58 protein-coding genes, 1 tRNA gene and 1 pseudogene (2 of these 60 running past the window's edge) are annotated in these 54,347 nt (G+C 68.3%); 29 read left to right on the top strand and 31 right to left on the bottom strand.

Annotated elements, in window-relative coordinates; translation table 11 throughout:
* A protein-coding gene (locus tag D1409_RS03890) for an ATP-NAD kinase family protein (protein WP_123534205.1) crosses the window boundary here: on the bottom strand, positions 1–505 show its beginning. It extends 632 nt beyond the left edge of the window; only the first 505 of its 1,137 coding nucleotides appear in the window; it begins with the start codon at positions 503–505; its stop codon lies beyond the left edge, outside the window.
* Between the two features lie 107 nt (positions 506–612).
* On the opposite strand from D1409_RS03890, the gene D1409_RS25525 reads away from it, so the two are divergent.
* Positions 613–738, top strand: a complete 126-nt coding sequence (locus D1409_RS25525) for a hypothetical protein (protein ID WP_268895805.1) — start codon at positions 613–615, stop codon at positions 736–738.
* Positions 739–756: 18 nt separating this feature from the next.
* On the opposite strand, the gene D1409_RS03885 is transcribed toward D1409_RS25525, so the two are convergent.
* The 6 genes from D1409_RS03885 to D1409_RS03860 all read right to left on the bottom strand — a co-directional run bounded on the left by D1409_RS03885 (position 757) and on the right by D1409_RS03860 (position 4,949).
* On the bottom strand, positions 757–1,452 hold the full coding sequence (locus D1409_RS03885; RefSeq protein WP_123534203.1) for a competence/damage-inducible protein A: 696 nt from the start codon (positions 1,450–1,452) through the stop codon (positions 757–759).
* Between the two features lie 82 nt (positions 1,453–1,534).
* Positions 1,535–2,323 (bottom strand): DUF5803 family protein, encoded by a 789-nt coding sequence (locus tag D1409_RS03880; protein ID WP_123534201.1) that lies wholly within the window; start codon positions 2,321–2,323, stop codon positions 1,535–1,537.
* Positions 2,320–3,006 (bottom strand): DUF2110 family protein, encoded by a 687-nt coding sequence (locus D1409_RS03875; RefSeq protein ID WP_123534200.1) that lies wholly within the window; start codon positions 3,004–3,006, stop codon positions 2,320–2,322. The genes D1409_RS03880 and D1409_RS03875 overlap by 4 nt, the downstream gene beginning before the upstream one ends.
* Positions 3,006–3,536, bottom strand: coding sequence for a transcription factor E (gene tfe, locus D1409_RS03870; protein ID WP_123534198.1), 531 nt, complete (start codon positions 3,534–3,536; stop codon positions 3,006–3,008). The genes D1409_RS03875 and tfe overlap by 1 nt, the downstream gene beginning before the upstream one ends.
* Before the next feature lie 132 nt (positions 3,537–3,668).
* Positions 3,669–4,217, bottom strand: a complete 549-nt coding sequence (locus D1409_RS03865) for a tRNA (cytidine(56)-2'-O)-methyltransferase (protein ID WP_123534195.1) — start codon at positions 4,215–4,217, stop codon at positions 3,669–3,671.
* Between the two features lie 60 nt (positions 4,218–4,277).
* Positions 4,278–4,949, bottom strand: a complete 672-nt coding sequence (locus D1409_RS03860; RefSeq protein ID WP_123534193.1) for a DsbA family protein — start codon at positions 4,947–4,949, stop codon at positions 4,278–4,280.
* A 114-nt stretch (positions 4,950–5,063) separates the two neighbouring features.
* Between D1409_RS03860 and D1409_RS03855 the strand changes: the two genes are divergently transcribed.
* Positions 5,064–5,987, top strand: coding sequence for an NAD-dependent epimerase/dehydratase family protein (locus D1409_RS03855; RefSeq protein WP_123534191.1), 924 nt, complete (start codon positions 5,064–5,066; stop codon positions 5,985–5,987).
* Positions 5,988–6,017: 30 nt separating this feature from the next.
* On the opposite strand, the gene D1409_RS03850 is transcribed toward D1409_RS03855, so the two are convergent.
* Positions 6,018–6,479, bottom strand: coding sequence for a YbhB/YbcL family Raf kinase inhibitor-like protein (locus tag D1409_RS03850; RefSeq protein WP_123534189.1), 462 nt, complete (start codon positions 6,477–6,479; stop codon positions 6,018–6,020).
* A 145-nt stretch (positions 6,480–6,624) separates the two neighbouring features.
* Between D1409_RS03850 and D1409_RS03845 the strand changes: the two genes are divergently transcribed.
* The 4 genes from D1409_RS03845 (at position 6,625) to D1409_RS03830 (ending at position 9,392) form a co-directional block, all read left to right on the top strand.
* Complete coding sequence (locus D1409_RS03845; RefSeq protein ID WP_123534187.1) at positions 6,625–7,380, top strand: DUF2797 domain-containing protein; 756 nt, start codon at positions 6,625–6,627, stop codon at positions 7,378–7,380.
* A gap of 110 nt (positions 7,381–7,490) precedes the next feature.
* A complete protein-coding gene (locus D1409_RS03840; protein ID WP_235853491.1) occupies positions 7,491–8,504 on the top strand; it encodes a DUF7490 domain-containing protein in 1,014 nt (337 codons plus the stop codon).
* Entirely contained in the window at positions 8,501–8,890 is a 390-nt protein-coding gene (locus tag D1409_RS03835) for a hypothetical protein (protein ID WP_123534185.1), read from the top strand. Before D1409_RS03840 ends, D1409_RS03835 begins: the two co-directional genes overlap by 4 nt.
* 40 nt (positions 8,891–8,930) lie before the next feature.
* Entirely contained in the window at positions 8,931–9,392 is a 462-nt protein-coding gene (locus D1409_RS03830) for a hypothetical protein (RefSeq protein WP_123534184.1), read from the top strand.
* Positions 9,393–9,494: 102 nt separating this feature from the next.
* On the opposite strand, the gene D1409_RS03825 is transcribed toward D1409_RS03830, so the two are convergent.
* From D1409_RS03825 to D1409_RS03790, 8 genes are all read right to left on the bottom strand, one after another.
* Positions 9,495–9,839: a helix-turn-helix transcriptional regulator gene (locus tag D1409_RS03825; RefSeq protein WP_123534181.1), complete on the bottom strand. Its 345-nt coding sequence runs from the start codon at positions 9,837–9,839 to the stop codon at positions 9,495–9,497.
* A 26-nt stretch (positions 9,840–9,865) separates the two neighbouring features.
* Positions 9,866–10,675: an NRDE family protein gene (locus tag D1409_RS03820; RefSeq protein ID WP_123534180.1), complete on the bottom strand. Its 810-nt coding sequence runs from the start codon at positions 10,673–10,675 to the stop codon at positions 9,866–9,868.
* Positions 10,676–10,740: 65 nt separating this feature from the next.
* On the bottom strand, positions 10,741–12,276 hold the full coding sequence (gene menE, locus D1409_RS03815) for an o-succinylbenzoate--CoA ligase (protein WP_123534178.1): 1,536 nt from the start codon (positions 12,274–12,276) through the stop codon (positions 10,741–10,743).
* Between the two features lie 26 nt (positions 12,277–12,302).
* Positions 12,303–13,364 (bottom strand): o-succinylbenzoate synthase, encoded by a 1,062-nt coding sequence (gene menC / locus D1409_RS03810; RefSeq protein ID WP_123534175.1) that lies wholly within the window; start codon positions 13,362–13,364, stop codon positions 12,303–12,305.
* Positions 13,361–14,317, bottom strand: a complete 957-nt coding sequence (locus D1409_RS03805) for a 1,4-dihydroxy-2-naphthoate polyprenyltransferase (RefSeq protein ID WP_123534173.1) — start codon at positions 14,315–14,317, stop codon at positions 13,361–13,363. The genes menC and D1409_RS03805 overlap by 4 nt, the downstream gene beginning before the upstream one ends.
* Positions 14,318–14,398: 81 nt before the next feature.
* A complete protein-coding gene (locus D1409_RS03800; RefSeq protein ID WP_123534171.1) occupies positions 14,399–15,004 on the bottom strand; it encodes an NUDIX hydrolase N-terminal domain-containing protein in 606 nt (201 codons plus the stop codon).
* 300 nt (positions 15,005–15,304) lie between these two features.
* Positions 15,305–16,222: a 1,4-dihydroxy-2-naphthoyl-CoA synthase gene (locus D1409_RS03795; protein ID WP_123534169.1), complete on the bottom strand. Its 918-nt coding sequence runs from the start codon at positions 16,220–16,222 to the stop codon at positions 15,305–15,307.
* A gap of 69 nt (positions 16,223–16,291) precedes the next feature.
* On the bottom strand, positions 16,292–16,678 hold the full coding sequence (locus D1409_RS03790) for a RidA family protein (RefSeq protein WP_123534167.1): 387 nt from the start codon (positions 16,676–16,678) through the stop codon (positions 16,292–16,294).
* A gap of 184 nt (positions 16,679–16,862) precedes the next feature.
* Between D1409_RS03790 and D1409_RS03785 the strand changes: the two genes are divergently transcribed.
* Complete coding sequence (locus D1409_RS03785; RefSeq protein WP_123534165.1) at positions 16,863–17,975, top strand: DnaJ domain-containing protein; 1,113 nt, start codon at positions 16,863–16,865, stop codon at positions 17,973–17,975.
* A 39-nt stretch (positions 17,976–18,014) separates the two neighbouring features.
* Here D1409_RS03785 and menD read toward each other — a convergent pair whose 3' ends face one another.
* Together menD and D1409_RS03775 are read right to left on the bottom strand one after the other, a co-directional pair.
* Positions 18,015–19,781, bottom strand: a complete 1,767-nt coding sequence (menD, locus tag D1409_RS03780) for a 2-succinyl-5-enolpyruvyl-6-hydroxy-3-cyclohexene-1-carboxylic-acid synthase (protein ID WP_123534162.1) — start codon at positions 19,779–19,781, stop codon at positions 18,015–18,017.
* 37 nt (positions 19,782–19,818) lie between these two features.
* On the bottom strand, positions 19,819–21,165 hold the full coding sequence (locus tag D1409_RS03775) for an isochorismate synthase (RefSeq protein WP_123534160.1): 1,347 nt from the start codon (positions 21,163–21,165) through the stop codon (positions 19,819–19,821).
* Positions 21,166–21,397: 232 nt separating this feature from the next.
* Here D1409_RS03775 and D1409_RS03770 point away from each other — a divergent pair, with 232 nt between their 5' ends.
* The 5 genes and pseudogenes from D1409_RS03770 (at position 21,398) to D1409_RS03750 (ending at position 25,394) form a co-directional block, all read left to right on the top strand.
* Positions 21,398–21,613 carry a ribbon-helix-helix domain-containing protein gene (locus D1409_RS03770; RefSeq protein ID WP_123534158.1) on the top strand — a complete coding sequence of 72 codons (216 nt, stop codon included), beginning with the start codon at positions 21,398–21,400 and terminating at the stop codon, positions 21,611–21,613.
* Between the two features lie 70 nt (positions 21,614–21,683).
* Positions 21,684–21,962 carry a UPF0058 family protein gene (locus D1409_RS03765; protein ID WP_123534156.1) on the top strand — a complete coding sequence of 93 codons (279 nt, stop codon included), beginning with the start codon at positions 21,684–21,686 and terminating at the stop codon, positions 21,960–21,962.
* 165 nt (positions 21,963–22,127) lie between these two features.
* Positions 22,128–22,895 (top strand): annotated as a pseudogene (locus D1409_RS03760) (enoyl-CoA hydratase/isomerase family protein); the annotation flags it as partial.
* A 73-nt stretch (positions 22,896–22,968) separates the two neighbouring features.
* Positions 22,969–24,318, top strand: coding sequence for a cytochrome P450 (locus D1409_RS03755; protein WP_123534152.1), 1,350 nt, complete (start codon positions 22,969–22,971; stop codon positions 24,316–24,318).
* 71 nt (positions 24,319–24,389) lie between these two features.
* Positions 24,390–25,394 (top strand): Acg family FMN-binding oxidoreductase, encoded by a 1,005-nt coding sequence (locus D1409_RS03750; RefSeq protein ID WP_123534150.1) that lies wholly within the window; start codon positions 24,390–24,392, stop codon positions 25,392–25,394.
* Positions 25,395–25,528: 134 nt separating this feature from the next.
* Here the strand turns inward: D1409_RS03750 and D1409_RS03745 are convergent, their stop codons facing one another.
* Both D1409_RS03745 and D1409_RS03740 read right to left on the bottom strand, forming a co-directional pair.
* A complete protein-coding gene (locus D1409_RS03745; protein WP_123534148.1) occupies positions 25,529–26,176 on the bottom strand; it encodes a DUF998 domain-containing protein in 648 nt (215 codons plus the stop codon).
* Positions 26,177–26,427: 251 nt separating this feature from the next.
* The gene (locus tag D1409_RS03740) at positions 26,428–27,231 is read right to left on the bottom strand and encodes an alpha/beta fold hydrolase (protein ID WP_123534146.1); all 804 of its coding nucleotides are present in this window, start codon (positions 27,229–27,231) and stop codon (positions 26,428–26,430) included.
* 284 nt (positions 27,232–27,515) lie between these two features.
* Between D1409_RS03740 and D1409_RS03735 the strand changes: the two genes are divergently transcribed.
* Complete coding sequence (locus D1409_RS03735) at positions 27,516–27,962, top strand: ester cyclase (RefSeq protein ID WP_123534144.1); 447 nt, start codon at positions 27,516–27,518, stop codon at positions 27,960–27,962.
* A 29-nt stretch (positions 27,963–27,991) separates the two neighbouring features.
* The gene (locus tag D1409_RS03730) at positions 27,992–28,594 is read left to right on the top strand and encodes a cupin domain-containing protein (RefSeq protein WP_123534142.1); all 603 of its coding nucleotides are present in this window, start codon (positions 27,992–27,994) and stop codon (positions 28,592–28,594) included.
* A gap of 477 nt (positions 28,595–29,071) precedes the next feature.
* Here D1409_RS03730 and D1409_RS03725 read toward each other — a convergent pair.
* Both D1409_RS03725 and D1409_RS03720 read right to left on the bottom strand, forming a co-directional pair.
* Positions 29,072–29,144, bottom strand: a tRNA-Arg gene (locus tag D1409_RS03725).
* A 78-nt stretch (positions 29,145–29,222) separates the two neighbouring features.
* Positions 29,223–29,534: a Sec-independent protein translocase subunit TatA/TatB gene (locus D1409_RS03720; protein ID WP_123534140.1), complete on the bottom strand. Its 312-nt coding sequence runs from the start codon at positions 29,532–29,534 to the stop codon at positions 29,223–29,225.
* Between the two features lie 147 nt (positions 29,535–29,681).
* On the opposite strand from D1409_RS03720, the gene D1409_RS03715 reads away from it, so the two are divergent.
* From D1409_RS03715 to D1409_RS03700, 4 genes are all read left to right on the top strand, one after another.
* Complete coding sequence (locus D1409_RS03715) at positions 29,682–30,158, top strand: redoxin domain-containing protein (RefSeq protein ID WP_123534138.1); 477 nt, start codon at positions 29,682–29,684, stop codon at positions 30,156–30,158.
* Positions 30,159–30,249: 91 nt separating this feature from the next.
* Entirely contained in the window at positions 30,250–31,044 is a 795-nt protein-coding gene (locus D1409_RS03710; protein WP_123534136.1) for an HD domain-containing protein, read from the top strand.
* A 113-nt stretch (positions 31,045–31,157) separates the two neighbouring features.
* A complete protein-coding gene (locus D1409_RS03705; RefSeq protein WP_123534134.1) occupies positions 31,158–32,450 on the top strand; it encodes an MFS transporter in 1,293 nt (430 codons plus the stop codon).
* Between the two features lie 100 nt (positions 32,451–32,550).
* Positions 32,551–33,006: a hypothetical protein gene (locus D1409_RS03700; RefSeq protein WP_123534132.1), complete on the top strand. Its 456-nt coding sequence runs from the start codon at positions 32,551–32,553 to the stop codon at positions 33,004–33,006.
* A gap of 69 nt (positions 33,007–33,075) precedes the next feature.
* Here D1409_RS03700 and gfcR read toward each other — a convergent pair whose 3' ends face one another.
* The gene (gene gfcR, locus D1409_RS03695; protein ID WP_123534130.1) at positions 33,076–33,711 is read right to left on the bottom strand and encodes a transcriptional regulator GfcR; all 636 of its coding nucleotides are present in this window, start codon (positions 33,709–33,711) and stop codon (positions 33,076–33,078) included.
* A gap of 168 nt (positions 33,712–33,879) precedes the next feature.
* On the opposite strand from gfcR, the gene D1409_RS03690 reads away from it, so the two are divergent.
* The 6 genes from D1409_RS03690 (at position 33,880) to D1409_RS03665 (ending at position 40,753) form a co-directional block, all read left to right on the top strand.
* A complete protein-coding gene (locus D1409_RS03690) occupies positions 33,880–35,166 on the top strand; it encodes an HAD family hydrolase (RefSeq protein WP_123534128.1) in 1,287 nt (428 codons plus the stop codon).
* A 119-nt stretch (positions 35,167–35,285) separates the two neighbouring features.
* Positions 35,286–36,350: a Gfo/Idh/MocA family protein gene (locus D1409_RS03685; RefSeq protein WP_123534126.1), complete on the top strand. Its 1,065-nt coding sequence runs from the start codon at positions 35,286–35,288 to the stop codon at positions 36,348–36,350.
* A gap of 182 nt (positions 36,351–36,532) precedes the next feature.
* Entirely contained in the window at positions 36,533–37,630 is a 1,098-nt protein-coding gene (locus D1409_RS03680; RefSeq protein WP_123534124.1) for a glucose 1-dehydrogenase, read from the top strand.
* Between the two features lie 87 nt (positions 37,631–37,717).
* Positions 37,718–38,776, top strand: a complete 1,059-nt coding sequence (gene trmB, locus D1409_RS03675) for an HTH-type sugar sensing transcriptional regulator TrmB (RefSeq protein ID WP_123534122.1) — start codon at positions 37,718–37,720, stop codon at positions 38,774–38,776.
* 290 nt (positions 38,777–39,066) lie between these two features.
* The gene (locus D1409_RS03670) at positions 39,067–39,849 is read left to right on the top strand and encodes a helix-turn-helix transcriptional regulator (protein WP_123534121.1); all 783 of its coding nucleotides are present in this window, start codon (positions 39,067–39,069) and stop codon (positions 39,847–39,849) included.
* 256 nt (positions 39,850–40,105) lie between these two features.
* Positions 40,106–40,753, top strand: coding sequence for a dolichyl-phosphate hexose transferase (locus D1409_RS03665; protein WP_206424983.1), 648 nt, complete (start codon positions 40,106–40,108; stop codon positions 40,751–40,753).
* A 43-nt stretch (positions 40,754–40,796) separates the two neighbouring features.
* On the opposite strand, the gene D1409_RS03660 is transcribed toward D1409_RS03665, so the two are convergent.
* Genes D1409_RS03660 through D1409_RS03635 form a run of 6 tightly spaced genes read right to left on the bottom strand, consistent with a single transcriptional unit; the run spans position 40,797 to position 48,589 of the window.
* Positions 40,797–41,396, bottom strand: coding sequence for a gluconate 2-dehydrogenase subunit 3 family protein (locus tag D1409_RS03660; protein WP_123534119.1), 600 nt, complete (start codon positions 41,394–41,396; stop codon positions 40,797–40,799).
* A 24-nt stretch (positions 41,397–41,420) separates the two neighbouring features.
* Entirely contained in the window at positions 41,421–43,439 is a 2,019-nt protein-coding gene (locus tag D1409_RS03655; RefSeq protein ID WP_123534118.1) for an ArnT family glycosyltransferase, read from the bottom strand.
* Between the two features lies 1 nt (position 43,440).
* Positions 43,441–44,565, bottom strand: a complete 1,125-nt coding sequence (locus D1409_RS03650) for an ABC transporter ATP-binding protein (protein WP_123534117.1) — start codon at positions 44,563–44,565, stop codon at positions 43,441–43,443.
* Between the two features lie 21 nt (positions 44,566–44,586).
* Positions 44,587–46,200 carry an ABC transporter permease gene (locus D1409_RS03645; protein WP_123534115.1) on the bottom strand — a complete coding sequence of 538 codons (1,614 nt, stop codon included), beginning with the start codon at positions 46,198–46,200 and terminating at the stop codon, positions 44,587–44,589.
* Positions 46,197–47,378, bottom strand: coding sequence for an extracellular solute-binding protein (locus tag D1409_RS03640; protein ID WP_123534113.1), 1,182 nt, complete (start codon positions 47,376–47,378; stop codon positions 46,197–46,199). Before D1409_RS03640 ends, D1409_RS03645 begins: the two co-directional genes overlap by 4 nt.
* A 50-nt stretch (positions 47,379–47,428) precedes the next feature.
* The gene (locus D1409_RS03635; protein WP_123534111.1) at positions 47,429–48,589 is read right to left on the bottom strand and encodes an alpha-1 4-glucan-protein synthase; all 1,161 of its coding nucleotides are present in this window, start codon (positions 48,587–48,589) and stop codon (positions 47,429–47,431) included.
* A 298-nt stretch (positions 48,590–48,887) separates the two neighbouring features.
* Between D1409_RS03635 and D1409_RS03630 the strand changes: the two genes are divergently transcribed.
* The 5 genes from D1409_RS03630 (at position 48,888) to D1409_RS03610 (ending at position 53,188) form a co-directional block, all read left to right on the top strand.
* The gene (locus D1409_RS03630; protein ID WP_123534109.1) at positions 48,888–49,631 is read left to right on the top strand and encodes a beta-ketoacyl-ACP reductase; all 744 of its coding nucleotides are present in this window, start codon (positions 48,888–48,890) and stop codon (positions 49,629–49,631) included.
* Position 49,632: 1 nt separating this feature from the next.
* Positions 49,633–51,240, top strand: a complete 1,608-nt coding sequence (locus tag D1409_RS03625) for an acyl-CoA carboxylase subunit beta (RefSeq protein ID WP_123534107.1) — start codon at positions 49,633–49,635, stop codon at positions 51,238–51,240.
* A complete protein-coding gene (locus D1409_RS03620) occupies positions 51,240–51,590 on the top strand; it encodes a hypothetical protein (protein ID WP_235853489.1) in 351 nt (116 codons plus the stop codon). The genes D1409_RS03625 and D1409_RS03620 overlap by 1 nt, the downstream gene beginning before the upstream one ends.
* Positions 51,591–51,662: 72 nt before the next feature.
* A complete protein-coding gene (locus D1409_RS03615) occupies positions 51,663–52,811 on the top strand; it encodes a thiolase family protein (RefSeq protein WP_123534105.1) in 1,149 nt (382 codons plus the stop codon).
* On the top strand, positions 52,811–53,188 hold the full coding sequence (locus D1409_RS03610; protein ID WP_123534103.1) for a Zn-ribbon domain-containing OB-fold protein: 378 nt from the start codon (positions 52,811–52,813) through the stop codon (positions 53,186–53,188). The genes D1409_RS03615 and D1409_RS03610 overlap by 1 nt, the downstream gene beginning before the upstream one ends.
* Positions 53,189–53,356: 168 nt before the next feature.
* Here D1409_RS03610 and D1409_RS03605 read toward each other — a convergent pair whose 3' ends face one another.
* Positions 53,357–53,845, bottom strand: coding sequence for an HTH domain-containing protein (locus D1409_RS03605; RefSeq protein WP_123534102.1), 489 nt, complete (start codon positions 53,843–53,845; stop codon positions 53,357–53,359).
* A 120-nt stretch (positions 53,846–53,965) separates the two neighbouring features.
* Positions 53,966–54,347 carry the 3' portion of an MSCRAMM family adhesin SdrC gene (locus D1409_RS03600; RefSeq protein WP_235853488.1) on the bottom strand. Its footprint extends 392 nt past the window's final position, so 382 of the gene's 774 nt are visible here — the last part of the coding sequence; the start codon falls outside the window, past its right edge; the stop codon is at positions 53,966–53,968.

Raw genomic sequence — 54,347 nt, 5'->3', positions numbered from 1 at the left:
CCGAGAACGACGCGGCGACGATCCCCGCCTCCCGCGGGCGCACCGCGAACACCGACGAGTAGATCTTCACGCCCGCAGGGACCCCCAGTATCGGGGTCTCGCTGTCCAGTTCCGCCAGCGTCTCGGCCACGTCGACGGCCGTCCCGTCGCCGCCGACGAACAGGACCAGGTCCACCTCGTGGTCGACGAACGCCCGGACTGCGGCCCGGGTGTCGGCGGCCGTCGTCTCGGCGCGTTCGGGATCGGTATCGTCACCGCCCTCGACCACGACCGGGTCGAACCCGGCTTCACGGGCGGCGTCTTCGCCCATGACGCCCGCCGCGGCGTAGATCTCGATGCTCGGATCGGTCTCGGCGAGCGCGTCCAGCGCGGCTCGCGCTCGCCCCGGCGCTCGCGGTTCCGCTCCCCGTTCGCGCGCCGCCTCGACTTTCCCGTCGGTGCCCTTCAGCCCGACTCGCCCGCCCATGCCGGCGATCGGGTTGACGACCACGCCGATCCGTCGCATCGGCGGCGGTAGGGGTGCGCCGCTCAAAAGCCACCCGCCTCGGAGTTCGCGGGCGGTCGCGGCGGAAATCGGGCGGTTTTACATCGGGTGGCGCGAAAGGGGGTGGTATGATCGTCCCACTCCAGGAGAGCGCCGAAGCCGTTCAGGGCGGGCTCATCAACACCGCGGGGTTCGTGTTACTGCTGGGCGGGCTCGCCCTCACGGCCCTCTGGTGGAAAGTCCTCTACCGATAGAATCGCAGTTCGACGGCGCTACTGTTCTACTTCGGCCAGTTCGACGCGTTCACGGAGCCACGTCGCCGCCGCCTCGACGACCGCCTCCTCGCCCTGTATCTTCACGCGGACGGAGTCGCCGGGGTAGCTCCCGACGGTCACGTCGAACTCGTCGCGCAGGTCGGCGATGCGATCCAGCAGCGCGCTCTCGGGTTCGTCGGCGACGACCGTCGCGACGTGTTTCACCTCGCCGGCGAAGTCGTCTGCGACCGTCTCGAACATCGCCTTCATCTCCGTCGGGACGCCCGGGAGCACATAGACGTTCCCGATGACGCAGCCCGGTGCGACGCCCTCCGGGTTCTTCAGCAGGCGTGCCCCGCGAGGGATGTCGGCGGTCCCCTCCGCCAGGTCGTCGGCCGCGTACCCCCCTGCTTCTTCCAGCCAGTCCAGTACCTCCTGGCTCTCGACGACCTCGCGGCCGAACGCGGCTGCGACGCCGTCCATCGTCATGTCGTCGTGGGTCGGGCCCACGCCCCCGGTGACGAGGACGGCGTCGTACGCCGCGCGGTACTCGTTGACGACGCGAGCGATGTCGGCGACCTTGTCCGGGAGGGTCGTGACTCGCTCGACGTCGACGCCGCGCTCGTGCAGTCGCTCCCCCAGCCAGGCGGCGTTCGTGTTCACGGTGTCGCCGACGAGCAACTCGTCGCCGACCGTGACGATGGCCACGCGCATACCCGCCGTTGGAACCCGACCCGTAAAAGGACGACTGCTTCCCGGTCCGTCGGCGGTCGGTCGCTGCGCCGCCGTCGCCGCGCTACCGCATCCCCGGCGGCGGGCCGTCGTCGTCGAACTCGTCGCCCTCCATGTCCACGTCGAGTCCGATCTCCTCGCGACGGCGTTCGAGGACGCGGATCTGCCGGAGGTAGTACAGCGCGCCGGCGATGCCCACGAGCGTGAGCACGCCGCCGACCCCGCCGAACAGCAGGATGTCACGCGCGAGGTAGTACCTGACGACCAGCGGCCCTCGCTCGGCCGATTCCCAGCGGACGGTCATCCGGTCGGAGCCCTCGGGGATCCGCGTCGACGAATCGCCCGGCGACACCTTGGAGACGAGTGGGATCCCGACCCGTGCCTGCGGCGGGAGCATCACCTCGACGGAGTGGGGAGAGTCCAGGAACAGCGGCGTCGCGAACCGCTTGGCGTTGGGGCGGTCGGCGGTGAACGCCATCTGTCCGCCGGCCTGTGGGAGCGAGACGTTCGCTCTCGACTGGCCGTGCTCCACGCCGAAGTTCGACCGGTTGGCCGGTGCGACGACGGTCCCGTTCGGGTAGCGAAAGCGCAGCGCTGCGATCTCGAGCGGCTCTTCGGTCCCGAGTTCGTCGCGCTGGTACAGCTCGATGTGCGAGTCGTTCTCGACGCTGATGATCCCCGCGAACTGGCCCTTGGAGACGTTGTACGTCGTCGTCGCGTTTGTGTCCCAGTCGTAGGTCGCGTTCCGGTTGAGCTCCGTCTCGTCCGGTCCACCGCCGAACAGCGACGTACAGCCGCCCAGCGCGACCAGTACGGCGAGCAGTCCGAGCGCGAGGACCAGCCTGCGCCTCATGGGACGACGCAGAGCAGTTCCGAGGGCATGTACTGCCCGATGCTCGCCAGGAGTCCCGGCGGGTCCGTCCCCTCGCTACAGACGATGCTCTGTTCGAGCAGTCCGAGGCGCTCGACGGTCACGATGTCCTGTGCGTGGCCCGCGCGATTCACCGTCGCTCGCGCCTCGGCCCGCGTCGCCGAGTTGACGTTGACGCGGCCGTTCCCGCGGGTCCACTCGTAGAGGCGGTCTCGTTCCTCGTCGGCGAGGCGCACCGGGTTCCCCTCCTCGGGGAGGGCGGACACGAACTGCATCGGGAGGTGCTGGACGAGGCCGAACCGCGTCCGGATCTGCTCGGGCGTCCCCTGCCCGAGCCCGATCTCCTCGGCCGGGACCCGCACCTCGTTCCCGAAGCCGACGTCGAGCACGAACCCGTCGTCGTCCCAGCTATCGAGCGTGCCGACGTAGGTCTCGCCGGGCTCGAACTGCGGCGTCAGCTCCCCCCACTCCTCGGCGAGGACGTTCCGCGCGACCGTCTCGTCGTCGCCCTCGACCGTGACGCTCGGGAACTCGTCGTCGCGCAGGCCGACCTCGAACGACACGTCCAGGTCGCCGATGGCGTTGTCGACCAGCGAGCGCAGCGAGTCCATGGACCGGTCGCGGGCGTCGCCCTCGACGTAGACCTTGGTTGCGAGTACGACCATCAGGCTTCCTGTCCGTGTTCGACGTTCAGTTCGTCACGCAGTTTCTCGATCCGCGTCTCCATCGCGTCCACGAGTCGCGTGTTCTCCATCGCCTCGACCGGGTTCCCGCACTCGGGGCACTCGAAGCCGAACTCCATCGCCTCGCCGAACTCGAAGCGGATGCCGCAGGTCTCACACAGGTAGAACTCGTTGTCCTTCTCGTAGTTCTCGCGTTCCTCCAGCGCGTCGAGCAGGCGGTGCATCTCCGATTGGAGCTGTTCGGGGATCTTCTCGTACTCGAAGGTCCAGAGGTACGTGAGCCACCCCGAGTCCTCGTCGCGGAGCCGCCGGTAGCTCGCGAGGTCGTTCTCGTAGAGGATGAACAGCGCGCGGCGCACGTCGTTGAGCTCCAGCCCGAGCTCCTCGGCGAGCTCCTCGTCGGTCACTTCGCCGTCCGGCGGCGCCGCCGCCACCGGCATCCCTTTCGGGCCGACCAGCTCGTGCAGGTACTTCTGTATAACGGGGTCCTCCAGAAGGTCGTCAAAAGCCATTACGTCCGTCTCAGAGCGTGAGAAGTTTAAAAGCACCGGATGGTGGGTCCCTCTCTGCGCCCTCCGAGACCGTCTCTCGGCGGGCCCATCGCCCCGGAACTGGCCACCGCGGACCTGTGAGCGCCGAAACAGCTACTCCTCGTCGCCCGGGTCGACGACGCGCTTGCCCGTCTCCTTCGGCACGACCGTCCGGTCGGCGTCCGCCCACTCCCGGTCGAGTTCCCGCCCGTCGAACAGTCGGTCGAGCGTCACCGCCAGCGACGCCACCTCCGAGTGGGGCTGGTTGGTCACCGCGACGTTGTGGTCGGCCCGCTCGTACACGTCGAAGTCGACTTTCCCGGCACCGACGACGAACAGGAGCGGCGTCCCCTCGGCGAGCGACTCCTGCAGGTCGCCCTCGACGTCCTGAATCGGCAGGCCGTACATCGTGAGGTGGACGACGAGGCCCTCCCAGTCGCCGATGACCCCCTTCGGCGAGTCGGTGAGTTCCACCTCGAAGGGACCGCCGAAGCGGTCAGTGATGTCACGGACGGTGTCGCCCGCCCCCGAGGCCTCGGGTCCGAAGACGACGCGGTCGGCGCCCAGCGCCCGCGCCGTGAGGCCGACGTGCGTCGTCATCCGGTCGTCGCGGCCCGGCCGGTGGCCCAGGCGCAACACGGCGACTTCGGGTTCGTCGTTCATGCGCGTCGGCTACGGAACCCCCGTTTAGGAGCCTTCCGAACCGACCGCGCGAGCGACGACTCAGCCGCCGTCGGGCCGAGCGGCCTCGATGTCGGAGCGGATCCCCTCCCAGCTCAGTTCGTCGACGATAGACCCGTCGACGACGACCGTCGGCGTCCCGCGGACCCCCTCGTCGAGCCCGCGGTCCTTGTCCGCGCTCACGACGTGACGGTAGGTCCGTCCCTCGGCGGCCGAACGGACCCGGTCGCCCTCGACGTCGACGTCGCCGGCCAGTTCAGCGTACGTCCCCGGGCTCTGATCCGACTGGTTCGCGAACAGCGCGTCGGCGAACGCGAAGAACGCGTCGTCGCCCGCGAGGTCCTGCACGGCGCGGGCGGCGTTCGCGGCCGTGTACGACTCCGGGTCGTGCATGTCGAGCGGGAAGTCGTAGTGCTCGTACCGGACGACGCCCTCCTCGACGTAGTCGCGCTCGATCAGCGGCGTGATCTGCTCGTTGAACTGCGCGCAGGCCGGGCACGCGAAGTCCTTGTACACCCCGACCGTCACGGGCGCGTCGTCCGCCCCCAGCGTCGGCGTCGAGAGCGACGCGTCGGCCGTCGTCGCCAGGTCGCCATCGTCCTGGCCGGTGACGAGACCGCTACACCCCGCCAGACCGGCCGCGACGCTCGCCGCCGCGCCGGCGAGGAATCGACGCCTCGTCGGCGCCCCCGTGTTTCTGCCACGTTCTTCCATAGGTCGACAGTGGCGCCCCCACCGATTTACGGCTGACGGTGACACGTTCGGGCGAGTGCGGCTTCCGTCCGGCGCCATCGGAACACACATGTCGCCGGTGGACAATCTCCGCGCATGGAACTCACCGGAAAGCGACTGGTCGTCACGGGGGGCGCCGGCTTCGTCGGCTCGCACCTCTGTGCGCGGCTCGTCGACGACAACGAGGTCGTCGTCGTCGACGACTTCTCGAACGGCGAACGCGACTGGCTCCCCGACGGCGTCGAAATCGTCGAGGGCGACCTGACAGACCCGGACGTGGCCGCCGAGGCCATCACTGCCGACGTCGACGGCGTCTTCCACTTCGCGGCGAACAAGAACGCCGCCGCCGACGACGTGGACCAGTACCGCGTCAACAACCGCCTCACCGAAACGGTCATCGAGCGCATGGACGAGGTCGGCGTCGAGAACATCGCCTTCACCTCCTCCTCGACCGTCTACGGCGAGGCCCCCCGACCGACCCCGGAGGACTACGCGCCCCTCGAACCCATCAGCATCTACGGGGCGAGCAAGCTCGGCGAGGAGAGCCTCCTCTCGGTGTACGCCCACAGCCACGACTTCACGGTCTGGGTGTACCGCTTCGCGAACATCGTCGGCCCGCGCCTCCAGCTCGGCGCCGTGATCCCGGACTTCGTCGACAAGCTCGAGGACGACCCCGACTCCCTCACGATCCTCGGCGACGGTCGCCAGGAGAAGTCGTACATGCACGTCGAGGACTGCGTCGACGCGATGTGCCACGTCGTCGAGCACGCGCCGGGCGACTTCAACGTGTACAACCTCGGGACGCGGACGACCACGTCGGTCACGACCATCGCCGACATCGTCAGCGAGGAGATGGGACTCGACCCCGAGTACGAGTACACCGGCGGCGACCGCGGGTGGGTCGGCGACGTGCCCCGGATGCGCCTCTCCATCGAGAAGCTCTCGGCGCTCGGCTGGGAGCCCGAGGGATCGAGCGACGACGCGGTGCGGCGAGCGACGCGGGCGCTCCTCGCGGACTGAGCGGCGACTGCGCCGTGCGGGGAACGACAGTCAGGGCGCGTACGTGCCTTCGAGATGGGCTTTTCCGACGACACAGCCTTCCGCGGCGTCGTAGGCGTCGTCTTTCGTCGCGTCCCGCGACAGGTCGAGCGTGTCGTCGAGCGCGTACAGGAGGAACCGGTAGGTGTGTTCGCGGTCCGGCGGGTTCGGGCCGCCCCAGCCGGTCTCGCCGTAGTCGTTCTCGCCGGCGACGGCGCCGGCCGACGAGGGGTCCCAGTCCTCGGGGATCGACTCGACGTCGGGGTCGACGTTCCAGACGACCCAGTGGTCCCATATCTGCCCCGCCGGTTCGCGCGCGTCGGGGTCGTCGACGACGATGAGGAACGACTCCGTACTCGAGGGCGCGTCCGATATCCCGAGCGGCGGGTTGACGTTCTCCTCCGTGTACCCGTACTTCTCTGGGATCCGGTCGCCGTCTTCGAACGCCGGGCTCGTGAGTTGCAGGTCCGCCATGCTATCGTCTCACGCGACACGACGGGGGCCCGACAGATAAACCCGCACCACTGTTCGGCCGGACGATAGGCGTCGATTTCCGGGAGGGGTCGCGGGCCTCAGCGGGAACGCCACGTCTATATCCCGGCGTTTCCAACCCGCGGCCGTGCAAGTCGTGGGGTACGCCGCGGGCGTCGACGGACCGCCGGCACTGCTGGTCGCCAGCGACGGCACCGTCGACCGAGAGCCCCTCGAACCCGGGACGGAACTCGCCTACTCCCTCGACCGACGCCACTGTGCGGGCGTCGTCGACGACACCGGACACACGCCCTGTCCACACGACGACGCGCCGTACTGCGACGACCACACCTCCCGCTGGCCCTGTGCGATCTGCACCGGCGAGTGCTCGCTCCCGCTCGAATCCTGTCGGGAGGAACACGCCATTTACCTCGCCGCGTTCGCCCCCGACACGTTCAAAGTCGGCGTGACGCGCTCCTGGCGGCTGAACACCCGACTCCGCGAGCAGGGCGCCGACCGCGCCGCCCACCTCCGCACCGTCAAAGACGGCCGAGTCGCCCGACAGATCGAGGCGGAGATCGCGACGGACATCGGAGACCGGGTCCGCGTCCCGACGAAACTCCTGGGTCTCCACGAATCGGTCGACGTCGACGCCTGGGAGGCACTGCTCGCCGACTTCGACCCCGTCGAGACCTTCGACTTCGACTACGGGTTCGACCTCGCGGACCGGCCGGTCGCGGAGACCATCGCGTCGGGGACGGTGCGGGGCGCACAGGGTAGGGTGCTGTTACTCGACAACGGCGGGAGCACCTACGCCGTCGACATGCGCGACCTGGTCGGCTACGACGTGGAACCGGGGGAGAGCGACCGGAACCTCCAGTCGAGTCTCGGCGCGTTCGGGTAAGGACCGCCGATCCGGCGTCACGGATCGACCGGTAGAGCCCCTGGCAGGGCCCCGCGCTCGCACTGGTGTCGCACACAAGACATTTACCCGATCGGGTTGCGCAGTGGAACGTGAATCGAGAAGCGTGGCTGGGCGTCCTCGCTCTCCTCCTCGTCGTGGCCGCCGCAGGGGTCGTCGTCGCGGTCCCCGGCGCGCTCGCCGAGCGGACCGACGAGGACGTCAGACCGAGTCGCATGTCCCTCCAGGAACCGCGCGTCGCCGCCGGAGCCGTCGGCGGCGAGCGCGCCGAACTCTCGCTCGACCTGCGGATGGACCACCGCGGCGGCGACGCGGAGAACGTCACCGTCGAGGTACAGGCCGTCGACACGGACACCGGACTCGTCGCGACGACGGTTCGGAAGCGACTGGGCACGATAGAGGGCGACCGCGAGGTCCGCACCCGCATGAACGTGACCGTCGACCGCCAGGGCGGCTACCGGCTCCTCATCCGGGTCTACGAGGACGGGCGGCGCATCGAGACCGGGAGCACGGACATCCGGGGCGTCGACTCGCTGACGCCGGACTACGCCCGGACGAGCGTCGGGTTCCACCGCTTCGGCAGCGACGAGGCGAGCCTGCCCGTGATCACCTACGACATCGCCGGCGAGGAGAACAACCGGACGACGCTCCGTACCGGCACCTATCTCACCAACCGCGGGGACGAGCCCGCTGGCGGGCTCGAACTCGTCGTGCTGGCGCGACAGGTCGAGTCGAACGTCATCGCGGACCGCGCGAGCGTGACCATCGACGAGATCGGTCCCGGGCGGACGACGACGCAGACGGCCGAACTCGAAGTCCCGTCCAGCTACAACTACTACCTCGACGGCATCCTGCTGAAAGACGGCGTCATCGTCGGCACGGCGACCGCGCGGGCGAAACTCGACCCGTCGCGCCCCGCTCCGAAGAACCAGACGCGCGAGGAGGTCGACTTCCAGGCCGGCGACTTCGAGCGGACGCCCCAGCCGCGCCAGGAAGCGGACACCCCGATCCCGACCGAGAGCAGTAGTGGCCCCGGCTTCGGCGCGGTCGGCGCCCTCGTCGCGCTGGTCGGACTCGCGGCACTCGCGGCACGGAGGAACGCATGACTGACACGAATCGCGACGGCGACGGCAACGACGGATCGACTCCCGACCACGACGTGCCCGACGAACCCGACGGACCTTCCCAGTCGGGCGACGACCGCACGGCGGACGGCGGCCGGACGGCGTCGGCGCCGGCCTCGGTCGACAGGCGGAACGACCGGGACGGCGGTGGCGGCCGAGACATCCGGTCGTACGTCCAGTGGGCGGCGTTCGGCATCCTGTGTCTGCTGGCGCTGGTGGCGACGTTCCGCTTCTACTTCGCCGCCTCGGAGGCGATCCGAGTGTGGTTCAGCCCCGACTTCGTGCCCGTGTTCCAGGCCGTGTTCAACCTCGTCGTCCTGGTCGCCTCGGCCGTCGGTATCTCGCTCCTGGTCCGGCGTATCGCCTGAGTACGACAACCCTTTTGGGACGCGACGGCGAATCCCTGGTATGGCAGACGATACTTCCGAGGAGAGCGACGCACCGGCCGAGGAGTCGACAGAGGAGGCGCCCGACGCCGACGGAGCGGGCGAGAGCGAGGGAGAGTCCAAGTCCTTCCGCGAGCGCGTCGAGGAGATCCGCCAGCAGCGCGCCGAAGAGGGCGACGAGGACGGCGAGGGCATGAGCCGCGAGGAGCGCATGGAAGAGATGATGGGCGGCGGTGGTGGCGGCCCGCCCGGCATGGGCGGCGGTGGCGGCGGCAACCCCTTCGCGCAGATGATGGGCGGCATGATGGGCGGCGGCGGTGGCGGCCCGCCCGGCATGGGCGGCCCCGGCGGCCCCGGCGGTCGCGGCGAGGAGGAGTCCTCGAAGGCCGACGAGGAACTCGTCCGCGAGGTGCGGAAACTCCGCGACGAGGTCCACGACGCCCGACGAGAGCTCGGTCGCATCGCCGACGCGCTCGAGGACTGAGGTCGTCGCCGTCGCCGTTTCTTCGCGTTCTCACCGGGGAGCCACGGCTCCGGTGGGGTGTGTCTGAGAGAGAAGAGCGGCCGGATGCAGAATCGAGCGGCGCTACTCCTCGTAGGCGAGGTTCATCACGAACTGCGAGAAGGTGTCGCTGTGGGCGTTGACCTCGTCGTCGCCGACGAACGGGGAGAGCATGTCGCCGGCCATCAGCAGGGAGAAGTCGAGGTCGCGGGCGGCGGGCGTGAGGTAGTAGGTGTTGTGACCGTTGTAGACGGTCTCCTCGCGCTGGATGAGTTCCTGGTCGGCCAGCGCGTCGGCGATACGGCTGCCCTTGCGGGAACTCACGTCCAACTCCTTCCAGAAGTCGCTCTGGTGGATGCCACCCGACTCGCGGATGAGTTCCAGTCCCGCGCGCTCGTCCTCGTTGAGTTCGGCTTCGGCAGCGGCCATACCAGTACGGTCCGTGTCAGGGCCGTTTAAATTTGGCTGTCGACGTCCCGGTACCCCGTCTCGCAGGGCGGCCCGTCCGCGTAGCGATACCGGGACGCCTCGCGACCGATCTCGACCAGCGACGACGAACGCGTCCCGAAGCGGTCGTGGTGGACGCAGACGCCGTACTCGTGGTCGGCGATCACGTCGGCCGCGCGATCCAGCCACGCCGTGCTGGTCTCCCCGGGTTCGGGTTGGAGCACCATCGCGACCTCGTCCGCGTTCTGGGCCTGCGCCTCGCCCGCGTCTGCGCGGACCGCCGGGATCGCGTACTCCCCGTCGGCGCCGACGTTCACGACGACGTGAACGCCGGGATCGAAGTTGCGAACCCGGCGGGTCTCGCCGTCCCACTCGACGAACAGGGCGGCGTTCTCGTCGGCGAGGACGAGGTTGAACCCGTCGTACCGTCGGTCGTCCAGTTCCGACTCGACGTGGCGGGTCGCCGCTTCCGCGGATGGCTCACGGAGCGCGTCGCGGACGAGCAGGCCGCGGGAGCGGTCGGGGGCGTCCTCGTCGTCGCGGCTCGCGGGTCGTCCCTCCCCGCTCACTGATTCCGAGGCCTCACTGCGGTCGGCCTCGCGATCGACCCAGCGGTTGGTGATCGCGACGAAGACGCCGTGTTCGTTGTACCCGATCCAGGTGCCGTCGGCCGCCTCGTCGCGCGGGGCGAGGACGCGCGGCGACTCCTCGATCAGTGCTGGCGGTCTGGAAGGCCTGTCGAGCAGTTCGTCGCGGTTGGCCGCCGCGACGACCGGGGTGTCGGTGAAGACCTGCCAGGCGAAGACGAGCGTACACACGCCTCCGTGTAGGCGGTCGGCGCGATTAAAGGCCGCGGCGGTCGCGAGTCGTCCGCCCGGTCCATTCACCCGGATCGGGCGTTTGCGAGGCGCTCGCGGACCGCGTCGCGGTCCACCGTCCCCGAGTGGGTTCGTGGCAGTTCGTCGGCGAACGCGACGGTCTTCGGGACGGCGAACGACGCCAGTCGCTCGCGAGCGCCGTCGCGCACCTGCTCGGCGGTGAGCGCGGCGGCGGCGGGAGTCGCGCCGGCCGGAACCACCAGCGCAGCGACGCGCTCGCCCCACTCCTCGTCCGGGAGGCCGACGACTGCGGCGTCACCGACTCCACCGATCTCGCGGAGCGCGTCGGCGACGCGGGCGGGGTGAACGTTCTCGCCGCCGGTGACTATCGCGTCGTCGACGCGGCCGACGACCCAGAGCCGCCCGTCCGCGTCGGCGTACCCCAGATCGCCGGTGTGGAAGCCGCGGTCGTCGAACGCCGCCGCGGTCTGCTCGTCGTCGAGATACCCCGGCGTCACCGTCGGACCGTCGACGACGAGTTCGCCGGTGTCGCCCGGGTCCGCGCGTTCTCTGCCGCCCTCGCTGGAAAGCACGTCGACCGTCGTGTTCCGAAGCGGTCGCCCGACGGTGTCGGGGTGCGCGCGCGCCTCCGCTGGCGTCGCGGTCGCGACCTGCGACGCCGTCTCCGTCATCCCGTAGGTCGGGTACGCTGGTACACCGCGGTCCGCGCACCGCTCTATCAGGTCGCGGGAGGCCGGCGCGCCGCCGAGGAGGACGAACCGGAGCGACTCGGAGGAGGTCCAGCCCGCGTCGAGGAGTCTGGTGAGCATCGTCGGGACCAGCGACACTCCAGAGACGCCGAACTCGTCGAGGACCCGCGCGGTCGCTTCGGCGTCGAACTCGCGCTGAATCACCGTCGTCGTCCCGTAGAGGGTCGAGCGAACGAGCGGCGCGAGCCCGCCCATGTGGTACATCGGGAGACAGACCAGCCAGCGGTCGCCGGGTTCGACGCCGAGTCGGTGGGCCGAGCCCACGGCGCTCGCGACGAGGTTCCGTCGAGTGAGGCGCACGCCCTTCGGATCGCCCGACGTGCCGGAAGTGAACAGGACGGCTCGCTCGGTGTCGAGTGCACGATCCGACGGCTCGACCGACTGGGAGTCCGATCGTCCGAGAGGCCCGACTTCGTCCGACTCGGGGGCGTCCACGGACGCGACTGGTACGTCGTCGGGGGCGATCTCGGTCGCCAGCGACTCCGTCGAACGATCGCAGACTATCGCGTCGACCGCCGCTCGCGTGGCCTGCGAGCGGAGTCGCTCGGTGGGGAGTTCGACGTTCAACAGCACGGCGCTCGCGCCGAGACGGCCGACCGCGAAGTACAGATCGGCGAAGGCGACTCTCGTTCCGAGGAGGAGTCCGACGCGACCCCCGTCGGCGTCGAGCACGTCGGCGAGTCGGTCCGCGCGTTCCGCGACGCGCTCGTCGAACTCGTCGTAGGTCCACATCCTTCCCTCGTCGGCGGCCACGACGGCAGTCGCTTCGGGCGTCGAGTCCGCGCGCTGGCGGAGTACGTCCGCCGAGGGGTCCTCGACCGGGTCGTCCACAGGCCAGGCGTCGGGCGACGGCAGCGTCACCGCCCCACCGCCCCCTGGTCGATCCCGAGCCCGTCGTCCTGCGGGACTTCGATACTCCCGTCCGAGACCGGCGCGGGGTCCGGTGCGAGGTCCTCGGCGAGCAGGTCCGCAGTCGCGAGCCCACACGGGACCACGTCGGGGATGGCGGCCGCGACGTGGACGGCGGCGGTGCGGGCGACGACAGCGTCGACCGTCGTCGTCACGACCGGTTCGATCCCTTCCTCTCGGGCACGCATCGCGAGGGTGTGCGTGTTCCCGGGTCCACCGAGTACCATCGGCTTGAGTATCACCACGTCGGCCGCTCCCGCCTCGAACACGTCCGCCATGGAGTGCTCGACGAACGTCTCGTCGGCGGCGACGTCGACCCCGCTACCGCGAAGGTCGGCGAGTCCGGACAGGTCCTCGACCGGGAGGGGTTGCTCGACGTACGCCACGTCCAGCGGAGCCACGCGCTCGATGGCTCGTTCCGCCTCCTCTCGACTCCACGCACCGTTCGCATCGAGTCGAAGCGTCACTTCGTCGCCGACCGCCTCCCGGACGGCGCGCACACGGTCCGCGTCCTCGTCGACGGAGCGCGCGCCGACCTTCAGTTTGAGGCAGTCGAATCCCCGTCCCACCGCGGCCTCGGACCGCTCCACGGTCGTCTCGCGGTCGGCGTCGCCGACGGTGGCGTTGACCGGGACGCGGTGGACCTGCCGGGAGTCGTCGAACCAGCGGTAGAGCGGGACGCCGTCGGCTCGGGCGTCCGCGTCGAGGAGCGCGGTCGCGAACCCGTGGCGGGCCGCGGGCTCCTCGTCGGCGTCGAGTTCGAGCAGTCCGGTGCTGTGCTCGCCGCCCGCGCCGGCTTCCAGCGCACGTTCCAGCCCGCGCTCGCAGTCTTCGAGCGATTCGGTCCAGCCCGGGAGCGGCGTGGCTTCGCCCAGTCCGGTCTCGCCGCGGTGGTCGTACCTGACGACGAAACCGGAGCGCTCCTCGATGTCCCCGGCGGCGGTCGAGAGCGGGGAACGGAGCGGGAGCGTGAACCGGTCGAGCGGGTGCGGCGAGTCTGCGTCTGTCATAGCAGGGCGGGAGTGGCGAGTCCGGCGGCGAACAGGAGCGAGTGGAGGAAGAGCGTCTGCCCCACCCGTTCGAGCGCCGGGTTGAGCGCTTCGCCGTCGGTGCGTTCGAGAACGGTCTTGCTCACGCTCGCCGCGAGCGGGAGCGACGCGAGCGGTGCGAGCGCCCAGCGGCCGTAGTCCGGGTCGAGCGCGAACAGGACGGGGACGACGTACGCCATCCCGACGAGCAGGAGGAACTCGACGCGACTCCAGCGGTAGCCGAACAGCACGGCAAGCGTCCGCTTGCCCGCGGCGGCGTCGGTCTCCCTGTCGCGGACGTTGTTGACCACGAGGATGGCCGTCGAAAGGCCGGCCGCAGGGAGGCTCGCGACGACCGCCGCGAGCGGGAGCGTCTCCGCGGGGAGTCCCATGGGGAACAGCCCGGCGTCGGTCTCCGTCACCGCCTGAACGTAGTAAGTGCCCGTGACGGCGACGACGCCGAAGTAGACGAAGACGAAGAGGTCGCCGAGCCCGCGGTAGCCGTAGGGGTAGGGACCGCCGGTGTAGAGGATGCCGGCGGCGATGCTGGTGAGGCCGACGGCGAGGATGGGGAGGCCGCCGATGGCGACGAGGTAGGCGCCGACGACGACGGCGAGTCCGTAGGTGGCGACCATCGCCCACTTGACCTGCGCGGCGGGGATGAGTCCGCCGGCGGTGACGCGAGTGAACCCTTCGCGGTCGTCGGTGTCGGCGCCCTTGACGGCGTCGTAGTAGTCGTTCGCGAAGTTCGTCCCCACCTGGATGAGGAGCGCGCCGACGAGGGCGGCGAGCCACGGGAGCGGCGCGAACACGTCGGCGTGGACGGCCAGCCCCGCGCCGACGATCACCGGCGCGGACCCCGCAGGGAGGGTCTGTGGCCGTGCGGCCATCAGCCAGGCGCGGGTCTTCGAGACCTGCGCGTCTGCGGTCGACATTGGCGGACACTCGGGGTGGCGCAAGTGTCAAAGTTGGCATCCGCACCGGCCGGCGAACCGGTCGCGCGGGACGGCCGCGCCTCACCCGTCGCGGCGGGTCTTCAGCGCGTCCCGGACTGCCTCCGGGTAATACGCCAGCGACCACTCGGGGACCTCGTCGACGGGCATGTACTGCACCTGCCGGGACTCGTAGGTCGTCGTGAGTTCCCCGCCGACGGCCTCGCAGCGATAGACGTGTGAGACGCTGTAGTGGGGAAACTCGCCGGGCGGTTCGACGGCGTACGTGTCGACGAGTTCCCGCGCGTCGACTTCGAGCCCGGTTTCCTCGCGAGTCTCACGTTCGGCCGCCGCCGCGGGCGTCTCACCGAGGTCGAGTTTCCCGCCGGGCGGGCACCACCCCAGGCCGTCGGTCCGCTCGATGACGAGCAGTCGGTCCTCGTCGTCGAAGACGAGTGCGATGGCCGCGATCTTCGGGGTGATCTCGCCGAGATCTCCCGCCAGTCGCTCGCGGACCTCCGCTGGCGGCAGTTCGAACGTCTCGCCGTACTGCTCCGCGACGAGGTCGAGCATGCGCTCGTAGCGCTCCTCTTCGTATGGGTCGTCGGCGTAGTGGAGCCCGGTCTGTGCCATCGCGCGGAACTCGTCGAGCAAGGGCAGGAGGTCGACAGCGTCCTCGCCGTCGGTCATACGCGGCGGTGTCGGCGGGTCGGGAAACCGTTTGTGGTGAGTGTTGCGGCAGCGGTGCGGCGGCGTTGCGGTGGCGGTGCGGTGGTGTTATGATAGCTGTGCGGTCGCATCCGCCGAGCGACCGGCGGGAGCGAGGCGGTTCACGCGGCCGAACGCCGGGAGAGCAAGCTCTCCCGAGCCCTCGTTCGCACCGCTCACGAGGACGAAGTGAGGCCGCGCCTTTTTCACCCATGTTTTTGCCGCGAGCGGTGCCCGCAGGGCCGAAGGCCCGAGGACACCCGAGCGGGAAAAAGATGGTTCCTAGTAGTACCACTCGTAGTCGTCGAACTCGGGGTCGCGGCCCTCGTTGAAGGCCTCGCGGCCTTCTCGGGCTTCGTCGGTCATGTAGCCGAGGCGGGTGGCTTCGCCGGCGAACACCTGCTGGCCGACCATGCCGTCGTCGGCCATGTTGAAGCCGTACTTGAGCATGCGGATGGCCATGGGGGACTTGCTGGTGATGCGGTCGGCCCAGTCGAGGGCGGTCGCCTCCAGTTCGTCGTGCGGGACGGCTTCGTTGACCATGCCCATGTCGGCGGCCTCTTCGGCGTCGTATGTTTTCCCGAGGAAGAATATCTCGCGGGCCTTCTTCTGACCGACCTGCTGGGCGAGATAGGCCGACCCGAAGCCGGCGTCGAAGGAAGCGACGTCGGGATCGGTCTGGAGGAACTTCGCGTGGTCGTCGCTGGCGAGGGTGAGGTCACAGACGACGTGCAAGGAGTGGCCGCCGCCGACGGCCCAGCCGGGGACGACACAGATCACGGGCTTCGGGATGTGGCGGATGAGCCGCTGGACTTCGAGGATATGGAGGCGTCCGGCCTCGGCGGCGTCCCGCGCGTCGCCGTCCACCTCTTCGTCCCCCTCACCATCGTTTCGATACTCGTAGCCCGAGTCGCCGCGAACGGACTGGTCGCCGCCGGAGCAGAACGCCCAGCCGTCGTCTTTCGGAGAGGGGCCGTTGCCGGTGAGGAGGACACAGCCGATGTCGGACTGTCGCTTGGCGTGGTCGAGCGCGGTGTAGAGTTCGTCGACGGTGCCGGGGCGGAAGGCGTTGCGGACCGCCGGGCGGTCGAAGGCGATGCGGACCGCGTCCACGTCGGTGCCGCGGTGGTAGGTGATATCGCGGAAGTCGAAGGCATCGACCGGCTCCCATCGGTCGGGGTCGAAGATCTCGGAAACCATGGGCGGTGCTGGGGTCGGACCGCGCAAAAAGATTCCTCAGTGGGTGCCGGGGCGGTCCCCTCTCCGGCGTCAGTCCGGGACGACCGCGGTCGCCTCGACCTCGACGCAGAGGTCGTCGTCGACGAGGCGGTTCACTTCGACCATCGTCGCGGCCGGGCGCACGTCCCCGAACACCTCGCCGTGGGCGCGGCCGACCTCGTCGTAGTCGTCGATGTCGGTCACGTACATCCGCGTTCGGACGACGTCGGCGAGTTCCGCACCGACCTCGCCGAGCGCGCCCTCGACGATGTCCAGCGCGGCGCGGGTCTGCTCGTAGGGCGTCTCGCCGACGACGTCGCCGTCGTCGTCGACTGCGGTGGTGCCGGAGACGTGGACGTGTCCGTCGACGGCCATAGCGCGCGAGTAACCGACGTACGATTCCCACTCGGTGCCGCTGGTGACGGTCTCCCGGGACATGTGAACTGACCGACGTGCCGAGTACATCGGCGTTGCGGTCGCCGCGTTCGGTCCACGGGCAGTCGTTCGCAGCCGGGGTGGCCGGGGCGGCTGGAGCGGTCAGTCAACGGCTATCGGTTTCGATACTCCGGCCGGTGGCATTTTAATACCGGCAGACGAACTCCGAACGATTCCCCGCGCTCGCATGACAGAGACGTTCTACGACCGCCTGGACGTCGCCGAGGACGCGACCACGGCGGAGATAGAGACCGCCTATCGGGAGGCCATCAAGCGGGTCCACCCGGACGTGAGTGACGACGTCGACGCGGGCGAGCGGACGAAACGGCTCAACAAGGCCAAACGGGTCCTCACCGACGAGGAGGAGCGAGCGCGGTACGACCGGCTGGGTCACGAGACGTACACCGGTGACGACACGGACGGGACGGGCGGTAACGGGTCGTCGAGCGGTTCGTCACGGGCTCGCGAGACGACTGTGGACGAAGCCAGTGCGACGCACAACGGGACGGCCGCGGGGGCCGATACGGCTTCGAGAGCGAGCGCGGGATGGGGGAGAGGGTCGGGGCCGGGGTCGGGGTCAGGGTCGGGGTCCGACACGGACGACACCGGGTCCTCCGAGAGCACCTGGCGCGGGTCCCAGCAGCGCGGCAGACGGTCCGCACGCGGCCCGAACGGGCGCGAGAGCGGCCGCCGACGCCGCGAACGGACGAACGGCTGGCGGGGCGGAGAGACGGGGAGTTCCGGGACGCGAAAGCACGCGGACGGAACCACCCGGTCGCGCGGCGATTCGACGGGGCCCTCGTGGCAGTCGAACAGCGCCACGGCCGGTAGGGCGTCTCCCTCGGCGCGACGACAGGCCGCGGCGGGGGCGACCGACGGCCCGAACGCGGACTGGTCGTGGAACGCCTGGGACACGACACGGTCGTGGGCGGTCAGGCAGGGATCGGACGGGCGGACCCCACTCCGGTTGAGTCGGATCTTCCCGCTGGACCAGTCGGTCGTCCTGCTCGCTTCGACGTTCTTCCTCTATCCGTTCTTCGTCGGCGCGATGCTGTTCCCGCCGTTCCCGCTGATCGCGCGGTTCGTCGTCGCGGTCTGTACGCTCCTGACGTTCGCGTACCTGCTCTCGATCCCGGAGGCCGCTGTCGGTATCTTCGGTCTCTGGAGCGTCGTCGCGCTCATCTTCCTGCTCGCGTTCCCCGGCGTCAGCGTCTTCTCGCTCGTCGGCGTCATAGCCCTGACCACGACGTGGGTGCCGCTGGGGCTGTCGGTACTGACGCTCTCGCTCGTCCGTCCCTGAGCGGTCGCGTCGGGAGAAGAATGCAACGGGCCGCCGGACTCAGAACTCGTCGCTCACGCGCTCGCGGACGCGTTCGTGAAGCGACTCCCTGAATCGGTGACTCGCCTCGCCGTCGGTCCGTGCTTCGATCACCTGCGTCCCGTCGCTCGCGAGCGACTCGCGGTAGGCGTCGGCGAACCCGGCCGCGTCCGCGACGCGGCGGAACTCCAGACCGTACATGTCGGCCGAGGGTCCGAAGTCGAGGCCGTGGGGCGTCACGAACTGGTCGGTGAACGGCGGGTCGAACGACTCGATGGGGAGGAGGTGGAAGATGCCGCCGCCGTCGTTGTTGATCAGGACGATGGTCGCGTCGACGCCGCATCGAGCGACCGAGAGGAGCCCGTTCATGTCGTGGTAGTACGCGAGGTCGCCCGTCACGAGCACGAGTGGGTCGTCGGTCGCGCTGCCCGCGCCCAGGGCCGAACTGGTGATCCCGTCGATGCCGCTGGCACCGCGGTTGCCGAGAACTGTGAGATCCGCCGTCCGCGGCCGGCCGAACCGGTCGCAGTCCCGGACGGGCATGCTGTTCGAGACGAACACGGTCGCCGGGTCGGGCGCTTCGGCCAGCACCTCGGCGAGAACTGCCCCCTCGAAGAACTGCTCGTCAGCGCCCGCCCCCACTGTCTCCCAGTGGGTCGACTCGGCACGCCCGAAGCGGTCGCGCCAGTCGCCTCCGAACGTGGGACGGCCGTCGAGTCGGCTCGCGAGTTCGGTCGCGACCGCACCGGGGTCTGCCTCGACGTAGTCCGTGGCCGTGAACTCGGCCTCGGGCCAGTCGCCAGCCGGGTCGACGACGACCTGTCGCGCGTCGGCGTCACGGAGGAACTGCCGGAGTACCTTCGACGTGGGCGAGGCACCGACGCGGAGGACCACGTCCGGGTCGGGCCACCCCTCGGCGGCGAGATAGGAGTCGTAGCCGCCACAGACGAGGTGGTCGTCGACGAGCGGCCCGTACCGGAGGCCGGAGAGCGGGTCCGCGAGGAGCGGCCAGCCCGTCGCGTCGAGCAGGTCCGCGACTGCGGCATGGTCGCAGACGCCGGGATTCAGCGGCCCGGCGACGATCAATCCGCGCTCGGCGGCCGCCAGCGCGCCCGCGATGTCGTCCATCGCCGCGTCGTCGGGGGAGAGTCGCCCGCTCGACGTTCGGACGAACGGTCCGTCGCGTCCCTCGGCGCCGAGCGGTGCGGTCTCCGACAGCGAGTCGGGCACATCTCCCGGTTTCTCGGTCGGTTCCAGCGGCTTCGCGACCGGGACGTTCAGGTGGACGGGGCCGGGGTTCGCGCCGGTCGTCTTCGCGACGGCGCGGTCGGCAGCGACCCTAAGCGACCGGAGACGGCGCGCCTCCGGTGCGGGTTCGGGAAGCTGTCGATACCAGCGCACGGCGTCGCCGTAGAGTTGCTGCTGGTCGACCGTCTGGTTGGCGCCGCTGTCGGAGAGTTCCGCGGGACGGTCGGCCGTGAGCACGAGCAGCGGGACGCGGGACTGGCTCGCCTCGATCACGGCCGGGTGGTAGTTCGCCGCCGCAGTCCCCGACGTGCAGACGACCGCCGTCGGCTCCCCCGTCCGCCGCCCGCGTCCGAGCGCGAAGAAGGCCGCCGACCGCTCGTCGAGCACGGAGAACGTCTCGATGTCGGGGTGCTCGTCGAAGGCGACCGTCAGCGGCGTCGAACGGCTCCCCGGAGCGATAACGACGGCTTGGACGCCACTCGCGGCGAGTTCGTCGACGAGCGTTCGGCCCCACAGGGTCGCTCGGTTCGGCGCGTTCATCGGAGGATCACCTGCGTCTCGCGTGGCTCCTGCCCCGTCATTCGAGCGCGTCCAGGACCGGGCGGTACTTCAGCTGGACCTCGTCCCACTCGCGGTCGGGGTCGCTGTCGCCGACGATGCCGTTGCCCGCGAACAGCGTCGCCTGTCGGTCGGTCGCGACGGCCGAGCGGATGGCGACGGCGAACGTGCCGTTCCCTTCGGCGTCGAACCAGCCGACCGGCGAGGCGTACCAGCCGCGCTCGAACGTCTCGGTCTCTGTGATCGTCTCAAGCGCCTCGTCCGGCGGGAGCCCGCCCACGGCCGGCGTCGGGTGGAGCGCCTCGACGAGCGAGAGGACGTGGTCGTCCTCGGCGAGGTCGGCCGTCACCGGCGTCTGGAGGTGCTGGACCGTCGCGAGCCGGCGGACCGTCCGGTCGCCCGTCGAGATGGACGTCGCGAACGGGTCGAGCTGGGCCTTGATCGCCTCGACGACGAGTTCGTGTTCGTGGCTGTCCTTCTGGCTCTCCTGGAGTTCGCTCGCGAGCCACTCGTCCTCCTCGGGCGTGTCGCCGCGACCGGTGGAGCCGGCGAGCGCTTCGGTCCTGACGGTCCGGCCGTCGCGGCTGACCAGCCGCTCCGGCGTCGCGCCGAAGAATCGGCCGCCGCCCTCGGGGGCGACGATGAACCGGAAGCAGTCCGGGTACGTCTCGGTGAGCCGGTCGTACACGGCCGGGACCGAGAGGTCGCTCCGCAGGTCGACGGTCAGCGACTGGGCGAGGACGACCTTCCGCAGGGTCCCGCGCTCGATGCGTTCGACCGCGGCCTCGACCTGGCGGCGCCAGCCGGCGTCGTCCGGCGTGTAGCTCCGTCGTTCGATGCCGGGCCCGCCGTCGTGCGGGACGGGCTCCAGCGCGTCGACGCGCTCGGCCCACTCGTCGAGTCGGCTGTCGGCCCGTGTCTCCGCGTCCGGTCCGGTCGCCGTCGCGACGACCCACGTCGAGCCGTCCTCGGTCCTGACGACCTGCACGGCCGGGAGGACGAACTGCGCGTCGGGGAATCCGGTCCACGGCGACCCGCCGTCGTCCTTGTCGTCGTCGTGGAACGCGAACCCGCCGAACAGGCGGGGGCGCGCGGCCCGCGGCAGGTCCGACGCGACGGTTCGACCGCCGAAGAGGGCTTCTCCGGCCCGGCGAACCGTGTCGAAGCGGCCCGCACCGTCGGCGGTGATCGTCGCCGCCGACCCGCCGGCGGCGACCTGCTGCCCGTCCTCGGACCAGGCGACCGTCGGCCGGGGGAGTTCACGCAGGACGGCCCCGACCGGCACGGGGCCCACCTCGCGGCCGCGCGTCGCGATGGTCGTCTCGCCGGGCTCGACCGACGACTCGTCACCACGCAGAGGTTCCATCTCCAGCCGCTTAGGACCGTATGCCTTTCAGCCTAACTACTTCCGCCCGTCCCGTGCGCCCGACGCGTACCATCGGTGGGAGAGGCGCGTGCGCGCCACCACTCGACGGGCGATCGATTCCGCCGCGGCCGCGGCGATCAGATCTTGAAAAGTCGCACGAGAGAAGGTGATCAGTCCCGTGCCCACCCCCGTCAGAGTTATATACCCCCTCACCGAAGAGTCGACCGATCCGATGCCCAAGGTTGACCTGACGATCCCCGAGCACCTCGAGATGCGTATCACCCAGCTCGTCGAGCAGGGTGAGTTCCTCAACCGGGAGGAGGCGATCGAGGACCTGCTCTCGACAGGGTTGAAGGCGTACAAGACGAGCGGACCGATGGACGACGACGAGGACGCGGGGTACGAGGACGACGGGATGATGGGCCACGACGACGAGTACGTGTTCTGACGGCCGCGCAGGTCCCCGTGTGACCCTCTGACGGACAATTGTTAAACCGGCGGTTACCCTACAGACCCCCATGCACAAGGACGAGCTTCTCGAACTTCACGCGCAGATGGTCACGATCATGCAGTACTTCGCCGACCTGGAGGAGGTCGACGAGACGCTGTTCGACCCCTACGGCGAACTCGACGTGACGCCCGACGACGTCCACAAGTCCAAGAGCGAGCACAAACACGCCGTGTTCGTCCTCGGCAACGCGCTCGCCACCGCGATGAGCGAAGACGAGTTCTCCGACGCCGGCCGCGTCGGCAAGCGCATGAAGGAACTCGCCGAAGACGCCGAGAAGAAGCTGTAAGGCTCTCGGCGCCCCCGGAGTTCGTCCGAAGCGCGGTCGGTCTCTCCCGACCCGCCCTATCTGCAGTTCTCACGGCGTCCACGCCGCACCAGCCGCCGCTCTCGCCGCCGTCTTCTTGCCCCTGCCGCGAGGACTCCGCACATGGACGTGGTGGAGTTCGACAGCGAGCACGATTCGATCGCCTGTGAGCTAAACGAACGCGGCCGCCTCGCGATCACGATCGACCGTCCCGACAGCCTCAACGCCATCGACGACGCGGTCCGCGAAGGGGTCGTGGACCTGCTGGAACGCATCGACGACGAGCGTGTCCGGTGTGTGACGTTCGAGGGGGCCGGCGACGAGGCGTTCAGCGCCGGCGCGGACGTGGAGAGCGTCGCCGACCGCACGCCAGCCGAAGCGATCGACGTGACGCCCCTGTACGAGGTAGTCGCCGAGTATCCCCGCCCCACGCTCGCCGCTATCCGGGGGTACTGCCTCGGCGGCGGCCACGAACTCGCGCTCGCCTGCGACATGCGCGTCGCGACCGCCGACGCGGAGTTCGGGTTCCCGGAGGTCGGTCTCGGCCTCCTCCCGGGCGGCGGGGGGACACAGCGACTCGTCCGACTCGTCGGCGAAGCGCGTGCGAAGGAACTCGTCTTCCGCGGCCACCGCATCGACGCCAAGCGCGCCGCGGACTGGGGGCTGATCAACCGCGCCGTCCCGCCGGCGGAGTTCGACGAGACAGTCGACTCGTACGTCGAAGACCTCGTATCGGGGCCGCCGCTGGCGCTCAAGGTCGCGAAGAACGTGTTGAACAACGCCGAGGACACGAGCCTCGCCGCCGGGATAGCCATGGAGAGTCAGGCCTTCGGCTTTCTCACGACCACGGAGGACTTCGAGGAGGGTCGACGTGCCTTCCGCGAGGGCCGCGACCCCGAGTTCGAGGGGAAGTGAGCCTCCCGAGCGGGAGCGGTCGGAGAGGCCGATCCGCCGAGGCATTATTCCTGTTGCCCGCGTATCAGTTGGCATGGAACAGGAACCGACTGCGGCGACGGACGTGATCCGCCCGCCGGGACCGAGCGGCTACCCGGTGGTCGGCAACCTCGTCGAGTTCGTCCGCGACCAGTACGCCTTCACGGAACGCTGTGCCCGAGAGTACGGCGACATCGCCTACTACGAGGTGCTCGGGAGATCGTTCTACCAGGTGAACAGTCCCGAGGGGATCGAGCATGTCCTCGTCCACAACAACGAGAACTACGTCAAGGGGGAACTGTTCCAGGAGTCGCTCGGACCGGTCCTCGGCAACGGTCTGCTCAACAGCGAGGGCGAGTTCTGGCGGCGCCAGCGCCACCTCATCGGCCCGGCGTTCGAACCCGACCGCATCGCCGAGTACGCCGAGACGATGGTCGAGCGCACGGAAGAGACCGCCGCGCAGTGGCGCGACGGCGCCGTCCGCGACGTGAACGAGGACATGATGGAGCTCACCCTCGAGATCGTCGCCGACGCGCTCTTCGGCGTGGACGTGGGCCGGGACGTCGACACCGTCGCGTCCTCCCTTGAAGTCGTGATGGACTACCAGGAGGGGCTGAGCGCGGACATGCTCCCCGTCGACGTGCCGACGCCGGGGAAGCGCCGCCTCGACCGCGCCATCGCGGACCTGGAACGCGTCGTCTACCGGATCGTCGACGAGCGGTCGCGGAATCCCGGCGACGACGTGGTCTCGCGGATGCTCTCGGTGGAAGACGAGACCGGGAGGGGGATGTCCCGCGAGCAGATCCGCGACGAGGTGATGACGCTCCTGCTCGCCGGCCACGAGACCACCGCGCTCGCGCTCACGTTCACCACCTTCCTGCTCGCCCAGCATCCGAGGGTCGAACGGCGTCTGCTCGACGAACTCGACGAGCAACTGGGGGGCGATCCATCCGGCTTCGAAGACGTGCGGAACCTCCCCTATCTCGAGAAGGTGGTCGAGGAATCGATGCGGCTCTACCCGCCAGTACCCGGGATCATCCGCGAGGCCACCGACCGCGACGAGATAGCGGGCTACACGATCCCGGAGGGGGCGACGATATCCATCAACCAGTGGACCGTCCACCGCGACCCCGAGTACTACGACGACCCGATGGCGTTCCGACCGGAGCGCTGGACCGCCGAGATGGAGGCCGAGCTTCCGCCTCTGGCGTACTTCCCGTTCTCCGCCGGTCCGCGGCGCTGCGTCGGGGACCGCTTCGCGATGCTGGAGGCGAAGGTCGTCCTCGCCACGCTGCTCCAGCGCTACCACCTCGAACTGGTGTCGGACCCCTCGCTCGATCTGGTCGCGACGATCACCGCGCGACCGCGCGATCCGGTGATGATGCGGATCCACGAGCGGGACTGAGATGGGTCACCGCCGTTCGGCCGGGGACTCGCAGCGGTAGTCTCAATGAAGTAGGCGTGTAATGTCGTGGCATGGCGTCCTCCGACCTGACGCACGAGGTCTGGAACATCGACGACGGGAGATTTCCGGCCGACGCGCCGCTCCCGGACCGTGCGCGGTTCCTCCTCCGGTACGCGATTCTCGCCCCGTCGAGCCACAACTCCCAGCCCTGGGAGTTCCACGTCGACGGCGGACGGATCGAAGTTCACGCGGCCGAAGACCGCTGGCTGGACGCGGCTGACCACGACATGCGAGAGTTGTACGTCAGCCTCGGGTGTGCCGTCGAGAACCTCTGTGTCGCCGCTGAACGGTTCGACGTCGATTTCGATGTGGCGTATCACGACGATACGCCGCCAGTCGTCGTCACCCTTCAGCCCGACAGCGAGCCGTCGTCAGACCGTCCGCCAGAACTGTTCGACGCGATCACCGAGCGAGTCACGAATCACCACCTCTTCCGGGACGCGCCACTCGGTGACGCAGTTCGGGACGAACTCCGAAACTGCGTCCTGGGGGACGACGTGACACTCGTGATGGTCGACGAGCCAGAGCGGAAGGCATCGATCGCCGAGTTACAGGCCGAGGCCGACCGTCTCCAGATGGACGACTCGGAGTATCGCAGAGAGCTGGGGTACTGGATCGGGATCGGTGCGCTCGGCGATTCGTGGCTCAAGGCACGGATCGGGCAGGCGGTCGTCAGTCACCTGGATATCGGGGACAGCGAAGCGAAAAAGAACTCGAAACTGATCCAGAGTGCACCGGCCGTCGGTCTGCTCGTGACTGACTCGGACGACCCGTCGGCACGCATCAGGGCCGGTCAGGTCTTCGAGCGCGCGGCTCTGGCCGCGGAACGCAACGGCGTCGCGGTCCACCCGATGAGCCAGATCCTGGAACGCCCCGAGATGCGCACGGAACTGACGTCCCTGCTCGACGGGCACGACGGTTCGCCACAGCACCTATTCCGTCTCGGGTATCCGCGAGCGGAACAGGATCACACTCCCCGGTGGCCGCTGGAGACCTTCCTCGTCGAACGCCCGTGAGTCCGGCCCCTCGTTTCGCGTCAGCCACACGTTCGCCGCGTGTTCCCGGCGTCGCAGGTGGGGCGGGACTCGGGCCACGACGAGTTTCCCACCCGAACGCGGTTCGGAAGCGGAGGTTGCGGGTGCTGACTCGCTCACGGGTCGCTGCGCCCACCGGAAGACTCGCTCCGTGACGGCCTCGTGTGGCGGTCAGAGTGACTCGAAAGCAGATAGGCCTCTCGCAGGTACCAGACGTAGGCCACGAGGAACATGATTCGCTGGAACACGCCAGCGAACTGGGCCAGCAGCGTCATCGCTGCCGGTACCGCGACGGTCGCGCCGAGAGCGAACAAATCGAACCACCGAACGGCACGCTGTTCCTTCAGTCGTCGCAGCGAGAGGGTCAACACACCGAACGCGAAACAGAACCCCAGAAGTGTAGCGGTTACCGAGTGAAGGGCGTCCTCGACTGGACTGTACGGCATCGCCGCGTCCCACGACCGCGTCGAGAACACTGCCGTTGCGACCATGAAGACACCGAACCCGGCGTGGAAGACGCTGGTCCACCGCTGCCAGGCGGCCCGTCGCTCCGCGGCTAGCCAGATGACGCCGAGTCCGAACGAGAGAAACCCGAGTCGGGCGATCCACGCTTCCCCAAGGCCTTGAGCAGCCGACTCACTGGTCGTGTGGGTGACCCAGGAGTATCCCTCGGGCATGAACAATGGTGCGACTGCGAGCGCGAGCGCGGAAGCCGAGAGACAGACCGCTATCCCGACACCCGAGCACGTCCGGTCGTCCCGCATAGACAGTTCCACACTGACCAGCTACTAAGAATCTCCTCCGCATCTACCGGCACGGATACCGACGATACGGTAGCTTCCCGCCAAATACTCTCTCTCTGGCCTCGTTTAGACGCGGAACAGCGTCCGTGCACGATAATCGAGTCGTTCTGTTTCCGGGCTGCTTTCGTGAGCCGTGCTCTCCGCCGTCTAAACACGGCCGAGGAATCCTTTATCGGCCGACCGAGGCGTCCAAGATACACGGCTCGCAGTCGTCAGTGGGCGCGTATGAAATCGCGAACGATTCGATTGAACGGTTCGGGCTCTTCGACGGTGATGCAGTGCCCGCTGTCTTCGAAGAGTTCGAATCTGGAATCCGGGATGAGTTCCGCAGCGTATTCGACGGACTCCACGCTCCGCCATTTCTCGTCTGCACCGGCACACACTAGCGCCGGGACGTCGATCGAAGGGAGCACGTCCCGGTAATCGCGCAGCTGAAGTAATCCGAACAGGAGAGTCCCCTGTATCGCCGGTGGGACTCGAGACCCCTCGTCGAGCACAAGATTGCGAAGCTCACGGGATGGGCTCTCTTTGAGCAGTGCCGTCGCTTGCTCGTCGAGGAGGTCGAGCGGGTCCGTCTGAATCCGGTCGACTGCCTCCGCGAGGTCGTCACGCCCGTAGCTCCCGAATTCGTAGTCGTCCCGTTTTATCGGCGAGGGCTCCATATCGATATCGACGATGGATCGAATCCGGTCGGTCCCGAATTGATGGATGTACTCCCAGGATACGAGCGCACCCATCGACCACCCGGCGACGACGACGTCATCGAGGTCGAGTCGGAGGAGAAATTCGCGCACGTCACGGGCGTACTGTGACAGCGTGTGACCGAGCTCCGTCTTCTCCGATCGTCCGTGCCCTCTGAAATCGACGGCGAGCGCGCGGTACTCGTCCGATAGGCTGGTCAACTGTGGTTCGAAGAACCTGAGGCCCGCGGTTCCTCCGTGCAGGAAGACGAGGGGCTCTCCATCGCCTTGGTCCTCGTAGTAGAGGTCCGCACCGTTACACTGGATGCCGGGCATAACGTCGATAGTTTGACGCGCTCGCGCATAAGGATAGCTCTCGGAAGGGCGGATACTGTGACTACAACCTCTGTATTCCGCACGCTCTTCGTAACTGATTCTAGCTACTTTTTCGGAACTTCGTTATCTCCTCCCCGCCTTCCCGAGACAGGGACTCCATTCCGAATTCCTGCCTACTAGAGGGGAGAGCCCGGGACAACCTGATCGAGAACTCTACGTGTTCGCTGTTAACTGGCAACAATATCTTTTGTCTAACTGGTTGATCCCTACGTGGAGACATTCCAATGGCTGAACCGACCACGGAGAACGAACGCATCGCCAGACGCGTCCCCGAGGACGTCGCGACCGACGGAAATCTCGATCTCGTCGGGGACCTGTTCACCGAGGACGCAGTCGAACACGCCCCGTTCGGTCAGGAGGCCCGAGGCACCGAGGAGATCAGAGAGTCGCTCGGACAGTGGTTGGAGGCGTTCCCTGATTTCAGTGCGACCGTCGAGGACGCCATCACCGAAGGCGATACGGTCGCCATGCGCTTGACGCTACGGGGAACCCACGAGGGGGATTTCATGGGCATGGAACCGACGAACGAGTCCTTCGAGATCCAGAATATGGTCTTCACACGGATCGAGGACGGCAAAGTCGCCGAGCGTTGGTTACACCCCGACACGCTCGGTATGCTCCACCAACTAGGCATTATCTCTCCCCCCGGTGGGATGCCCGCCCAGCCGTGATCGGTCAGATCTGACGCCACCACCATTCCATGAACACCACGATATCGATCGACAGATCAGAGGGAACCGACACCGTCGACAACCCGGTTACGGGATCGCGGATGACGTTCCTCGAACGTAGTGCCGACACGGGCGGCGAATACGTCCTGATAGAGATCGTCGAAGCGCCGCACGCACAGGGGCCACCGCTACATATTCACCCGAAACAGTCGGAGACCTTCGAGATAGATGCCGGGAGGCTCAATCTAGAGGTCGACGGCGAGAAATGGATCCTCGAAGAAGGCGAATCGGCGACGGTGCCAGCGGGGCTACCCCACCGGTACTGGAACGAGAGCGACGAACAAGTACGAGGGACGATGGAGCTCCGACCGCCGGGCAACTTCGAGATGTTCATCGAGACGGTGGCTGGACTCGCGAAAGCGGGAAAGGTCAACGCTGCCGGCGTCCCGAACCTGCTCCAGACGGCCGTTATCATGCAGGCGTACTGGGATGTCTTTCGGCTGGCCGGCCCGCCACAGTGGGTACAGAAGCTGCTCTTCGCAGTCCTCGCGCCGGTGGGACGGATACTCGGCTACAGGCCCTACTATCGCTACGCCGCGTTGACTGGCAGCGAACCGGAGACGAACCAGTAACCGACCGCCGATTTCGACTCTCACAACGCTGCAGGCTTGTGATTGGGAACCGCGAACGGGTGTGGCGGGACTGAGCGAAACCGAAGGTTTCGCGAGGGTCGGAAGACGCCGCCGGCGTCTTCCGGGAGTGAGCAAACGCGAAGCGTTTGCGAACTACGCCACGCACGCGAGCGTGTTCCGAACGGACGTGAGGAACCGCGAAGCGGGCGTGGCGGGAGTGAGCGAAACCGGAGGTTTCGCGATGGTCGGGAGACGCCGCAGGCGTCTTTCGGGATTCGAACCACGGTCGGAGCAAAGCTCCTCCCTGATTCGAATCCCGTGCCCGTTCGCTCGTCGCGTCCGCTCCTCGCAGAACGGGCGTGGCGGGATTCGAACCGGAGGGAGACGGTTGTGCTCGCTCACTTCGTTCGCTGCGCGCACTGCGACTCCCAGGGTTGCGAATCCCGCCATGCCGGTTCGCTCCCTTCGGTCGCTGCACGGGCGTGGCGGGATTCGAACCCGCGATCGAGGGGTTAGGAACCCCTCGCCCTGTCCCCTAGGCCACACGCCCTACCGAGAGCACTGAGCGCCGGGAGAAAAACCCTTGCTGTTGCTCACTGCGGTGGATGAAGGGGGGAGAACTGGACCGTTATTCGGCGGCCGAAGACGTCGACGCTTCCTTGTCGGCCTCGCGCTCTTCCTCGGTCTTGAGGATTTCGCCGTCCTCGTCGACGATGTTGCCCTCGTCGTCGATAGTCGCGCCCTCTTTCATCTCTTCGAGCTCCTGTTCGACCTGCTCGCGCCCCTTCTGGAACTCGCCCATGGCCTGACCGGTCGACCGTGCGAGTTTCGGGATCTTGTTCGCGCCGAACAGCAACACGGCGATCAGCAGGATGACGATCAGCTCCGTCCCGCCCGGCATACCCCCGACCGGGAACAGGGGGATGAGTGTGTCCAACATCTCTACCCGACGCTTACTCGGTCCCAATTATAACCTTTTTGCTGTGTATCATTCCCCGGAGATCCCTCAAATCAATCTTTCCCCGGCGGATCCGGCCACCCCCTCCGGTGACACAACACCCTTCCGCCGCGAGTCCGACCTTCGCTCATGGTCGACGTCGGAGACGCCGCGCCAGAGTTCACTGCACCGCTGGCGAACGGCGACGTGATGGAGTTCTCGCTGTCGGACCGCCTCGACGAGGCACCGCTCGTCCTCGTCTTCTTCCCCGGAGCGTTCACGGGCGTCTGCACGCACGAGATGGAGACGTTCGAGGACCGACTCGACGAGTTCGCTGACCTGGGCGCGACGGTGTACGGGATCAGCGTCGACACGCCGTTCGCGCTGAACGCCTTCCGCGAGGAGAACGGCCTGACGTTCGACATGATAAGCGACACGAACCGCCGAATCGTCGACGCGTACGGCCTGAGCATGGACTTCGCGTCGCTCGGCGTCGACGACGTAGCGAAGCGATCGGTCCTGGTGATCGACAGCGACGGCGTGGTCCAGTACGCCTGGGTCTCGGACGACCCGGGCGTCGAACCGGACTACGACGAGGTCCACGAGGCAGTGACTGCCCTCTCGTGAGCGGATCAGGCGTGACGCGACGCGGTGCGACGTCGAAGGAGATAGCCGAGAACGCGCGGGGTTTTTGCGTCCGCGGGCGGTTACTGGTTACATGAGTGACGGCCGTTCCTACGAGCCAGACGCCGAGCACGCGTTCCCGGACGAGCGACTCAACGACGTACTCGTCTTCCTCGACGCCGACGAGGAGGTCCAGACGTATCTCGACGCCCAGAACGTCAATCCCGTCTCGCGGATGCGGTACAACGACCACGGGGCGAAACACGTCAGCATCGTGCGGGACCGCGCGCTGACGCTGTACGAACTCTTTCACGCGGGCAACGTCGAGTTCAACGGGGCGGCCGACCAGGGGCTCGACGAGGCCGACGAACCGGTCATCGTCGCGCTCGCGGCGACGCTCCACGACATCGGCCACGTCGTCCACCGGGACGAACACCCGTACTACTCCATCCCGCTCGCGGCCGACCTGCTGGACCGGATCCTGCCGGAGTGGTACGACACCGCGGACGCCGTTCGGATGAAAGGCGAAGTGCTGCACGCGATCCTCTGTCACCACACCGAGGAGACGCCGCTGACGACGGAAGCGGGCGTGCTCCGACTCGCGGACGGGCTCGACATGGAACGCGGGCGGTCGCGGTACCCCTACGAGCGCGGCGGGCGCGGGATCAACACGGTCTCCAGTCAGGCCATCGAGTCGGTGACGCTGAAAGCGGGCGACGGCGCGGCCGTCCTCGTCGAGATCGAGATGCACAACGCCGCCGGCGTCTACCAGGTCGACGAACTGCTCAAGGCCAAGCTCATCGGGTCGGGACTCGAAGAGCACGTCCGGATCGTGGCAGTCAACTCCTCGGAAGGCGGGGAGAACATCGTCGAGCGGATCGAACTGTAGCGGTCGCGACGGGGCCGGGTGGAGCCGGGCGGTCGAACGTGACCGCGCGTCGACAGGCGGAAGGCTCCGCCGGTGACGAAACGTCTTATCCGCTGTAGACGGACCGACGATCCGTGAGCGACGGCTCGGGGGGATCGCTGCGGCTGCTCGGGAACGCGGAGTTCCTCGCACTCGCGGGCACCGCGTTCGCGCGGTCACAGGCGTACTCGACGATCGCGATCGCGCTGGCCCTGTACGCCGACATCTTCGCCACCTCGGGGACCGTCGAGGGGCTGTTCGGGACCGCGTTCGCGCTCGTCCAGCTTGTCATCGTCCTCCCGCTGGGGCGGGCCATCGACACGGGCAACGCGAAGCGGTACCTGCTGGTCGGGCTCGTCCTGAACGTCGGCGTCTTCGTCGGGTTCGCGCTCGTCGAAACGGTGAGTCACGTGGTCCTGATGCGCGCGGTACAGGGACTGGGCGCGAGTCTGCTGTGGATCACCGGGTCGACCGTCGTCGGCGAGATCAGTCCCGACGCCGAGCGCGGACAGTGGCTCGGCACGTACAACCAGGTCGGCGCGTTCTCCAGCCTGGCGGGCGACCTCGTGGGCGGAATCTTGCTGTACACGAGCGGGTTCACGCTCACGTACACCGTCCTCAGCGGCGTGACGCTGCTGGCGGCCGTGGGCGTGTACTTCTTCCTGCGCGACGACCCCGGCGGGCAGGCCGACCCCGACGAGGCGACGGGAGTCGAGACGCTCAGACTTCTACTCGGGCGGACGGCGATCCGTGCGCTGGTCGTCTTCCGCCTCGGACTCAGTTTCGGGAAGATGGCCGTCATCCTCTTTCTCCCCATCTACGCGCGGACGCGGTTCGGCATGAATCCGATCCTCGTCGGCGGGATCCTCGCGGGCGGGAAGCTCACGAAGTCGCTGACGCAGGGCGTGGTCGGGTCGTACACGGACAGTCTCGGCCACAAACACCTGTTCGTGTTCGTCGGCGCGCTGCTGTACGCGCTGGGCGCGGCGATCATCCCCTTCGCGGAGTACGCGGTCGACTGGTTCGCGCCGCTGACGCTCGCGCTCGGTGGGCGCTCGGCGACGCTCCCGCCGGCGTTCTTCCCGCTGTTCGGCGCGTTCGCCGTGTGTGGGATCGCGGACAGCATCCGCTTGCCGGCGAGCATGGCGCTGTTCGTCGAGGAGGGCGAGCACTTCGACGCGGTCGCGGGGAGCCTCTCCCTGCGGTCGATCGCCTGGAAGATCGGGCAGGTCGTCGGGCCGGTGACGGTCGGGGCGCTCTGGGACGCGACGTCCGTGTTCACGGCGTTTTTCACCGCGAGCGCGTTCATCGCCGTCGCGGCGCTAGCGTTCTTCGGCCTCTACACTGTCGAACCGGCCCCCGAGAGCGTTCCGGCGGCCGGCGACTGACCGCGAGTGTCGGCGCCCGGACCTGACGAGAAGCCGGTACTACCACCCGCATGGTACCCGTTAGCACAATGATTTTTACCGTCCCAGCCCAAGGTCCGGTATGAGCCAGACCCCCGTCGACGGGTCCGACAGGGAGGGTCGGTCCGTCGGGGAGACCGACCGGGGAACCGGGTCCGCTTCACTACTCAGTCGCGTCGCAGCACGGCTCCGCTCGGCAGGGCGGTCCCTCCGCGAACGCCTGGGATCGCTGATGGGTGGGTCCGCCGACCGCCCGCAGTTCGAACTGACAGAGCGCTCGGGACGACCGGCGGCGACCGACACGACGCGTTCGATCCAGTGCGTCGGGCTCACGGAGGAAGTGCTCGAGGGGGACGGGCGCGCCGTGACCGACGACCTGGTGCGAGCGCAGGCCGCCGACGCGCCGGACCGCGACGGCCCGACGGACGAGCGCCCGGAACTCGTCGTTCGGTGGGAGGACGACGAACTGACGCTGACGGCGCCCGACCGGCCCGGCGCGCACATCACCTCCACGCACTGGGAAGACGTCGAGCGCTGACCCACAGGGAGGATTTCTGGCCGACGTGCTCCGGGGCGTCGGAACTGGTCGATAGCGACGGCGAGGAGACTACTTCGACTGGCCGACGCGGAGAACCTGGACGAGAGAGTAGACGGGGACGCCTTCGATCTCTTCGACGCCGCGTTTGTCGGTGAGGACGGCGCACGCGATGGGCTCGCCGCCCTGGTCGCGGATCGCCTCGACGGTCTCGGTCATCGTCGTCCCGCTGGTGATGGTGTCGTCCACGACGTAGCACTCGCGGTCGCGGATCTGCGCGAAGTTGCGGGAGAACGACCCGGAGAGCTCCTCGGTCTCGCCGTCGTCCCACTGGTGTTTGCTCGGGGCGTACGTGCCCAGGTCGGTGTCGAGTTCGCGCGCGACCGTCGTCGCGATGGGGGCACCGGCCTTCTCGATGCCGATCGTCAGGTCGACCTCCTCGCCCTGTTTGGAGAGCAGGTCGGCGACGGCGCGGCCGACGTGGGTCAGTCTGTTGCTGTCGCGGCCGATGGCGCTCCAGTCGACGTGGATGTCGTGCGGGCTCTGTGCCGACTGGTCTCGGGTGGTCGTCGTGGTCGCGCCGCTCCGGGAGACGAGCCAGGACGCGGTCTCTTTCGAGACGTTCAGCTCGTCGGCGATCTCCCCTTTCGAGAGGCCCCGCTCGGCCAGCTCCGCCGCACTGTCGATGAGATCGTCGATGTTCTTCATGGGTCTTACCCGCCTTTTCGCACCCGGGGGTGTTACCCGTTGTGGGTTCCCGTCGCGGCCTCACACACCCGGGAGCCCGGCGGGCGTGGTGGAACCGGGCGATCCGCGACGACCCACGCGGCCATCGATCCCAACCTACACAACGACGGCGGAGCGTATTCTGGAAGTATGGAACGGTACGACCAGCTCTATCGCCTCTACGACGAGTTCGACGCGGACCGCCTGCGCGCACACCAGGAGTTCGTGGACCTGTTCCCGCCGGTCGACTCCCGCGTCGCGCTCGCCTACTGGGAGGACGCCAGCGACGAACTGGCCGACCTCCGCGACGACATCCGCGACGCGTTCCCGGGCACCGGCGCGACGTACGCCGACGTGGCCGCCCACGCGACCCGCGACCAGGCCTTCACTGGCCTGGATCTCGCGACCAAGTACGGCCGGCAGGTGAACGTGCTCGTCCTCGACGTCGACGAGACGCTCCGCTCTGCGGGGACGACCGACAACGAGATCCCGCGGGAGACGCTCCACCTCCTCACCGAGTTCCACGAGGCCGGCGTCCCGATCGTCGTCTGCACCGGCCAGACCCTCGAGAACGTCAAGGGCTTTCTCAGTCAGGGACTGGGCAACGCCGTTGTCAACTCCGGCGACGTGAGCGTCGTCTACGAGAGCGGCACCGGCGTGTTCACGCCCGGCCACGGCCCGGAGACCAAGCGCCTGCTCTACGAGGACCTGGGGGACGACGTGCGCGGCGTGTTCGAGACGCTCCGCCAGCGCGTGCTCTCGGACGCGCCCGAGGCGGTCCGGCGAGGCTGTCACCTTCAGGGCAACGAGTTCAACGTCACGCTCAAGCCCAACTTCGAGACGGGGAGCCCAGACGCGACCGCCGTCGTCGACGACGCGCTCGTGTACCTGCTGGACCTCCTCGGCGTCGTCGTCAGCGACCGCCTCGACGGTGTCGAGTCCGACAAAGGGGACGGCGAGGACGGGACGTCCGACATCGTCGATGCGCCCGCGGGCGAGTGGACGCGCGCCTTCTACGCGGACCGCGACCCGGAGATCGAGGCGGTGCTGGACTCGCGCGACGAACTGCCGAGCGACGTCGAGATTCCCGAGGCGGTCGCCTCGTTCCTCGACCGGGTGGACATCGGCTACTACGAGGGCGATGCGGCGGAGGTCGTCAGTCGCGAACTCAACAAGCCGGTGGGGGTCGAGGCGGCGTTCGAGGTGCTCGGGATCGACGATCCGTTCGCGCTGGTGCTCGGCGACAGCAAGAGCGACCTGCGAGTGATGGAGTGGGTCGAGGCCGAGGACGCGGGCATCGCCGCCGCACCCGAGCACGCGTCGACGGTGGTCCTCGAACACGTCCGTTCGACGGACGGGCTCGTTTTTCCGGCCGGGGACGCCGGCGACGTGTTGCGGACCGTGTACGCGCTCAACAGGCTCGTGGCCGTGGAGTGACCAGGTTCGGGCGTGCGACGGACCTTTCACACGTTCGACCGTTCGAAGGAGTGATGACGGGGGATTTACGGTAGTCCGTGTGTGAGTTTCCGTGAGAACTCCACGGAGTCATCATCAACATGGTCGATATCTCATCTGTCAGACTCGGCATCGTCGGACTGGGCAACATCGGACACCACCACGCGGAACGGTTCGTCGACCAGGGCGCGAACCTCGTCGGCGGCGTCGACATCGCGGAGGGCGCTCGGGCGTCGTTCGCCGACGAGTTCGGCGTTCAGACGTTCGAGGACCACCACGAACTGTACGAACAGGCGGACGCCGTCGCCGTCACGACGCCGAACAAGTTCCACGAACAGTACGTCGTCGACGCGCTCGAGGCGGGCCTCGACGTCCTCGTCGAGAAGCCGCTGGCCAACACGCTCGAGGGCGCCGAACGCATCGCCGAGGCCGCCCACGACGCGGACGGCTTCTGCATGGTCGGCTTCCACACGCGCTTCGAGAACCCCGTCGAGGTCATCAACGGCTACCGCGAGGAGGGCCGCTTCGGCGAACTGAGCCACGTCGAAGCGAACTACATCCGCCGCCGGGGCGTCCCCGGTCGCGGCTCGTGGTTCACGAGCAAGGAGGTCGCCGGCGGCGGCGCGCTCATCGACATCGGCGTCCACGCGGTCGACCTCTCGCTGTACATGCTGGGCTACCCCGAGGTCGAAGAGGTCAGCGGCCTCACGCGCTCGCAGTTCGGCGGCCGCGACGACTACACCTACATCCAGATGTGGGGCGACGACCAGGGCCCGGAAGGGTTCAACGTCGACGACTCCGCGACCGCCTTCATCCGCTGTGCGGACGACCGAACTATCTCTCTCGAGGTCGCGTGGGCCGTCAACCGCCCCAAGAAACAGGAGTACGTCCTCCGCGGGACGGAGGCGGGCGCTACCTTCCGACCCGGTGAAGGCGTCACGTTCCACGAGTCGGGCACGTCGGGCGCCGGCCACATGGTCGAGTCCGACATCGACACAGTCAACAACGACGCCCACGCCGCCGAGCAGACCTACTTCCTCGAACACTGCGCGGCCGGCAAGACGCCCGAACGCAACACGGTCGACCAGGGCCTGACCGTCCAGCGCGTCCTCGACGCCATCTACCGGTCCAGCGAGTCGGGCGAAGCCATCGCGCTCGATAACTGACCGCGACTCTCTCCTTCGGCGTCGCTCCTCGAACTGATTCGACCGGCGACAACGCTTCGACCGGTCACAGCGCTTCGACCGGCGTCAGCGGTACGGCCGTGTCGACGAGGGGGACGAGCGGTCGTTCACGTCGCGCCGAAGAAAGACTTAACTCGGAATAGAGTACTCATTTTGAACAACTGATGAAAGCTATCGCAGTCGAGCGCGGATCGGAGGGGCCGGCAGTGATAGAGAAGCCGCGCCCGGAGCCAGCGGCGGGCGAGGCGCTGATGCGGACGCTCCGGGTCGGCGTCGACGGGACGGACCACGAGGTCATCAGCGGCGCGCACGGCGGCTTCCCGGAGGGCGAGGACCACATGGTGCTCGGCCACGAGGCCGTCGCAGTCGTCGAGGACCCGAACGGTACCGACCTCGACGCGGGTGACGTGGTCGTCCCGACGGTGCGGCGCCCGCCCGCGGACGGGACCAACGAGTACTTCGAACGTGGCGAACCGGACATGGCGCCGGAGGGCGAGTACGTCGAGCGGGGCATCGTCGGGGACCACGGCTACATGGCGGAGTACTTCACGAGTCCGCCGGAGTACCTGGTCCCGTTCCCGGAGGACATGTGGGAGGTCGGGTTCTTCGCCGAACCGGTCAGCATCTCCGAGAAGGCCTTCGAGCACGCCTACGCCTCGCGGTCGGCGTTCGAGTGGTCGCCGGAGTCCGCACTGGTGCTCGGCAACCGTTCGCTCGGGCTGATCACGCTCGCGATGCTGGAGTTCGGCGTCGAGAGCGACCGGTCGTTCGCCGCGCACGACTTCGACCGGACCTACTGTCTGGGCCGGCGCGAACGCCCCGACCCGACCGTGGACATCATCGAGGAGATCGGCGCGACGTACGTCAACTCGAACGACACGCCGCTGGAGAGCGTTCCGGAGGACTTCGAGGCGATGGACTTCGTCTACGAGGCGACCGGCTACGCGCCCCACGCGTTCGAGACGGTCGAGGCGCTCGCGCCCAACGGCGTCGGCGCGCTCCTGGGCATCCCCGACTCCTGGGAGTTCGAGATCGACGGCGGACGGATCCACAACGAACTCGTCCTCCACAACAAGGCGCTGGTCGGGACGGTCAACTCCCACGTGAAACACTTCGAGGGGGCGATCGACACGCTGGCCGACCTCCCCGACTGGCTGCTCGACGACCTGGTGACGACCGTCGCGACGCCCGACGACGTCGAACCCGCCTTCGAGTACGGCCACGACCAGATCAAGGCCGTCGTGGAGTTCGATACGCTTTGAACGCCCCGCCGCGCGCGTCGCGGGTGAGTGCGACCGGTCCTGAGAAGGGACAGACTGATTTAGCCGGTCACGGAAGGTGCAACCGACATGGCTGGTGACGACCTCCTCGACTCGCTCGAAGCCGTCTCGGAGCGGTTCAACTTCGGGGAGTACGAGGCGAAGGCGTACCTCACGATCCTCGAACACGGGCAGGTGACGGCCTCGGAGATATCCGACTACACGGACATCCCGCAGCCCCGCGTCTACGACACGGTCCGGAGCCTCAGCGACATCGGGCTGGTCGAACTGCAGGAGTCGCGGCCGATGAAGGTGCTCGCGCTCGACCCGTCGGAAGCGTTCGACGACCTCCAGACCTCTCTGGACACGCTCGTCGACGGACTCCAGGAACAGTACACGCAACCGGCACGCGGGACCGAGGCGGTGTCGCTCGTCAAGTCGCGCCCGACGATACTCCGATACCTCTCGGAGGTGATCGACTCGGCGAACTACGAGCTGATGCTGTCGCTGACGCCCGAGCTACTGGACCGGTTCGAGAGCCAGCTCCGCCGCCAGCACGAGGACGGCGTCGCTATCGAGATACTGCTGTCGCCGGCCGCGGAGGTCCCCGACCCCGCGGAGTACGACTACGACGCGCTGGCGAGCACCGTCAAGAAACGCCGCGGCGTCACGACGCCCGTGATCGCCGTCGCCGACGGGCGCTACTCGATCTACGCGACCCGGGAGAGCCTCAAGGGCGACACCGACCGCTACGGCGTCATCTTCGACCGCTCCGAACTGGGCTTTCTCGTCTCGATGTTCATGAACACCGTCCTCTGGACCACCGCCGAGACGGTCAGGACCGACGGCGACGAACTCACCTTCCCGCGCCGCTACGGGACGATCCGGCGGGCCATCTCCGACGTGGCGACCCTCGACGGGGACTTCTACGCGACGATCGAGGGCCGGGACGTGCTGACCGGCGAGCAACTCGTCGTCTCGGGCGAAGTCGTCGAGGCCAACATCTCGCCGAGCCTCGAGGAGGCGTCGCTCGTCGTCGAGACAGAGGAGGAGCGGGTGACCGTCGGCGGACAGGTCGCCGCGCTCGAGGACATCGAGTCGTTCGAGATCCGTATCGGCCGGGACTCGCCGCCCGAACCCGCGGACTGAGCAGGGACTACCGTTCTCGTGCGGAAAGTGAGTAGGATCGGTGGTGGGTGACGCCAGGTGAGCCGCTCTCCCCCCTCGAAGGTCGAGTGGCCAGCAGGGACCCTGCATCCCCCATCGGACCGCATCACATTCTCTGCCACCCATCAGTATAAATGTTGAACTTTTCACCCCGAAACAATTCCACCTCTCCAAAATAGTTCCAGAAGACCGAAGTAGTTCCAATACATATGGAATCCGATAATGAGGGTTCGTCCGAACGTCTTCGGTCGGTCCGCCGGGAGGGCGGGCGCGTGAGTTCGAAGTCTATCGTCGGGTACGTGTCGAGTTCGTCCGTTCGCACGGACGTGCTGGCCTCGGTGGTGGCTGACAGGCAGTCGATGGCGGGGCTCATCGAGGCGATCGATGCGAGCGAGTCCGCCGTCTACAACGCCGTCGGCGACCTGGAGCGGAAGGGCCTCGTCGAGTCGCTGGACGACGGCCTGGAGGCGACTGGGAGCGGACGGTTGGTCGCGGACCTGCTCGAACAGCAGGAGAACCTCTGTCGACTGCTCGACGACGACTACTGGCGGACCCACGACGTGTCGGCGCTCCCCCGGCGATTCAGACTCAGACTCACCGAACTCGCCGGTGCGAACGTGTTCCACGCCTCAGACACGGACCCGCACGCCGTCGTCCGGGAAGTGAGCGAGCGCGTCGAGCGCGCGGGCACCAGCGTCGACATCGTCACGCCGATCTATCAGGCCGAGTACGAAGCGGTGATGCCGGACGACCCCGACGCGCGACTGGTCGTCGACACGACCGTCGCGCTGGAGGCGCTCGACCGCATCGAGGACCCGGAAGCGGCCCGCCAGTGGGAGGAGACGCCGGTGCGCGTCCTCGACATCGACGTGGGTATCGGCGTCACCGAGAACGAGATCATGCTCTCGCTTCCGACCATCGACGGCCAGTACGACTCCCGGACCGAAGTGCTCGCGACGGACGACCGCGCCATGGAGTGGGGCCGCGACCTCTTCGAGTACTACTGGGACCGCGCCACGCCGAACGAGGCGTTCATCGCCGAGCACTTCGCGTAGCGTCCCCTCGATTCGACGATCTGTTTTTGGCGAACCTAAAAACTCAAGAGGGTCGAGCCGAGAGAACGGAGCAATGAGTCAGCTTCAGCGCGACGAGAGCGGGTCGTCGGAGTCCGGGGCCGAGTCTGAATCCGGGCCCGGAGCCGAATCTGAGGCCGGGGCCGAGTCCGAACACGGGGCCGAATCGGCGCAGACAGCGGACGCGGCCGAACGGGACGACACCGGGGAGTACACGTTCGACGACCTGACCGTCGTGATGGGGACGTACAACGAGGCGGAAGCCATCGGAACGGTCCTCGAAGATATCGACCGCATCACCGACGGTCGAGCGAACGTCGTCTGCGTCGACGGCTCCGACGACCGGACGCCGGAGATCGCCCGCGATCACGGCGCCCGCGTCATCGAGCAGGAACCGCAGGGGTACGGCGTGGCCGTTCGCGCCGCGGTGCTCGCCGCCGACCGACCGGTCGTCGTCACGACCGACTGCGACGACACCTATCCGATGGAGGCCCTCCCGGAGTTCCTCGACCTCGTGAACGACGGCGCGGACGTGGTCAGCGGCGACCGCATCACCCGCGGCGCCGAGCCGATGCCGTTCCTGAACAGGCAGGGGAACCGCGCGTTCGCCCTCCTCGCGAGCGCGCTGATGGGGCGACGCGTCCGCGACACGACCACCGGCATGCGCGCCTACCGCCGCGAGGTGATCCAGGACAACGAGTGGACCGAGAACACCGGACTCTCCGCGGAACTGCTGATCCGTCCGCTGATGCGCGGGTACGACGTGCGAGAGGTCCCGATCGACTACGACGAGCGGACGGGAGAGACGAAGCTCGACCCGTTCGCGGGCGGCGCGGCCATCGCGAAGTCCATCGTGAAAGTCTGTCTCGAAGAGCGCCGCCGGTAGTCGACGCCGCCCTTCTCGGTCGTCGGTCGGCCCGACTGCGCCCCTATTCTCCGTCGTTCGGCCCGCGCCGATAGCTCTCGGTCCCGCCGGGGTGGCCCTGCGGATTCTCGATACCGACCAGTTCCCCGCCCGTCGGCGACGAGTAGAGCGCGAACAGCAACTCGTCGACGACGTAGTAGCGCACGCGCTCGGCGTCCGTCCCCTCCGGGTCCGGGTCGGCCGCGCGCGCTCCGAGACGGTCGAGCGCCTCCTCGCGGTCGGACGGGTCGAGCGCCTCCTCGCGGTCGGACGGGTCCAGCGCCGTGAACTCCTCGTCCAGCCAGGAGCCGGTCCACTCGTCGAGATAGCGAGCGGCGTCGGCGACGCCGGCCGCGTGGTCGGGCTGTTCCGCCGCGCGCCCGCGAGCGAACTCCGAGACGAACGACTCGACGCCCTCGACCTCGCTCGGGTAGAGCACCTCGGCAGCGGCCGTCAGGACGGCGACGTCGTCGTCGGTCAGCGGCCCGGGTGGCGGTACGCCACCGGGCTCCGTCGCCGTCTCGCCGTCGTCACGGCTCTCTCCGGCGGAGAGTGCGAGCGCCCCGCCGCCCGCGACGCCGGCGGCCGCGAGTGCGGCGAGCGCGTCCCGGCGCGTCAGTTCCATGGGTTCAGATAGGGGATATGCGGCTTAGGGGTTGTGCTCGTCGGCCGTCAGGTTCGTCTCGACGAATACTCCGTCGGGCGCGCTCTCTGGGACGTAGGTCGCCGCGCCGCCACACGAGCGCACCCCGCGACAGAGTTCGACTCTGGGCGAGAGGCCGCGGACCGTCCCGTCCGCGGCGTCGAGCGGGAGTTCGAACCGGTACGTGAAGCTCCCGCCCGGCCCGTAGTCGACGAAGACGCTCGCACGGATCGTCTCGCGACCCGAGAGCGAGAGCGTCTCGCTCGACTTCGCGTCGGGCCCCGTGAGGGCGACGTGACCGTCGGACGCCAGCAGTCGGAAGCGGAGCGAGCCGTCGGTCCGATTCCCCACGGCGTAGACGCTCTCGTCGCCGTCCCCGACTCGCACGGTGACGCTCTGGGCGTCCTGTGGGGCTCCGACCGTCGCGTCGAGTATCACTTGCTCGCCGCGAACGGATTCGATCCGCTGGAGGCGGGCCGCGCGCGGCGACCCGGCGAACGGCGCCCACTCGCCGCGGTAGGCGTAGCGGTACAGCTGGCGGTCCGGGTAGGTGTCGACCGTCTCGAAGGGGCGGTCGTCGATGGCGTACACCGCGTCGCCGTCGAAGCCCGGATCGTTTCGGAGGAGCTGGAACGGGTGGTTCAGCCAGTCGCCGTACGGGTCCGGCAAGAAGACCAGCGAGTTCGCCGGCGGGCCCCCTTCGAACGGCTCGTAAGCGGTCTGGTACGTCTCCGTCACCTCGGCGTTGCGTTCGACCGGGGCGCTGGCTGCGTCGACGGTGACAGCCCCCGCGACGCCGGCGAGCAGGAGGACCGTGACGACGACCGCCGCCCGCGTCGCGCGCGGGTCGAAGCCGTCTCGCGCTGCCGCGGCGTCGCGGACGAACTCGACGACGGCCACGGCGCCCACGGCGGCGAACGTCGCTGTCGGGAGGAGCAGGTCGAAGTGGTAGTAGGGACCGAGCGCGGCGACGAGGCCGTCGCCGGCCGTCTCGAGGTCGCCGAGGACGTTGAAGTTGCCCCAGAAGTAGACGTTGCCCAGCGAGACCGTGAGGAAGAGCCCGCCGACGGTCGCCTGTCGCGGGGAGAGTCCACGGCGGACCGCGACGGCCAGCCCGACCGCCGCGGCGGCGGCGCCGACGAGTCCGCCGACGGCCCACTGGCTGAAGAACAGCCAGAGGACGCGACCGTTCGCGCGCAGCGCGAGGGTCGGGCTGTAGTCGATGCCGTGGTCGAGGATGCGCCGCTCGCCGAAGCCGAGGCCGTCCAGCGGCGCGAACGCCTCGTAGGGGAACAGGAGCGGCGACCCCGTCACGACGGCGTTGTAGGCGAGCGTCACGGCGACTCCCACGAGCCCGAGCACCGCCGTCGTCGCCTGCCGGGGCAGGTTCTCCCGGACGTTCCGTCGGAGCGTCCAGAGCGCGTGTGCGACGAACGGCGTCGCGAACAGGAGGGCCGTGAACGGGCGGGAGAAGAAGGCGAGACCGACCGCGCCGCCGGCCGCGGCGGCCCACCGGCGGTCGCCGGTCCGGTCCGCGCGCAGGTAGCTGTAGGCGAACGCGAGGTTCAGGAGGTGCGTCGGCGCGTACGGGAGGAACACCGCGGAGTTGAGGACGAACAGCGGCGAGGCGAGGAGGCAGACGGCGGCGACCAGCGCGGTCCGACGGGCGAACGCCTCGCGGACGACGCCGGCGGTGAGCGCGAGGTTGCCGGCGGCGATAGCCAGCAGCGCGACCCGGTAGCTCCCGACGAGTTCCCCGAGCGCGAACATCGCCGCCGGGACGGGCGCGTACTTCGGATAGAGGCCGTCGGCGCTCTCGACGAAGAACCAGGGGCGGAAGACGCCCTCCACGGGCGGGCGCAGGAACAGCCGTCCCTCCAGCAGCATCGCGGCCTGCTGGAGGTAGACGCCCTCGTCGTGGTTGAGCGAGTGGTACGGGAAGAGTCGAGCGGTGACGAGCCAGACGACGATGACGCCGACGAGTGCGACCGCGGCCGTCCCGACGGTCGCGGTGCGCCGGCGCATCTCACTCGGCGGGGAACCACGCCAGCGGGTGGTCGACCTGCAGGTCGACCCGTACTCGTTGATCCAGCGCGAGGTTGTCGGCGTGGTTGTGTTCGCAGTACACCGAATCGCCGCCGTCGAGTGCGACCTGGTAGACGAACGACGGCCCGGTGTACTGTCGGTGGACGATCTCGCCGTTTCCCTCGTCCGGGCCGTCTGCCGGCGTCGCGACGAGGTCGTCCGGCCGGACCATCACGTCGATGGTCGCGCCGTCGTACTCGCGGCCGAGCCCCTCGATCACGTCCGCGGGCAGGGTTCCGAGGTCCGTCTCGACCACACCGGAGGCCAGCTGGCCGGAGACGAAGCCCGCCTGCCCGAGGAACTCCGCGACGAATCGCGACTCGGGCTGTTCGAAGACGACCTCCGGGCGGCCGACCTGCTCGACGCTCCCCTCGTGGATGACGGCCACGCGGTCGCTGATCGACAGGGCCTCCTCCTGGTCGTGGGTGACGGAGACGGCGGTGACGCCCGTCTCCTTGATGATGTTGCGGACTTCCTCGCGCATCTCCGTCCGGAGGCTCACGTCGAGGTTCGAGAACGGTTCGTCGAGCAGGAGCACGTCCGGCTCGGGTGCGAGCGAGCGTGCGAGCGCGACCCGCTGGCGCTGGCCGCCCGAGAGGTCGTCCGGCGAGTGGTCGCGATACTCGGGGAGTCCGATCAGCTCCAGCAGTTCCGCGACGCGTTCGTCGCGCTCGTCGGCGGACCAGTCGTCGATACCGAAGGCGACGTTCTCGCCGACGGTGAGGTGCGGGAACAGGGCGAACGACTGGAACACCAGCCCCACGTCGCGGTCGTCGGGCGCGACGAAGCTGTCGGGGCCGGCGACGGCCTCCTCCTCGACGCGGATCGACCCCTCGTCGGGGCGGTCGAGGCCCGCGAGGAGTCGGAGCGTCGTCGTCTTGCCACAGCCGGAGGGGCCGAGCAGCGTCAGGAGTTCCCCCTCGTAGACCGACAGCGAGAGGTCGTCGACCGCGGTCTCGGCGCCGAACGAGCGCGACACGCCGTCGAGTTCGAGCACGGGGTCGCCCCGCTGTACCGTCGGCTCGACGCGGTCGTTCGCCGCCGACTGGACTGTGTGTTCGATCATCGTCGGGGGTCTCTTACAGTATCAGTTGTCCTCCTGAGCCAAAAGCACGCCCATCGAGAGGCCGGAGACGAGCACGAGCACGAACGCCGGGATGGCGGCCTGCCCGTACATCCCCGCCTCCTCGGCGCGCCAGATGAACGTCACCAGCGTGTCGAACCCGAACGGCCGGAGCAGCAGCGTCGCCGGAAGCTCCTTCATCGACGTGAGGAACACCAGCGCCGCGCCGGTGACGATGCCCGGGAGGATGAGCGGGAACGTGACCGCTCTGAACGCCTCCAGCCGGGAGCGGCCCAGGGTCCGTGCGGCCTCGATGAGCCGACTGTCGACCTGCATCGTCGAGGTCTGGATCGACCCGATCGCCTGCGGCATGAATCGGACGACGTACGCGAAGACGACGAGGGGGATCGACTTGTACAGCAGTTCCGGCGACACATCGAGGCTGAAACTCACCAGGGCGATAGCGAGCACGATGCCCGGCGTCGCGTAACCCACGTACGGGACCCGTGCGGTCAGCGACGAGAGCCGGGAGTCTGTTCTGACGGACCGCAACGCGATCGGGAGCGCGACGAGGACCGACACGCCGGCCGCGAGCAAGGAGACCTTCACCGAGTTCCAGCCGTACGACCAGGAGAAGGAGAGCCGCGCGAACTCGTAGCCCGGACCGCCCCGCAGGAACCACATCGCGAATATTCCGATCGGGAGCACCAGCGCCACCAGCGCCACCAGCGCCGGGAGGGCCATCGCCGGATACCGCCACAGTCCGAGGTCGAGTTCGGCCGCGCCGCGGTTGCCGCGACTCGCGTAGGCCCCGGAGTCGTCGGCGCCGATCCACGACTCCGCGGCGAGGATAACGCCGGTCACGGCGAGCAACTGGATCGAGAGCAGCGCCGCGTACCCGCCCATGTTCGCGTTGTGGCGGCTGTAGATGAACTGCGTGAACACCTCGACGTTCATGAAGTTGGGCGTCCCGAAGTCCGCGAGGGCGTACAGCGCGACCAGCAGGGCTCCCGCGGCGATCCCGGGGAGGATCTGCGGGAGCGTGACTCTTCGGAACGACTCCAGCCGACCGCAGTTCAGGGTGCGCGCGGCCTCGACGAGCGACGCGTCGAGCGACAGCAGGGACGCGCGCGTCGTGAGGAAGACGTAGGGGTACGTGTACAGCGTCAGGACCACCGCCGCGCCGGCGAACCCCTCGACGTTGGGGATCGAGACGCCGAGCGGGGCGAGCGCGTCGGAGAGCGGGCCTCTGGGGCCGAACGCGGATATCGCGGCGAAGGCGCCCAGATAGCTCGGGACCGCGAGCGGGAGCGCGACGAGCACCGTCCAGAAGCGGCGGAAGGGGATCGACGCCTGGACGGTGAGGACGGCCAGCGGGACGCCGACGACGACGCTCCCCGCGGTGACGACCGTGACGAGCGCGACACTCCGGCCGAGGACTTCGAGCGTCTGGGAGTCCAGCGTGAGTTCGAGCGCGCGCGGACCGAGCGCGGCGGCGTCGACGACGAGCCACCCGAGGGGGAGGACGAGTGCCACCGCCAGGACCGTAGCGAGCGCGGCGTACGCACCGGTCGCGATCCCGTCACCCTCGCCGGGGACGCGGTCGACCAGCGGTCCGACGCGCTCGCGGACGCTCATCCCAGGACGCCGGCGTCACGCATCAGTTCGAGCGTCGGTTCGATGTCCGAGAGCTCCGCCAGGTCGATGTCGGGCGGGCTCAGTTCGTCGACCGTCGGGAGACCGCCGACCGGCTGGACCCCCGGGATCATCGGGTAGGCGAAGCTCACGGTCGCGAAGAACTCCTGGGCCTCCGCCGAGAGGAGGTGTCGCACGAAGTTCGACACGAGGTCCTGCTTCTCGGTGCCCTTCACGGCGAGGGCGCCAGCGACGTTGACGAGCGCGCCGGCGTCGCCCTCGGTGAACGCGAGGTCGATCGGGGCGTCCGGTCGCTGGTTCTTGACGCGCATCGCGTAGTAGTGGTTCGCGAACCCGGCGGAGAGCGCGCCGTCGGCGACCTGCTGGGAGACGACGTACTCGTTGCCGAACCGCTCGGTCCCCGCGTCCTGCATGGACGAGAGCCACTGGCGAGTGGCGTCCGCGCCGCGGGTGAGCCGCATCGCGGTCACGAACGACTTGAACGCGCCGTAAGAGGGGGCCCAGCCCATCGACCCCTGGAGGGCGTCGGTGTCCGGGAACTCCGCGACCTTCGACGGGATGTCGTCGGCGCTCAGTTCGTTCGTGTTGTAGGGGACACTCCGCGCGCGGCCGGCGACGCCGACCCAGGCGTTGTCGGACCCGCGGAAGCTGTCGGGGACCGGGTCGACGGCCTCGGCGGGCAGCGGTTCGTAGGCGTCGTTGTTGGCGACGAAGCCGAGCGAACTGGCGTCGATCGACCAGAACACGTCGGCCTCGGTGGCGCCGGCCTCGACCTCGTCGACGATGGTCTGGGCCAGCGAGGACGAGCCAGCGTCCGAGGGTAAGACGTTGAACTCGGGGTAGATCTCCTGGAGCATCTCGACGAACTGGTAGTAGATACCGCCCTCGCCGCCGCCGATGTAGAGGTTGAGGTCGCCGGAGAGGTCCGGGAGGTCCTGTATCGAGGTGCCCTCCGGGGCCGGCCGACCCGAGGCGAGCGTCCCCGACCCGCGGAACTCCGTGAGCGACGGCACGTCGACGTCGCCGGACCCGCCGCCCGCCCCGTCGCCGGTGTCGGTCTCCGACCCCGGAGCACCCTGACACCCGGCGACCCCGACCGCCGTCCCCGCGGCCATAGTCTTCAGCAAACGACGCCGCCCGAACCGCGCGTTCTCCTTCATGTATTTTAGGCTTCCCTAAAGAAATAAAAACCTCCCGGTATCGCCCGGTGTCAGTCGTCGGTGGCGGCGACGTTTCGCGCGGGTGTCGCGCTCTCCAGGGCGTCGAGGCAGTCCAGCCAGTCGAGCATGTGCTCGCCGACGAAGTTCAGGAACTCGCCGTTCTCGTAGTCGAACTCCCCCTCGGCCAGTTCGGTCGCCATCGCCTCGAAGACGCCGGCGTACGAGTCGGCGTCGCCACCGACTTCGTCGACGAGCTCCCAGACGTGCTCGTTGAGTTCGAGACCCGGGACCTCGTTGTTCAGGTCGCCGAACGTCGAGCGCGGGGCCTTGTTGTGCTCGCAGAGCGGCGCGCCGTTGTAGATCTGCTTGCCGAGGACGTCGCAGGCCCGCTTGAGGAAGACGCCGCTCCAGATGTCGTCGAACCGGCCCACGTCCCACTCGTTGTCGTCCATCGGCAACTGGTAGAAGGCCGGGACCACCTCGCGGCGGAAGGCGAGGTTCATCGAGCAGACGGTGAGGTAGTCGCCCTCGGCGGCGACGAAGTCCTCGCCGTAGTCGTCGGCGGTGAGTCGCGTCTGGGCCTGTCCCTGCAGGTCGCCGTCCATGAGGATGCGGACGGCGTCGAGGTCGGGGACGTTCGTCCACAGCCCTTGCGAGGCGACCACGTCGTCGACCTCGGTCGACTCGGTACGGACGCTCTCGTCCATCGCGCTGTAGGGGTACCCACGCGGGTAGAGGTCGTGTTCTTCGACGTTCTGGTAGAGGACGTTCACCCAGCGCTCGTCCGAGGAGACCTCGGTGACCTCGCCCTCGAAGGCCAGGTTGTCGAGGTGCCGCCCGAAGAAGTCCGTCTCGTCGTGGGGGAGCGTGTCGTCGTCGACGAAGAAGCCGTACTCGTAGTCGCCGGCCCACATGTAGAGGAGCCCGAAGCTCGTCTCGGCGTGGCTGGCGGCGGGGACGACGTGTTCGTACTCGGCGACGCCGTGGTCGCGGTACCACTGCTCGCGGTCGGTGCCGTCGAAGACCTCGCCCGAGAGGCCCTCCTCGTCGAGCATCGCTTCCATCGCCTCCGTGTCGCAGAAGTCCTCGGTGACGAGCACGAACTGGAGTCGGTCCAGGTCGAACCCGGCCGCTCGCGCGTTGTCGGCGTACGCCCTCACACACTCGTACTCGCGTATCGTCGGCACCACGACGCAGATGTCCCGTGTCATCGCTCTCGTACCCGTACGTCTTTAGGTCGCCCTAAAGAATCTGTCGTTGTCCGCCGTCTCCGAATCGTCCGTCGACCGCCCAAATGCCTTCGAAGGAAGAGGCCGTACCACTATCTTGACACAGATACTGAGACTACGTTGTACAGATCGGTTGTAGCGGGTGTCGCGGGGAGAGCGTCGCATCCGGGGGGTGACACCACCGGGAGATTATGTAAACTCGGTAAGGGGAACTATTAACCCATCTCCGCGGGCCACTGTTAGACATGAGACGGCACCGACGCGAACGGAGGGTGGGGCAATGAATCTGGACGGCCAGACCTGCCTCGTCACCGGGAGTTCCCGCGGCATCGGAAAGGGCATCGCGGCGGACCTCGCCGACCGCGGTGCGGACGTCGCGGTCAACTACCGGTCGTCGGCCGCGGAGGCGGAGGCGGTCGTGGAGTCCATCCACGACGACGGCGGGAGCGCCATCGCCGCCCAGGCCGACGTCTCCGACCTCGACGACGTGCAGGCGATGCGCGAGGAGATCGTCGACGCGTTCGGCCCGGTCGACGTGCTCGTGAACAACGCGGGCATCACCGTCGACAAGAAGTTCGAGAACATGAGCCGGGACGACTGGGACGCCGTCGTCGACGTCAACCTCGGCGGCGTCTACAACTGCACGAAGACGTTCTTCGACGACATCAAGGCGTCGCGCCACGGTCGACTGATCAACATCTCCTCGGTCGTCGGCCAGCAGGGGAACTACGGGCAGGCCAACTACGCGACGACGAAGTCGGGCCTGTTCGGCTTCACGCGGACCATCGCGCTGGAGATGGCCTCGTCGGGATCGACCGCCAACTGTATCGCGCCCGGATTCGTCGCGACCGATATGCTGGAGGAGGTACCCGAGCGAGTCCAGGAGAAGATACTCCGGGACATCCCACTGAACCGGTTCGCGACGGTCGAAGACATCTGCGGTATCGTCTCGTTCGTCGCCAGCGAGGAGTCGAGTTACATGACCGGTCAGGTCATCGGCGTCAACGGCGGCATGGAGTGGTGAGATGAGCCAGGAAGAGACAGACGACACGACCGAGACGGACACAGTCGACGCGGGCGAGGCGAACGAGGAGACGCCGCTCGAAGAACTACGCCGGCGCCGCGAGGAGTCGCGCGTCGGCGGCGGCGAGGAGCGCATCGAGCGCCAGCACGCCCGCGGGAAGATGACCGCCCACGAGCGGGTCGAGTACCTCCTCGACGACGGGACGTTCACCGAGATAGACGCCTTCGTCGAGCACCGCTCGACCAACTTCGGGATGGACGAGAAGGAGTTCCCCGGCGACGCGGTCGTCACCGGCTACGGCGACGTGAACGGCCGGAAGGTGTTCGTCTTCGCCCACGACTTCACCGTCCTCGGCGGGTCGGTGGGGGAAGTGGTCGCCGAGAAGATCTGCAAGGTGATGGATCGGGCCACCGACGCCGGGGTGCCAGTCGTCGGCCTGAACGACTCCGGGGGCGCCCGCATCCAGGAGGGCGTCGACTCGCTCGTCGGGTTCGCCAAGATATTCGAGCGCAACACGAAGGCCTCGGGGATGATCCCCCAGATATCGGCGATCATGGGCCCCTGCGCGGGCGGCGCGACCTACTCGCCGGCGCTGACCGACTTCACGTTCATGGTGCAGGACACCTCGCACATGTTCATCACCGGGCCGGACGTGATCGAGACGGTCACCGGCGAGCAGGTGTCCAAGGAGGAACTCGGCGGCGCGGGGAGCCACTCCACGAAGTCGGGCGTCGCGCACTTCGCCTGTTCGGACGAGGAGGAGGCGCTCGACAACATCCGACGGCTCCTCTCGTACCTGCCCCAGAACAACATGGAGGACCCGCCGCGGGTGGCGTCGTGGGACGACCCCGACCGGGAACTCGACGGCATCACCGACATCGTGCCGGAGGCGCCGCGCAAGCCCTACGACATGACGCAGGTGATCGACCGCGTGGTCGACGAAGACTCCTTCTTCGAGGTGCACAAGAACTGGGCGCGCAACGTCGTCGTCGGGTACGCGCGCATGGACGGTCGGGTCGTCGGCATCGTCGCCAACCAGCCCCGCGTCAGCGCGGGCACGCTCGACATCGACGCCTCGGAGAAGGCCGCTCGGTTCATCCGAACGTGCGACTCGTTCAACGTGCCCATCGTCTCGCTGGTCGACGTGCCGGGGTTCATGCCCGGCACCGACCAGGAGCACAACGGCATCATCCGCCGGGGCGCGAAGCTCATCTACGCCTACGCCGAGGCGACGGTGCCGCTGCTCTCGGTCGTCGTTCGGAAGGCCTACGGCGGCGCGTACATCGTCATGTCCTCGAAGTTCCTCGGGTCGGACGTCAACTACGCCTGGCCGGCCTCCGAGATGGCGGTGCTCGGCCCCCGCGGCGCGGTGAACATCCTCTACCGGAAGGAGCTCCAGCAGGCCGAAGACACCGACGCCCGGCGCCAGGAACTCATGGACGAGTTCCGCGAGGAGTTCGCCCACCCGTACGGCCCCGCGAGACGGGGCTACCTCGACGACGTGATCGAACCGAAGGACACGCGCAAGCGCCTGATTCGGGACCTGGAGATGCTCGAACGCAAGCGCGAGGACAGCCCGCCGAAAGACCACGGTAACATCCCACTGTAATGGCCGAATCAGCACAGACAGACGGCGACGGGACGGAATCGACGGACCGGCCGGAGGGCACCGCCGACGGCGGCGAGACGGTGACGCTCACCCTCGACGGCGACGAGGTGTCGCTGTCGCTCCCGGCGAACGCAGACGCGGCGGAGGCGGCGGCCATCGCCTCGGCCGTCGGCGCTCACCTCCACGACCGGCACGTCGCGGCGGCCGCCGCGGCCGCCGAGGACGACGGGCCCGAACGGGTCGACGACTGGACGCTCGCGACCCGGATGAAGTCCCTCGGACGGAGCCGCTGGCCCGACGACGTACGGAAGGGCGAGGAGTGGAAGGCGGCGGCGCGGTCGTTCTACTGAGTGGCCCGGGGCTGTTAGATCTCGACCGGGGTCACCGTAACCATCACATTACACCCCTTCGACGCTTCACACATGACAGTCGCAGTGATCGGTGCGTCGATGACGAAGTTCGGCCAGCGCGACGCCTGGATCCGCGAGTTGATCTCGCAGGCGGGCGAAGCGGCGCTGGAGGACGCCGGTATCACTCCCGACGACGTGGAGCACCTCTACGTCTCGAACATGGCCAGCGGCGAGTTCGAGGGGCAGGGCGGGATCATGAACGCCCTCGCGCACGACCTCGGGGTGATGCCCGCCTACAGCGAGCGGGTCGACCAGACCTCCTCGTCGGGCGGGGCCGGCATCTACGAGGCCTGGCAGTCGGTCGCCTCCGGCGCCAGCGACATGACCCTGCTCGTGGGCGGGGAGAAGATGACCCACCGCTCGACACCCGAGGCGACGGACATCATCGCCTCGATCACCCACCCCGTCGAGTACAAGCACGGCCTGACCCTGCCCTCGTTCGCGGGCATGACGGCGCGACACTACCTCGAACGGTTCGACGCCCCCCGCGAGTCCCTCGCCAAAGTCGCCGTCAAGAACCACGCGAACGGCGTGGACAACCCTCACGCCCAGTTCCAGAAGGAGATCGACGTCGAGACAGCGCTGGAGAGTCCGATGGTCGCCGACCCGCTCCGCCTGTACGACTTCTGTCCCATCACGGACGGGAGCGCCGGGATGGTGTTCACGACCGAGGAGAAGGCACAGGAGATCACCGACGACTACGCCGTGATCTCGGGCATCTCCGGCGCCACGGACACCCACGTCGTCCACGAGCGCGACGACCCGACCGTCATGGGCGGGGTCGTCCAGTCCAGCGACGACGCCTACGAGATGGCCGGAATCGGCCCCGACGACGTCGACGTGGCCGAACTGCACGACATGTTCACCATCCTCGAGTTCCTCCAGATGGAGGGGTGTGGCTTCGCCGAACCGGGCGAGGCCTGGAAGCAGATGGACGAGGGTCGCACGGAGAGGGACGGCGAGTTACCGATAAACACGTCGGGCGGGCTGAAGTCGAAGGGCCACCCGCTCGGCGCGAGCGGCGTCGCACAGGGCTACGAGATATACAAGCAACTCGTCGGCGAGGCGGGGCCGCGACAGGTCGATGCGGACACCGCTCTCGCGTGTAACGTCGGCGGGTTCGGCAACTGCGTCATCACCACCGTCATGGAGGCACGATAATGTCGTTCGACGCCTACGTCTGCGAGAACGGGCACGTCACCTACCCGGGACACACGCTGTGTCCCGAGTGCGGCGAGAAACAGATCGAGACCATCGACCTGAGCGAGCGCACCGGCGAGGTGGTCACCTGGACCCACAGCACGAAGACCCCGCCGGGCGTCCGCGCGCCGAACACGCTCGCCATCGTCGAGTTCGACCTCTCCGCGGAGGACGTGAGCGACGAGTACGTCCGCGCCATCGGGCAGGTCACGACGGACGAGGTGGAGACGGGCGACCCGGTCGAACCGGTGTACGCCGAGGAGTTGCGCGACCCCGACGTCGGCATCAAGGTCCCCGAGAGCCAGGAGTGGGACGGGTACCGGTTCGAACCAGTATAGTCGTCGAATTACCTGTTTTCGGTGGGATTTGCGAGAAAGCGTCAGGGCCCGGAACGTGCCCGGCCCGTCGCCGAGGCCGCTCGGAGTCTGATAGTCGGTGGTCGACGGTCGGTGGTCGACGGTTTGTGGTGAACGGTCGGTGGTGGACCGTCGGTCGACTGTGACGGGTCAGTCGGCGGTCGTGACGGAGGCTCGGTCACTGTCGCCGACCGACTCGCTCGCCTCCCCGGCGAGTGTCCTCAGCCCGTCCGCGACCGAGCGGTACTCCTCGCCGTCCGCGTGCGGGTAAACAGCGGCCAGGTCGCCGTCTTCGTAGACGGCGAGGCACAGCGCGGGGAACACGAGCCAGTCGCCTCTCTCGCCGGTGTCCATCGCGTAGCACTCGCGGGTCCCGAAAAACGGCCGCAGGCACACGCCGCTGTCGCGCGCCCACTCGGAGAACGCGAGGTACCGGTCGCGAGCCGCCACGTGTACCGGACTCTCGCAGCGGATCCGCTTCGGGCAGTCGACGACGTCGAACCCGTCGATCCTGCCCGCTCTCTCGAACTCCTGCAGCCGCGCGCCGAGTCTGGCTCGCTGGCGCGACGCCGGCGCCGGAAGCGTCTCCCGAACGTACAGCTCGACACGCCGTTCCCCCGTCCGCTCGGTTGGCGTCATGGGTGCCTCTACTCAGCACGTGCAACATAATAAATCATTATGTTTATTGAATTATGGGCGCGTCTCGCCGAGCAGTTCCGAACAGTGTGGTATCGAGTGAACGCGGTACCGGCGGGCCGATTAGTCGCTCGATCGGTCGTCAGCGTCGTCGCCGGACGGGTCCGACTCGTCTACTTCCCCCGTCTCGTCGGTCGCACTCGCGGCGGCGTCCTCGGCGGCTTCGTCCGCTCCCTCGCTCTCGTCGTCCGCGTCTCCGTCGGACTCGCCGTCGGTCGCGGGAGTGTTACCCGGATTCTGCGCGCCGGGAAGGTCGTCCAGTTCGCGTTTGATGGATTCGAGTTCGGCGTCCACGTCGACGGCCACGGGGTCGGAGTCCGCGTCGCCGTTCTCGGTCGCGTCGCCGTCGGCCGCGGACTCGTCGGTCCCAGACTCGTCGCTCTCGGCACGGCGTGTGCTCTCGCGGAGTCGGTCCTGTATCTCGGCGCGGAGTTCGCGGGCGTCG

It is taken from the genome of Halosimplex salinum (assembly GCF_003730195.1).
Lineage (GTDB): Archaea > Halobacteriota > Halobacteria > Halobacteriales > Haloarculaceae > Halosimplex > Halosimplex salinum.
The sequence above is the reverse complement of the archived record's forward strand: the minus strand, read 5'-3'. Positions and strand labels throughout refer to the sequence as shown.

What these genes read in the sequence shown, in the direction of transcription:
- D1409_RS25525 (WP_268895805.1), top strand. Translation starts at nt 613, where the DNA reads ATGATCGTCCCACTCCAGGAGAGCGCCGAAGCCGTTCAGGGCGGGCTC.
- D1409_RS03885 (WP_123534203.1), bottom strand. Translation starts at nt 1,452, where the DNA reads ATGCGCGTGGCCATCGTCACGGTCGGCGACGAGTTGCTCGTCGGCGAC.
- D1409_RS03880 (WP_123534201.1), bottom strand. Translation starts at nt 2,323, where the DNA reads ATGAGGCGCAGGCTGGTCCTCGCGCTCGGACTGCTCGCCGTACTGGTC.
- D1409_RS03875 (WP_123534200.1), bottom strand. Translation starts at nt 3,006, where the DNA reads ATGGTCGTACTCGCAACCAAGGTCTACGTCGAGGGCGACGCCCGCGAC.
- tfe (WP_123534198.1), bottom strand. Translation starts at nt 3,536, where the DNA reads ATGGCTTTTGACGACCTTCTGGAGGACCCCGTTATACAGAAGTACCTG.
- D1409_RS03865 (WP_123534195.1), bottom strand. Translation starts at nt 4,217, where the DNA reads ATGAACGACGAACCCGAAGTCGCCGTGTTGCGCCTGGGCCACCGGCCG.
- D1409_RS03860 (WP_123534193.1), bottom strand. Translation starts at nt 4,949, where the DNA reads ATGGAAGAACGTGGCAGAAACACGGGGGCGCCGACGAGGCGTCGATTC.
- D1409_RS03855 (WP_123534191.1), top strand. Translation starts at nt 5,064, where the DNA reads ATGGAACTCACCGGAAAGCGACTGGTCGTCACGGGGGGCGCCGGCTTC.
- D1409_RS03850 (WP_123534189.1), bottom strand. Translation starts at nt 6,479, where the DNA reads ATGGCGGACCTGCAACTCACGAGCCCGGCGTTCGAAGACGGCGACCGG.
- D1409_RS03835 (WP_123534185.1), top strand. Translation starts at nt 8,501, where the DNA reads ATGACTGACACGAATCGCGACGGCGACGGCAACGACGGATCGACTCCC.
- D1409_RS03830 (WP_123534184.1), top strand. Translation starts at nt 8,931, where the DNA reads ATGGCAGACGATACTTCCGAGGAGAGCGACGCACCGGCCGAGGAGTCG.
- D1409_RS03825 (WP_123534181.1), bottom strand. Translation starts at nt 9,839, where the DNA reads ATGGCCGCTGCCGAAGCCGAACTCAACGAGGACGAGCGCGCGGGACTG.
- menC (WP_123534175.1), bottom strand. Translation starts at nt 13,364, where the DNA reads ATGACAGACGCAGACTCGCCGCACCCGCTCGACCGGTTCACGCTCCCG.
- D1409_RS03805 (WP_123534173.1), bottom strand. Translation starts at nt 14,317, where the DNA reads ATGTCGACCGCAGACGCGCAGGTCTCGAAGACCCGCGCCTGGCTGATG.
- D1409_RS03800 (WP_123534171.1), bottom strand. Translation starts at nt 15,004, where the DNA reads ATGACCGACGGCGAGGACGCTGTCGACCTCCTGCCCTTGCTCGACGAG.
- D1409_RS03795 (WP_123534169.1), bottom strand. Translation starts at nt 16,222, where the DNA reads ATGGTTTCCGAGATCTTCGACCCCGACCGATGGGAGCCGGTCGATGCC.
- D1409_RS03790 (WP_123534167.1), bottom strand. Translation starts at nt 16,678, where the DNA reads ATGTCCCGGGAGACCGTCACCAGCGGCACCGAGTGGGAATCGTACGTC.
- D1409_RS03785 (WP_123534165.1), top strand. Translation starts at nt 16,863, where the DNA reads ATGACAGAGACGTTCTACGACCGCCTGGACGTCGCCGAGGACGCGACC.
- menD (WP_123534162.1), bottom strand. Translation starts at nt 19,781, where the DNA reads ATGAACGCGCCGAACCGAGCGACCCTGTGGGGCCGAACGCTCGTCGAC.
- D1409_RS03775 (WP_123534160.1), bottom strand. Translation starts at nt 21,165, where the DNA reads ATGGAACCTCTGCGTGGTGACGAGTCGTCGGTCGAGCCCGGCGAGACG.
- D1409_RS03770 (WP_123534158.1), top strand. Translation starts at nt 21,398, where the DNA reads ATGCCCAAGGTTGACCTGACGATCCCCGAGCACCTCGAGATGCGTATC.
- D1409_RS03765 (WP_123534156.1), top strand. Translation starts at nt 21,684, where the DNA reads ATGCACAAGGACGAGCTTCTCGAACTTCACGCGCAGATGGTCACGATC.
- D1409_RS03755 (WP_123534152.1), top strand. Translation starts at nt 22,969, where the DNA reads ATGGAACAGGAACCGACTGCGGCGACGGACGTGATCCGCCCGCCGGGA.
- D1409_RS03750 (WP_123534150.1), top strand. Translation starts at nt 24,390, where the DNA reads ATGGCGTCCTCCGACCTGACGCACGAGGTCTGGAACATCGACGACGGG.
- D1409_RS03745 (WP_123534148.1), bottom strand. Translation starts at nt 26,176, where the DNA reads ATGCGGGACGACCGGACGTGCTCGGGTGTCGGGATAGCGGTCTGTCTC.
- D1409_RS03740 (WP_123534146.1), bottom strand. Translation starts at nt 27,231, where the DNA reads ATGCCCGGCATCCAGTGTAACGGTGCGGACCTCTACTACGAGGACCAA.
- D1409_RS03735 (WP_123534144.1), top strand. Translation starts at nt 27,516, where the DNA reads ATGGCTGAACCGACCACGGAGAACGAACGCATCGCCAGACGCGTCCCC.
- D1409_RS03730 (WP_123534142.1), top strand. Translation starts at nt 27,992, where the DNA reads ATGAACACCACGATATCGATCGACAGATCAGAGGGAACCGACACCGTC.
- D1409_RS03720 (WP_123534140.1), bottom strand. Translation starts at nt 29,534, where the DNA reads ATGTTGGACACACTCATCCCCCTGTTCCCGGTCGGGGGTATGCCGGGC.
- D1409_RS03715 (WP_123534138.1), top strand. Translation starts at nt 29,682, where the DNA reads ATGGTCGACGTCGGAGACGCCGCGCCAGAGTTCACTGCACCGCTGGCG.
- D1409_RS03710 (WP_123534136.1), top strand. Translation starts at nt 30,250, where the DNA reads ATGAGTGACGGCCGTTCCTACGAGCCAGACGCCGAGCACGCGTTCCCG.
- D1409_RS03700 (WP_123534132.1), top strand. Translation starts at nt 32,551, where the DNA reads ATGAGCCAGACCCCCGTCGACGGGTCCGACAGGGAGGGTCGGTCCGTC.
- gfcR (WP_123534130.1), bottom strand. Translation starts at nt 33,711, where the DNA reads ATGAAGAACATCGACGATCTCATCGACAGTGCGGCGGAGCTGGCCGAG.
- D1409_RS03690 (WP_123534128.1), top strand. Translation starts at nt 33,880, where the DNA reads ATGGAACGGTACGACCAGCTCTATCGCCTCTACGACGAGTTCGACGCG.
- D1409_RS03685 (WP_123534126.1), top strand. Translation starts at nt 35,286, where the DNA reads ATGGTCGATATCTCATCTGTCAGACTCGGCATCGTCGGACTGGGCAAC.
- D1409_RS03680 (WP_123534124.1), top strand. Translation starts at nt 36,533, where the DNA reads ATGAAAGCTATCGCAGTCGAGCGCGGATCGGAGGGGCCGGCAGTGATA.
- trmB (WP_123534122.1), top strand. Translation starts at nt 37,718, where the DNA reads ATGGCTGGTGACGACCTCCTCGACTCGCTCGAAGCCGTCTCGGAGCGG.
- D1409_RS03665 (WP_206424983.1), top strand. Translation starts at nt 40,106, where the DNA reads ATGGGGACGTACAACGAGGCGGAAGCCATCGGAACGGTCCTCGAAGAT.
- D1409_RS03660 (WP_123534119.1), bottom strand. Translation starts at nt 41,396, where the DNA reads ATGGAACTGACGCGCCGGGACGCGCTCGCCGCACTCGCGGCCGCCGGC.
- D1409_RS03655 (WP_123534118.1), bottom strand. Translation starts at nt 43,439, where the DNA reads ATGCGCCGGCGCACCGCGACCGTCGGGACGGCCGCGGTCGCACTCGTC.
- D1409_RS03650 (WP_123534117.1), bottom strand. Translation starts at nt 44,565, where the DNA reads ATGATCGAACACACAGTCCAGTCGGCGGCGAACGACCGCGTCGAGCCG.
- D1409_RS03645 (WP_123534115.1), bottom strand. Translation starts at nt 46,200, where the DNA reads ATGAGCGTCCGCGAGCGCGTCGGACCGCTGGTCGACCGCGTCCCCGGC.
- D1409_RS03640 (WP_123534113.1), bottom strand. Translation starts at nt 47,378, where the DNA reads ATGAAGGAGAACGCGCGGTTCGGGCGGCGTCGTTTGCTGAAGACTATG.
- D1409_RS03635 (WP_123534111.1), bottom strand. Translation starts at nt 48,589, where the DNA reads ATGACACGGGACATCTGCGTCGTGGTGCCGACGATACGCGAGTACGAG.
- D1409_RS03630 (WP_123534109.1), top strand. Translation starts at nt 48,888, where the DNA reads ATGAATCTGGACGGCCAGACCTGCCTCGTCACCGGGAGTTCCCGCGGC.
- D1409_RS03625 (WP_123534107.1), top strand. Translation starts at nt 49,633, where the DNA reads ATGAGCCAGGAAGAGACAGACGACACGACCGAGACGGACACAGTCGAC.
- D1409_RS03620 (WP_235853489.1), top strand. Translation starts at nt 51,240, where the DNA reads ATGGCCGAATCAGCACAGACAGACGGCGACGGGACGGAATCGACGGAC.
- D1409_RS03615 (WP_123534105.1), top strand. Translation starts at nt 51,663, where the DNA reads ATGACAGTCGCAGTGATCGGTGCGTCGATGACGAAGTTCGGCCAGCGC.
- D1409_RS03610 (WP_123534103.1), top strand. Translation starts at nt 52,811, where the DNA reads ATGTCGTTCGACGCCTACGTCTGCGAGAACGGGCACGTCACCTACCCG.
- D1409_RS03605 (WP_123534102.1), bottom strand. Translation starts at nt 53,845, where the DNA reads ATGACGCCAACCGAGCGGACGGGGGAACGGCGTGTCGAGCTGTACGTT.